Origin of the sequence: Micromonospora sp. CPCC 205546, from assembly GCF_036902715.1 — a bacterium.
Lineage (GTDB): Bacteria > Actinomycetota > Actinomycetes > Mycobacteriales > Micromonosporaceae > Micromonospora.
Window position 1 is genome coordinate 1 of sequence record NZ_JBAKHL010000055.1, and the last position, 44517, is coordinate 44517.

The window sequence follows — 44517 nt, forward strand, 5'->3', positions numbered from 1 at the left end:
TCGCGGCGACGAAGAAGGCCGGCATGGACGAGCGGGCCGCGGTGGTGTCGATCGCGACGGCGTTGCAGGAGTCGAAGCTGGAGAACCTGGGCCACCTGGGTGACCGCAACGACCACGACTCGCAGGGCCTGTTCCAGCAGCGTCCGTCCTCGGGTTGGGGCACCGTCGAGCAGATCACCGACCCGCAGTACTCGACCACCGCGTTCCTCAAGGGCCTCAAGCAGGTCGACGGGTGGCAGGACATGCCCCTGACCAAGGCCGCGCAGACCGTGCAGGTGTCGGCGTACCCCGACCACTACGCCCAGTGGGAGCAGCAGGCCGCCGACCTCGTCGCCGAGCACTGGAACAGCTGACCGACAACAGCTGACACAGACTTTCCACCACAAGGGGGATCGCTGGCCGGCACCCGAGCCCGGGTGCCGGCCAGCGGCACATCCGTTGACCGTTCCGCGAAGGGGCTTGACTTCAAGTTGGGATGAGGTTCGAGGATCTCAGTCGGGATCCACAGCCTCTGGCGAGTCCGACACGGGAGCACGCATGAGCCCTGACACCAGCTTCTACTCGATCATCGACTACACGGTGGACGGACCCGACACGCAGCGGGAACTGGTAGCCGCTTTCGCGGACGTTCAGGAGCGGTGGGTCCGCTTCCATCCCGGTTACCGGTCGGCCCGGTTCCACGTCAGCACCGACGGAACCCGCGTCTACAACATCGTGCGCTGGGCGAGCAGGGCGGACTACGACAACTTCGTGGCGACCTCCGACACCCAGGGCCGGATGGCAGCCATCGCCGAGGCGCTGGACGGTTTGTCCGGCAAGGCCGAAGCCCGGATGAGCGGCATCCCCACCTACACGGTCGTCCGCGAGATCGGGCCCGGCCCGCAGAAGACCGACGCCTGACCGCGCCGCCGCCGACGGCCCACCCGACCGGTCTCGGCGCCGCACCGGATCCGACCCGCCCGAGCCGGCAGCGACCGCAGGTCGTGCCACACGCGGAGGAACTCATGAAGATCGAGATGTACGCGGACGTGCTGTGCCCCTGGTGCTACATCGGCAAGAGGCGCCTCGCCACCGCCCTGACCGGCATCCCGGACCGTCACCGGATGGAGGTCGTCTGGCGCAGCTACGAGCTCGCCCCGCACGAGGGCCGGGCCCCGGGCCGGACGGCGACCGAGGCCATGGCGGACTGGTGGGCGGACGCGGCGCCCGCCAGGATCGCCCGCATCCGCACCCTCGGCGCGGCCGAGGGCCTGAAACTCAACCTGCACCTCGCGCGACCGGTGAACACGTTCGACGCTCATCGACTGGGTCACCTGGCCGCCGACCGCGGCCTCGCCGACGAGATGATGGAACGGCTGCTGCGCGCCTACCACACCGAGGGACTCGACATCGCCGCCCCGGACACCCTCGAACGGTTGGGGGTCGAGGCCGGCCTGGACGCCACCGACGTCCGCACCATGCTGGCCGGCGACGCCTACGCGGACCGCGTCCGGGCCGACGAGCGCCGCGCCGCCGAGCGCGGCGTCACCGGAGTGCCCTCGCTCGTGGTCGACGGTCGGCCCCCGATCTCCGCGGTCCAGGCCCCCGACCGGCTCCGCCGCCTGCTCCGCGACTGTCTCGCCGCATCGCCGACGTAGACCGGGGCGGAAAACGCCGGTCGGGCGCGGCGCGACTCGTCACGGCCCCGGACGCACCACCGCAGAGCCAAGCGACGCACCCACGGCGGAGCCGAGCGGCGCGTACCCACCGCAGAGCCGATCGGCGCACCCACCCGCAGGCGACGCATCAAGGCGGAGCCGCGCGTCGCGTCAGGACAGCAGCGGCGTGGAGCAGGCGGTGACGGCGGCGGGCAGCGTGGCCAGTCGGGTCGCCGGTGCGCCGAGTGGCTCGATCCAGCCCGGGCCGGCGCCGTACACCCGGATGGCCGGGCAGTCGCGGGCGAAGCGCACCAGGCGGTACGCGCGCCCGGTGACCGGCGTCTGTGCCCAGACCACGACGATGCGCGGCCGGACGCGCCACACGGCGCTGGCGAGTGCCGTCCACGGCAGTGCCGGGCCGAGCAGCAGACTCCCCCGGGACCGCTCGCGCAGCGCGGCGGCCAGCGCGTGCAGCCCGAGGCAGTGCGTCTCCTGTTCGGCCCCGGCCAGCAGCACGCCGCCGGTGGGCAGGGGGCGCCCCGGTACACGGCAGAACACGTCCAGGCCGACCCGGACGCCCTCGGCGAGGGCGTGCTCGACGGCGACCTCGATGGCGGTGTGCCCGGGCAGCGCGGCCAGCATCGGCACGCAGACCTGTTCCCACAGCGCCGCCGCGCCCCACTCCTCGGCCGCCTCGACGACCAGCGCGGCGACCCGGTTGGCGTCGAGGTCCTCGGCGGCAAGCGAGAGCTGCTTGTGCGCGGTCTCGACGGCCTCGACCGGCATGGGATCTGTCAGCACCAGACGTACCCCCGGGTAGACGTTCACTACCGGGGGTTCGTCGAAAGGGCCGCGGATGGATGCGCCCGGGGGCGACTACCGGCGGCGGGATGCCGCCCAGCGCGTCGCCAGGGCGACGGCGCTGCCCCAGATGCCGCGCCGGAACACCAGTACGACGAGGACGAAGATCCCGCCGGTGACCAGGCCGATCGCCTCGAACCCGGAGAACGACAGCCAGTCCTCCAGGCGGACCAGGATGCCCGCGCCGAGCACCCCGCCCCAGAGCGTGCCGATGCCCCCGAGCACCACCACGATGACCGCCTTGCCGGAGGTGGTCCAGTGCAGCACGTCGAGGGAGACGAAGCGGTGGCCGACGGCGAACAGCCCGCCGCCGAGCCCGGCGATGAACCCCGACAGCACGAACGCGGTCAGCTTGTAGCGGTGCACCGGATAGCCGAGCGCGCGGGCGCGGGCCGGGTTGTCGCGGATGCCGACCAGCACCCGGCCGAAGGGCGAGTGCACGATCCGCCAGGCGGCGGCCAGGCCGAGCAGCACGATCGGCAGGATCGCGTAGTAGAAGTAGTAGTCGTCGGTCAGGTCCAGCCCGAACAGCTCGCGAGGAACGCCCTGCAGGCCGTTCTCGCCGCGGGTGACCGAACGCCACTCGTTGGCCACGTAGTAGACCATCTGCGCGAACGCCAGGGTGACCATGGCGAAGTAGATGCCGGTCCGCTTCACCGCCAGGTAGCCGATCGGCACCGCGAGCGCGGCGGCGGCGAGCGCCCCGGCCAGCACGGCCGCCGGGAACGGCAGGCCGAGGTGGATGGCCGTCAACCCGGTGACGTACGCGGAGGCGCCCCAGAACGCGGCGTGCCCGAAGGACATCAGCCCGGTGAAGCCGAGCAGCAGGTCCACGGCGACGGCGAACAGCGCCCAGCAGAGGATGTCCACCGCCACCGCCGGGTAGAGCCCGTTGGGCAGCCAGAACGCCACCAGGAGCCCGACGGCCAGCAGCACGTACCGGACCCAGCCGGGGGCCCGGGTCACGGCGACCAGCCCGGATCTCGGCGCCGGGCGACCGGTGTCGGTCGCGGTGTCGACGGTGCTCGTCATGCCGGTGCCTCCTCACGGCCGAACAGCCCGGCCGGGCGCCAGAGCAGCACGACGGCCATCACGATGAAGACGATCGTCTGCGACACGATCGGGAAGTCGGACAGGTACGCCTCGCCCCACGCCTGCACGAGGCCGATGCCGAAGCCGGCGGCGACGGAGCCGAAGATCGAGCCCAGCCCGCCGATCACCACCACCGCGAAGACCACGATGATCAGGTCGGCGCCCATCAGCGGGTTCACGGCGCGCATCGGCGCGGCCAGCACTCCGGCGAGCCCGGCGAGGCCGATGCCGAAGCCGAAGACCGGGGTGACCCACCGTCCGACGTCGATGCCGAACGCCCGGGTCAGCTCGGGGCGCTCGGTCGACGCCCGGACCACCATGCCGATCCGGGTGCGGGTGAGCACCCACCAGACGCCGACGCAGACGGCGACCGCGAAGCCGAGGATGAAGACGCGGTAGGTGGGGAAGTCGAAGAGCCCGAAGTCGACCGACCCGCTGAGCGCGGACGGGGTCTCGTACGGGCTGGACTGCACGCCGTAGCGGAGCTTCACCAGGTCCTGCAGGATGAGCGTCAGGCCGAAGGTGAGCAGGAAGTTGTAGAGCGGGTCGAGCCGGGTGAGCCGGTGGATGAGGGCCCGCTCCAGTGCCATGCCCACCAGGGCCAGCCCCACCGGCATGATCACCAACGCCGCCCAGAACGGCACGCCCGCCTCGGTGAGCAGCACGTACGCGCCGAAGGCGCCCAGCATGTAGAACGCCCCGTGGGCGAAGTTGACCACCCGCAGCATGCCGAAGATGACCGCGAGCCCGAGGGCGAGCAGGGCGTAGAACGCCCCGCTCACCAGCCCGTTGAACGTGTTCTGCAGGAAGCCCGTCACAGCTTGCATTCCGAGGACGGGGCGGCGAACGCCTCGGCCGCCGGGATGGTCTTGAGCACCTTGACGTAGTCCCACGGCTCGGTGACCTCGGACTGCGGCTTCACCTGGGCCAGGTACGCGTCGTGCACGACCCGGTGGTCCTCTGCGCGGATCTTGCCGTTGCGCAGGAAGACGTCCTCGATCGTCTTGCCCTCCAGCGCGTCGACGATCGCGTCGGCGTCGTCGGTGCCGGCAGCCTGCACGGCCTCCAGGTACTGCGTCGCGGCGGAGTAGTTGGCCGCGTGCGCGAAGGTCGGCCGGGTGCTGGTCTCGGCCTGGAACCGGTCGGCGAACTCCCGGTTCTTCGCGTCGAAGTTCCAGTACCAGGCGTCGGTGTAGGTGGTGCCGGCCAGCGCGGCCGGGGTGAGCGAGTGGATGTCGGTAAGGAACATCAGGCCGACGGCCAGCCCGACGCCCTTCTCCCGCAGCTTGAACTCGTTGTACTGCTTGACCACGTTGACCAGCTCGGCGCCGGCCTGCATGGTGCCGAGCACGTCGGGCTTCGGGTCGAGCGTGGGCGCCTTCAGCAGGAAGGTGGAGTAGTCGCCCGTGGTGTTCGGGAAGGGCGCGGCGTCCTTGTTGACGACCCGTCCGCCGGCGGCGGTGATCGCGGTGGAGAAGCTCTTCTCCATGTCCTGGCCGAACTGGTAGTTCGGGTAGAGCACGTACCAGTTCTTCGCGCCCTGCTCGGTGGTGCTCCGGCCGGTGCCGTTCGCCAGCATGTAGGTGTCGTAGGCGTAGTGGAACGTGTACCTGTTGCACTTCGCGCCGGTCAGCGTGGTGGTCGCCGCGCCGATGTTGAAGTAGAGCTTCTTCTTCTCCTTGGCGACGTCGGCCACCTTCTCCGCCGCCGACGAGGTGGGCACGTCGAGCACGAGGTCGACGCCCTTGCGGTCGTACATCTCGGCGGCCTTGGTGTTGGCGATGTCGGGCTTGTTCTGGTGGTCGGCGGTCTGCACGGTGATGTCCTTCGTCACCGCCTTGTCGCCGTGCCTGGCCTTGAAGTCGGCGATGGCCATCTCCACGGCCTTGACCGAGTTCCTGCCGGACAGTTCGGAGTACGCGCCGGACTGGTCGTTCAGCACGCCCAGCACGATCCTGTCGCCGGTCAGCTTCTGGTCCCCGCCCGCCTGGGGACCACCGCCGCCGCAGCCCGCGACCAGCACCATCGCCGCCGCCGAAGCGGCGGCCACACCCACCGTCCTACGCATGCCCATCCCTCCACCCCGCGCGCCGCGCGGGTCGTCGAATCGGAAATTCAGATGCCGAGGTACGACAGCAGTTCGCGTTCCCGGGAGCGGACCTCGGAGTTGTCCATCGCCTCCACGACGCGCCCCTCGGCCAGCAGGTAGTGCCGGTCGGCGACGCCGGTGGCGAAGTGCAGGTTCTGTTCGACCAGCAGCACGGTCACCCCGTGCCGCTTGGCCTCGCGCAGGAGGTCGCCGACCTGCCGCACGAGCAGCGGCGAGAGTCCCTCGGTCGGTTCGTCGCAGAGCAGCAGCCGGGCGCCCATCCGCAGCACCCGGGCCAGCGCGAGCATCTGCTGCTCGCCGCCGGAGAGCATGGTGGCCGCCGAGTCGCGCCGCTGGTGCAGGGCGGGGAACGCCTCGTACACGCGCTCCAGCGACCACGGGTCGGGGCCGACGGTCGGCGGCAGGGTGAGGTTCTCCGTCACGCTCAGCGTGGCGTAGCTGCCCCGGTCGTCGGGGACCCAACCGAGCCCCAACCGCGCCCGCCGGTACGCGGGCAGCCTGCCGACGTCGCGCCCGTCCAGCTCGATCCTGCCGCGCTGGCCGGCGTGCAGGCCCATCACGCAGCGCAGCAGGGTGGACTTGCCGGCGCCGTTGCGCCCGACGAGGGTGACCACCTCACCTGCGGCGACGTCGAGGCTGACCTCCCGCAGCACCTGCGCCTCGCCGTACCAGGCGGACAGGTTCTCAATGCGCAGCATCGGCGGCTCCCAGGTAGGCGGTGATCACGCGCTCGTCGGCGCGCACCTGCTCGTACGGGCCCTCGACGAGGACCTTGCCGGCCTGCAGGACGGTGACGGTGTCGGCGAGCCGCCCGACGACGCTCATGTTGTGCTCGACCAGCACCACCGTCCGGCCCCGCCGGGCCCGCGCGACCAGCTCGACGGTGCGGTCGACGTCCTCCAGCCCCATCCCGGCGGTCGGCTCGTCGAGCAGCAGCACCTTCGGGTCCAGGGCGAGGGCGATGGCCAGTTCCAGCGCCCGCTTGCGCCCGTACGCCAGCGCCTCGGCGGGGGCCTCGGCCAGCTCGGCCAGCCCGACCATGTCGAGCAGCTCGCCGGCCCGGTCGGCGTAGCGGCGCATCAGCTTCGCCGAGCGCCAGAACCGCCAGCCCAGCCCGGTCGGGCTCTGCAACGCCAGCTCGACGTGCTCCCGCGCGCAGAGCTGCGGGAAGAGGCTGGTGATCTGGAACGACCGGGCGACCCCGAGCCGGGCGACCCGCTCCGGGGGCAGCCCGGTGATGTCGTCACCGGCCAGCTCGATCCGTCCGCCGCTGGGCCGCAGGAAGCCGGTGAGCAGGTTGAACAGGGTGGTCTTCCCGGCGCCGTTCGGGCCGACGAGCGCGTGGACGCTCTCCGCCGCGACGTCGAGGTCGACCCCGTCGACCGCCCGGAAACCCCGGAAGTCACGCGTCAGCCCGCGGGCCGACAGGAGCGCTTGCCCGGCCATCGCCTACTCCTCCGTAGGTCCGGCGACGGCCGGCTCGGTGACCGGGGTCACATGGCCGTCGCGTGCTGGAAACCTACGGCGACGCCGGGACGTCGAACTATGTCGATGTCAGCCACATTCCGGGCCGCCGGGCCGTGCCGGAACGCCACCCCGCCGCCGGGCCGGCACGCCCATCGACATCGATGATGACGATTTCCTGGCGGCTGCGTACCACGGTCATGTGGGTGCGCCACGGCCTACTCCACCTGCGCCCCGCCTTGACCGATGCCCCTAGGGTGATGGGCCCCTCCCGCGAAAGGTGCCGAGCGAATGCCCTTCGGCTTCACTGTTGCGATCATCTTCGCCGTCGGCCTGGTGGTCTCCGGCCTGCTGGCGCTCGCCGCCCCGAAGACGTCGACGAAGGGGACCGCCACCCTGGTGGCGTTCGCCTGCCTCGTCGGCGCGGTCGTGTTCATCGTCGGCTCCAGCGCCCACTCCGTGCCGATCCGCTCGGTCGGCATCGTCACCAGCTTCAACAAGCCGACGGGCAAGGTCACCGGCTCCGGCCTGAAGTGGGTCGCCCCCTGGCACAAGGTCGGCGAGTGGGACGCGGGCCGGCAGAAGTACGACCACATCGGCGGGGACCACTGCGTCCGGGTCCGCACCGGCACCCTCGCCGACGCCTGCGTCGAGGTGCTCGTCGAGTGGCAGGTCAAGCCCGAGAACGCGCCGAAGCAGTTCATGGACTACAAGGGCGACTTCGACAGCTTCCGGGGGCAGCGGGTGGGCGTGCAGCTCGACAGCGCCGTCAACGACGCCTTCGCCACGTACAACCCGCTGGAGAAGATCGACTCGAACACCGGCAGCCTGAACGTGGACCTGAAGCCCTTCGCCGAGAGCATCAAGACCAGCGCGGAGTCGCGGCTCGCCAGCGACGTCGACATCCTGTCGGTGACGATCACCCGGGTCAACCACGACGACAAGACCGAGGGCAACATCAAGGCGTTCCAGGACAAGCTCGCCCAGACCCGCAACCTGGAGCAGGACCGGAAGAACGCCGCCATCCAGAAGCAGATCACCGAGACCAACGCGAAGGTGGACAAGGTGTCGCGGTGCCTGGAGATCGCCGAGCGCAACGGCAGCAACCCCGGCCTCTGCATCAACCCCGGAATCGTCACCGGCGCCAAGTGACGGGCCGGGCGGCGTCGACCCCGCTCCGCGGGCGCGCCCGGTTCAGCCGGTGAGGGCGTCCAGGGCGAGGTCGACGTCGGCCTCGGTGGAGTAGACGTGGAAGGACGCCCGCACCCGGCCGGCGCGGACCGCCGCCCGGACGCCCGCCCGTTCCAGCCGCTCCGCCGCGCCCGGCACCTCCACCGCGACGATCGCGCTCTCCCCCGGCGGCCGGCCCAGCCCGGTGAGGAACCGGTTGGCCAGCGCGACGTCGTGCGCCTGCACGGCCGCCACGCCGATCTCGGCGACCAGTTCCAGGGCGGGAGCCGTGCCAACCCAGCTGAACCAGGCCGGCGAGATGTCGAAGCGACGGGCGTCGGCGGCCAGGCGCAGCGGCGGACCGTAGTAGGAGGCGTGCGGGTCCTCCCCCGCGTACCAGCCGGCGGCGTCGGGCCGCAGCCGCTCGCGTAGCGCGGGCGCCAGGTAGGCGAACGCGGAGCCGCGCGGGGACATCAACCACTTGTACGCCCCGACCGTGACCACGTCGGCCAGGCTCGCGTCGAACGGCAGCCAGCCGCACGCCTGGGTGGCGTCGACCGCGACGAGCGCGCCGTGCGCCCGGGCCGCCGCAACGATCTCGGCGTACGCGGCGACCGCGCCGTCGGCCGACTGCACCAGGCTGAACGCGACCAGGTCCGTGTCGGCGTCGATCGCGTCGACGAGACCGGCCAGCGGCACGGTGCGCACCCGCACGCCCCGCTCGGCCTGCACGAGCCACGGGAAGAGGTTGGAGGTGAACTCGACCTCCGGCACCACGACGGTCGCGCCGGCGGGCAGGGCGGCGGCGACCGGGGCCAGCAACTGGGAGACCGTGCTGCCGACCGCGACGTCGGCGACCGGGACCCCCACCAGGCCGGCGAACGCCGCCCGGGCGCGCTCGGTGGCCAGGCCCCAGCCCTCCCACGAGGTACGCCCGGCCCGCCAGTCGGCCAGCGCCTCCTGCACCGCTTCCCACGCCGGCTCGGGGGGAAGCCCGAAGCTGGCGGTGTTCAGCCAACCCGGCTGCGGCTGCCACAACTTCTGTGCCTGGGTGATGTCCACAACGCCGACGCTAGCCACCCGACCGGGTGCCTCCGATGGCCAATCCCGCGCTCGCGGCCTCGATGGCGCCTTCAGGTCGCCGCGCGCAGGGCGTGCAGACCTCGTCGCACCTCGTCGCGTCCCCGGTCGAGGTCCCAGGAGGCGATCTCGTGCAGCGGATGACGCTCGCGGAGGAGCCGGACCAGTTCCAGGCCGACCAGGTAGCCGCAGCGGCGCGGCAGGTCGCCCCGGTGGGCGCTGTCGCGCATGAGGAACCAGGCGGCGTACCGGTCGAGGTCGGTGGCGTCCACGTCGGCGGCGATCCGGTGCAGGATCTCCGGCCAGCGGCGCCGGCAGTCGGCGAGCCACTGCCGGTGCGTGGCGCCCATCCAGAGGTACTCGTCGTCCGGTCGTCGCGGGTCCAGCTCGGCCGTCACCCGGGTGGCCAGCCCTTCGACGAGCAGCGCGTGGGCGACGCCGTGCTCCGGCCAGTCCCGGATGCGGGCCAGCCGGTCGTGCACCACGTGCGCCACCTCGTGCCGGACCAGCAGCTCGTCGTGCTCCGGCTCGCCGAGCCGCTCGACAGCGAGGAACAGGGCGAGCCGGCCCCGGAACTCGTCGGCCCAGCCGTTGGCCTGTTCCAGCCCGACCAGCAGGACACAGTCGAGCGGATCCCCGTCGCCCGGCCAGCCCATCGCCCGGCCCACCCCGGCGACGGTGGCGGGCAGCAGCGCGGCCAGCCGCTCCGCGCGCGCGGCGAACACCGCCTCCCGCCCGTGCAGCCGCTCCAGGACACCTTCGACATCGACCGCCCGGGACCAGTCGCCCCGGCGGTCCAGCGCCGCGTACAGGTCGTGGTGGGGTGCCAGGTAGTGCGTCCGCCACAGCTGCGCCCACCGCTGCCGGGGGGCGTGCGCCGCGCGGCGCGCGTACGCCAGGAAGTCCGGCACCAGGTCGCGGACCCGCAGGGAACTCGCGGTGGCCTCCCCCGCGGGCACGGTCACGCCCCGATCAGCTGACGTTGGCGGGGCCGAGGACGCTCTTCAGGTCGCCCATCAGCGCGGTGGTGGCCGCCACCCGGAACGGGCCCAGCCGCAGGGTGGTGGTCCGGCCGCCGTTGAGCAGCTTGACGTGCACCTCGGTGTCGCCCGGGTGCAGCACGAGGGTCTCCTTGAGCCGCTCCACCAGCGGTGGGGTGCACCGGTGCACCGGGATGGTCAGGGTGATCGGCTTGCTCCCCGGGGTGCTGCTGACGTCCGGCATGGACATGTCCATCGCCATGATCCGTGGGGTGTCGTCGCGCCGGTCCACCCGGCCCTTGACCACCACGATGGCGTCCTCGGCGATGTACTGCCCGATCACCTCGTAGGTGTTGGGGAAGAAGAGGGCCTCCACGCCGCCGGCGAGATCCTCGAGGGTGGCCGACGCCCAGGCCCGGCCCTGCTTGGTGACCCGCCGCTGCACTCCGGAGAGGATGCCGGCGAGGGTGACCACGGCCCCGTCCGGGACGGTGCCCTCCTCCGACAGGGAGGCGATGGTGCAGTCCGCGGCCGCGCCGAGCACGTGCTCCAGGCCGAAGAGCGGGTGGTCGGAGACGTAGAGGCCGAGCATCTCGCGTTCGAAGGCGAGCTTGTCGCGCTTGTCCCACTCGCCGTCGCCGATCACCGGCATCACCGTGGTGCTGTTGGTGTCGGCGTCGCCGAAGCCGGCCCCGAAGAGGTCGTACTGGCCGACGGCCTCCTTGCGCTTGACGTCGGCGTACGCGTCGATCGCCTCCGCGTGCACCGTGAGCAGCGCCTTGCGGGAGTGCCCGAGCGAGTCGAACGCCCCGGCCTTGATCAGCGATTCGATGGTCTTCTTGTTGCAGACCACGGCGTCGACCTTGGACAGGAAGTCGTAGAAGTCGGCGTACTCGCCCTTGTCGTCGCGGCAGCGCATGATCGCGGCCACGACGTTGGCGCCGACGTTGCGCACCGCGCCGAGGCCGAAGCGGATCTCCTTGCCGACCGGGGTGAACGGCCCGGCGGAGGTGTTCACGTCCGGGGGCAGCACCTGGATGCGCATCCGCCGGCACTCCGACAGGTAGAGCGCCATCTTGTCCTTGTCGTCGCCGACGGAGGTGAGCAGCGCCGCCATGTACTCGGCCGGGTAGTGCGCCTTCAGGTACGCCGTCCAGTACGACACGAGCCCGTACGCCGCCGAGTGCGCCTTGTTGAAGGCGTAGCCGGCGAACGGGACCAGCACGTCCCAGACCTTCTGGATCGCCTCGTCGGAGTAGCCCCGCTCGCGGCAGCCGTCGCGGAACGGGATGAACTCCTTGTCGAGGATCTCCTTCTTCTTCTTGCCCATCGCGCGGCGCAGCAGGTCGGCCTGGCCGAGCGTGTAGCCGGCGAGGATCTGCGCGGCGCGCTGCACCTGCTCCTGGTAGACGATCAGGCCGTAGGTGGGCGCGAGGATCTCCCGCAGCGGCTCCTCCAGCTCCGGGTGGATCGGGGTGATCTCCTGGAGGCCGTTCTTGCGCAGCGCGTAGTTGGTGTGCGAGTCGACGCCCATCGGGCCGGGCCGGTAGAGCGCGAGGACGGCGGAGATGTCCTCGAAGTTGTCCGGCTTCATCATCCGCAGCAGGGAGCGCATCGGCCCGCCGTCGAGCTGGAACACGCCCAGGGTGTCGCCCCGGGCCAGCAGCTCGTACGCGGGCTTGTCGTCCAGCGGCAGGGCCAGCAGGTCCAGCTCCTTGCCGTGGTTGAGCTGGATGTTCTTCACCGCGTCGTCGATGATCGTCAGGTTGCGCAGGCCGAGGAAGTCCATCTTCAACAGCCCGAGCGACTCGCACGTCGGGTAGTCGAACTGGGTGATGATGACCCCGTCGGAGTCCCGGCGCATCAGCGGGATGTGGTCGACGATCGGCTCGGCGGACATGATGACGCCGGCGGCGTGCACGCCGGTCTGCCGGATCAGCCCCTCGATGCCCCGGGCCGTGTCGATGACCTTCTTGACGTCCGACTCGGCCTCGTACATGCCCCGCAGTTCGCCGGCCTCGGCGTAACGGGGGTGCTTGGGGTCGAAGATCCCCTCCAGCGGGATGTCCTTGCCCATCACCGCCGGGGGCATCGCCTTGGTGATCCGGTCGCCGACCGCGTACGGGTAGCCGAGCACCCGGGCCGAGTCCTTGATCGCGGCCTTCGCCTTGATCGTGCCGAAGGTGGCGATCTGGGCGACCTTGTCCTCGCCCCACTTGTCGGTGACGTACTTGATGACCTCGCCGCGCCGACGCTCGTCGAAGTCGATGTCGACATCCGGCATCGAGACGCGTTCGGGGTTGAGGAAACGCTCGAAGATCAGCCCGTGCTGGATCGGGTCGAGGTCGGTGATGCCCAGCGCGTACGCCACGAGCGAGCCGGCGGCCGAGCCACGGCCGGGGCCGACCGCGATGCCCTGGTTCTTGGCCCACTGGATGAAGTCGGCGACCACGAGGAAGTACGACGGGAAGCCCATCTGGGTGATGACGCCCAGCTCGTACTCGGCCTGCCTGACGTGCCCCTCGGGGATGCCGCCGGGGTAGCGCCGCTCCAGCCCGGCGAACGTCTCCTTGCGGAACCAGGACTCCTCGGTCTCCCCCTCGGGGACGGGGAAGCGGGGCATCAGGTTGTGGAACTCGAACATCCCGGCGGGGTCGACCTTCTCGGCCACCAGCAGGGTGTTGCGGCAGCCCTCCAGCCACAGGTCGGAGTTGTCGACGGCGCGCATCTCGTCGGCGGACTTGATGTAGTAGCCGCTGCCGTCGAACCGGAACCGGTTGGGGTCGGCGACGTTCGCCGCCGTCTGCACGCAGAGCAGCACGTCGTGCGCCTCGGCCTGGGACTCGTGCGTGTAGTGCGAGTCGTTGGTCACCACCGGCGGGATGTCCAGCTTGCGCGAGATGTCGTGCAGCTCCTGGCGGACCCGGCGCTCGATGCTGATGCCGTGGTCCATGACCTCCAGGAAGTAGTTCTCCTTGCCGAAGATCTCCTGGTATCGCGCGGCGGCCTTGAGCGCCTCGTCGTACTGGCCCAGGCGCAGCCGGGTCTGCACCTCTCCGGAGGGGCAGCCGGTGGTGGCCATCAACCCCGCGGAGTTCTCGGCCAGCAGCTCCGCGTCCATGCGCGGCCACTTGACGAAGAACCCCTCGGTGAAGGACCGGCTGGTGAGCTTGAAGAGGTTGTGCAGGCCGATCTTGTCCTTCGCCCAGATCGTCATGTGGGTGTAGCCGCCGCTGCCGGAGACGTCGTCGCTCTTCTGCTCCGGTCGGCCCCAGCGCACCCGCTGTTTGTGGAACCGCGACTCGGGCGCCACGTACGCCTCGATGCCGAGGATCGGGGTGACGCCGGCGGCCATCGCCTGCTTGTAGAAGTCGTTCGCGCCGTGCATGTTGCCGTGGTCGGTCATCGCCACCGCCGGCATGCCCTGCCGCTTGACCTCGGCGAAGAGGTCCTTCAGCCGGGCCGCCCCGTCGAGCATCGAGTACTCCGTGTGCACGTGCAGATGCGCGAACGAATCGCCCATGCGTGGCGCCCCCCGGGTCGGTTCATGGGTTGGTCGAGCTCGGACGGCCTACCCTATCGCCGCCGCCGAAGGCGGCTCCAGACGCCGCGCGGTCAGTCCCGGCGCCGGGGCCTCGTGATCTCCGGCACCGCCGCGGCGCCGGCCTCCGACAGTCGGTTGCCGGACTCGCGGGCCCCCGTGCGGCGCCGGCGGCCGTAGCCTTGACGGACGGTATCCGGCGAGCATTGGACGACCTGGTGCCCCTCCCGGACGGTGTCGAGGAGCTGGCCGAGGCGGCGTCGCACGGCGACGGCGCGGCGCTCGACGCACTGCTGGTCGCGGTCCGCCCGGAGGTGCTGCGGCTCTGTGCCCGTCTGCTGCCCCACCGGGAGGACGCCGAGGAGGCGTGCCAGGACACGCTGCTCGCGCTGGCCCGGGGCGTCGGCCGGTTCGAGGGCCGTTCGTCGTTCCACACCTGGCTCTACCGCCTGGCGGCCAACCGGGCCCGCTCCACCTACCGGGCGCTGCGCCGGCGCTGGCTGGTGGAGGCCGGCGGCGTGCCGCTGCCGGAGCCGGTGGACCCGCGCCGCACGAGCGTGGTCGCCGGCACCCGGCTCGACCTGCTCGACGCGCTCGACGCGCTGCGCCCCGAACTGGCCGAGGCGGTGAGCCTGCGCGACGTGCTCGGGCTGGGCTACCGGGAGATCGCCGCCCTGCTCGGCGTGCCCGAGGGCACCGTCAAGTCACGCATCCACGAGGCCCGCCGCCAGCTGCGGCACCGGCTCTCCGGCGAGCCCGCCGCCGAGCGGGGGCGGCGGTGAGCGCGCCGCGGCTCGTCGGGGTCGCGGTGCTCGCCGTGGCCGTGGCCCTGCCGCTGGCGGGGTGCGGCGGCGCGGGCACGCCCGTCTCGCCCCTGCCCGTGCAGGCGCCGGCCACGCCGGCCTCCCGCTCCCCCGGCCCGCCGTCGCCCGTCGCGCCGTCCGCCTCCCCGTCGTCCGCCCCGCCGCCCGCGCCCGGCACGTCGGCCGTCGTCCCCCCGCCCCGACGGCCCCCGCCGGTCGCGCGCCCGACCGCCACCGCCGGGCGTACGCCGGACGCGACGCGGTCGCCGAGCGGGCCGCCCGGCACCTGCTTCGGGGCGGTACGCCACGACGTGGTGCTGGCCGAGACCGAGCTGGCGCTGCTCACCTCGCTCTGCTTCGCCACCGGCGGGGTGCTGCGGATCATCGGCATCGGCCCGGGCGAGGTGACCGTGGACCGGGAGGACCTGGTCTCCCGCAGCTACGAGGCGGGGGTGGTCGACATCCGGTTCGTCCGCCCCGGCACCGTGGCCGTGCTGATCCCGCAGGGCGGCACGACGCACACGGTCACCGTGGTGGCGCGCTGACCGGCGGGCTCACCGCACCCGCACCCCGGCCAGGAGGGTGTCGACGAAGTCGGGCCGACTGTCGGCCGGGGGCGTGACCTGCGCGTAGATCAGGCCGGCGCGGCCGGGCGCGAGCCCGGCGGCCTCGACGATCTCGGGCCGGCCCTCCTCACAGGTGAACCGGGCCACCACCCACTCCACGCCCGCCTGGCGGGTACGGCGTACCGGCGCGGCGGCACAGGCCGCGTGCGGACGCTCGGCGACGAATCCCGCCGGGGTGGTCCGCGCGGCGATGCCGGCCGACAGGCCGACGAAGGCGCCCGGCACGCTCGGGTCGACCGCCCACCGGTGCGGCTCGGGCGACATCACCAGGGCCGGTTCGAGTCGGCCGTCGTCGCCGTACCGGCCGGCCCAGCCGGTGCCGACGGCCCGCCATCCGGGCGGCAGCGCGACGGTGACCGGGCCACTCGTCCAGCTCCGGGTGTCCCGCCCGCCCGTCGTGCCGTCCCCGGCCGTGGACCCGACCACGACGAGGACCAGCACGCCCAGCGCCAGCACGCCGAGCCGCCCCCGGCCCACCGGCCGTACCCGTGCGCGCGCAGGCCGGGGTGGGCTGCCGGCCGGTCCGGCGGTGGGCGCGGGGGCGATCCGCGCGTTCCCCGCGCGAAGTTCGGTTCCTGGGTCACCCTGGTCTCCGCCGCCCGAGGCGTCGACGACGGCCCGGTCAGGCGGCGGGTCCGGCGGTCCGGCCGCCGACGCCGGGGGAACGAACCCGGCGGGCGCGGTGACGGCGTCCCGCAGGGCGGCACGGAAGGCGGCGGCGTCCGGGTACCGGTCGGCGGGTCGGTGCGCGGTGGCCCGACGCAGGACCGCGGCCACCCCGGGCGCGACGGTCGCCACATCGCCGCCGGTGGCGGCCCCGGCACTCGCCCCGGCGTCGGTGGCGGTGGCGTCGGCGGCAGTCGTCCCGGCGTCGGCCCCGGCACTCGCCCCGGCGTCGGTCGCGACCGGGCCGAGGAGCCGCAGGCCGAGGCGGCCCAGGCCGTACACGTCGGCGCGGGTGTCGACGACGGCCAGCGGATCGTCCTGTTCCGGTGCCATGTAGCCGGGGGTGCCGGCCCGGGCGGTGAGGCCGGAGGCGGCGGCGAGGGCCTTGGCCAGCCCGAGATCGGCGATCAGCACCCGCTCGCCGTGCGGCCCGGATCGGAACAGGACGTTGCCCGGCGTCAGGTCGCGGTGCACCACGCCGTGGCGGTGCAGGACGGCGACCCCGGCGGCGATCTCGGCCAGCAGGTCCAGGGCGGCGGGCGGGGGCATCCGGCCGGCCGCGAGCCGGTCGTGCAGGCTGCCGCCGTCGGCCCAGGCCATGACCGAGTACGGCCGGCCGTCGGCCAGTTCGCCGGCGGCGTGTACGCGGATGAGCCGCTCGTCGTCGAGGCGGCGCAGCAGGCGGGCCTCGTCGAGGAAGCGTTCGCGCACCCGCAGGTCGTGGTGCCAGTTCTCGGCCAGCACCTTGATCGCGACGCGGGAGTCGAGCACCGGGTCGTGGCCCAGCCACACCGTCGCGAACGACCCCGTGCCCAGCAGACGCTCGATCCGGTAGGGCCCGATCCGCTCCGGACTGGTCACCGCACCACCCCCGACACCGGCACCGCCGGCCGCCGTTCCGACTCGACAGTAGACGGAGCGTCGGTCCGGCGGCAGTCCTCGGCGCCGTGGCGGGACGCGCCGCGGCGCGTCGGTCGGGAACCCGACGAACCGATCCGGTCGGCGGGGAGACCAAGAGGACAAGGACACCCGCACCATCCGAGGAGGAGATCCCCGTGCACCGTCTCTCGTACACCCTCGTCACCGCCCTGCTGGCCACGGCCGGGCTCGTGCCGATCGCCCTGGCGGCCCCGGCCGCCGCCGCACCCCGGCCGTCCGTCACCGCCGGGCACCCGGGCGACCGCCCCGGCGCCGCCGCCGAGCGGGACGAGGTCCGGACCATCAGCGTCCGCGGCGCCGGACCGTTCCGGATCGGGGCCGACCTGGCACGCCTCTCGGCGGCCGGCCTCATCGACTGGGTCGCTCCGGACTGCGACGGCACCGTCCACGCCGGCGTCACCGGGGCCTGGGCGGGAACGGTCCTGCTGGCCTTCCGCGCCGGGCGGCTGGTGGAGGTGGGCACCGCCACCGCGCCGCCGCGCACGCCCGCCGGCGCGGCGGTGGGCATGTCCTTCGCCGCCCTGGAGGAGATCTACGGCCCGCGCGGCTCGATGATCCGCAACGACGCGGACGACGCCTCGGCGTACCTGGTGCGCGTCGGCTCCCGGGTGGAGCTGTTCACCGGGCACCCGGTCCGGCCCGGGGTCGGCTACCTCCAGGTCGGGCCCGCCTCCGTCGTCGAGCGCGGCTTCCGGGAGGGTCGGGCCTGCTGACCGGCGGCCACGTGGCGGTGGACCCCGGCGGGGGTCCACCGCCGTCCGTTTCGCCCGAACACACTGATGGTGGCGGGCACTATGTTATGCCGCTGGACCATAGTGTGTGACACACAGTATCGTGTGACCCATGGTGAGCGATGAGATCCTGCGAACGCACCTCCAGGAGTTGCGTCGGGGCACCGTGGTGGTGGCGAGCCTCGTCGCGCTACGCCGGCCCGACTACGGTTACGCGTTGCTGCAACGCCTCTCCGACCACGGCTTCCCGGTCGACGCCAACACGCTCTACCCGCTGCTGCGACGGCTGGAGGAGCAGGGGCTGCTGACCAGCGAGTGGAACACCGAGGAGAGCCGGCCGCGCAAGTTCTACCGGACCAGCGAGGCGGGCGAGTCGGTGCTGGGCCGACTCCTGACCGACCTCGCCACAGTGCAGACCTCCCTGACCGGGCTGATCGAAGGAGCCGACCGATGAGCACCCTGACCGACCGATACCTCGCCGCGACCCTGCGCTCGGTGCCCGTCGCACGCCGCGAGGAGATCGCCACCGAGCTGCGCGCCTCGATCGAGGACATGGTCGAGGGCCGCACGGCGGGCGGGCAGGACGCCGCCGTCGCCGAGCGGGAGGTGCTCACGGAGCTGGGCGACCCGGACAAGCTGGCCGCCCGCTACGCCGACCGCCGGTTGCAGCTCATCGGCCCGGCCTACTACCTGGCCTGGTCGCGGCTGATGAAGCTGCTGCTCAGCTTCATCCCGGCGCTGGTCGGCGTGCTGGTCGGGCTGCTGCAGGCCGCCGACGGCGGCGACGTCGGTGACGCGATCGGCGAGGGCATCTCCGCCGCCTTCCAGGTGGCGGTCCAGATCGCCTTCTGGGTGACCGTGGTCTTCGCGGTGCTCGAGCGCACCAGGACCCCCCTGCACCTGCCCGGGTGGAGCGTCGACCAGCTTCCGGAGGACACGACCGGCCGGCAGATCACCCTGACCGACATCGCCGCCTCGGTCACCTTCCTGGCGCTGATCATCATCTACCTGCCGATGCAGCACTTCCGGTCGTTCGTGCCCAGCGACGGTGACGGGAACCTGCCGATCCTCGATCCGGCGCTGTGGAGCTTCTGGCTGCCGTTCCTGATCGCGGTGCTGGTGGCGACCATCGGCCTGGAGATCGCCAAGTACCGGACGGGGCGCTGGACCTGGCCGCTGGTCGCGGTCAACGCGCTGCTCGGCCTGGCGTTCGCGGTGCCGGTGATCTGGCTGATGTCGACCGACCGGCTGCTCAACCCCGACTTCGTGGCCCGCTTCGAGTGGCTCGGCGAGGGCGACAACCTCGACCTGGTGGCGACCACCGTGATCGCGGGCACCGTGCTGGTGACGCTCTGGGACATCCTCGACAGCGCCGTCAAGACGTGGCGTAACCGCACCTGATCGACACCGACCACCACGGCCCGGCAGGCCCCACGGCTGCCGGGCCGTGGCGCGTGCCGGTCCCGGGTGCCCGTGGCCGGCGGGCGTACGACCCACCCGCCGGGGCGCGGTGCGCCGGCGCAGGCCCCGCCGCCCGGTGGCCCGAGCCGTTCCGGTCGGGTGCCGGCCCGGCGACGGCCGGCGGGATGAGATCCTGACCTGGATGAACAGCGAAGCCGACGAGGACTGGCGGCGGCCGGGGCCCACCCCGGAGCAGCGCCGGCTGGACGTCTACACCGGGCTGGGCGCGACCGTCCTGGCGCTGTTCAGCCTGACCCTGGCCCGCAGCACCGGCGCGTTCCTGCTCGGGCCGCCGCCGTCCGGGCCGGAGCAGATCTTCTGGACCGTCGCGGTGACGCTGCCGCTGATCTGGCGACGCCGGTTCCCCGCCGCCGTCACGCTGGTGGTCTCGGTCGCGTTCATCGCCGCGCAGGCCCGCTCCGCCCCCGAGACGCAGCTCGCCTCGTGGGCGCTGTTCGCCGCCCTCTACACGCTGGGCGCGTGGGGCCGGGACCGGCGGCTGTCCCGGCGGCTGCGGATCGGCGTGATCGCCACCATGTTCCTGTGGCTCGGGGTCTACTACGCGACCACCTACACCAGCATCCCGGCCGAGGCGTTCGCCAAGGCGGTCGGGCCGGTGCCCCCGGTGCTCGCCGCGATGGTCAGCGGCGTGCTGGTCAACATGCTGTACTTCGGCTTCGCGTACTTCTTCGGCGAGACCGCGTGGCTCGCGATCCGGCGCCAGCACGAGCTGTCCACCCAGGCTGAGCGACTGCGCCACTCCCAGGCCGAGGTCCGCGAGCACGCCGTGGTCGGCGAGCGGGTCCGCATCGCCCGGGAACTGCACGACGTGGTCGCCCACCACGTGTCGGTGATGGGTGTGCAGGCGTCCGCCGCCCGCCGGGTGTTCGACAAGGACCCGGTCAAGGCCCGCGCCGCGTTGAGCGCCATCGAGGAGACCGCGCGCACCGCCGTCGACGAGCTGCGCCGGATGCTCGGCCTGCTGCGCGCCCGCGACGGCGGCCCGGACCGCGCCGACCAGCCGGGACCGGCCGGGATCGACCAGGTCACCAGCGTGGTCGAGCGCGCCCGCGAGGCCGGCCTGCGGGCCACGATGGGGGTGTACGGAGACCGGGCGCCGCTGCCGGATTCGGTCTCCCAGGCCGCGTACCGGGTGGTCCAGGAGGCCGTGACCAACGCGCTCAAGCACGCCGCCGGCGCGACCGCGCTCGACGTGCGGATCCGCTACCTGGCACACGAGGTGGAGGTCGACGTGACCGATGACGGACGCGCCACCCGCCCGGCGAACGCCGACGGGCTGGGCCTGGTCGGGATGCGCGAGCGGGTCGCCACCCACGGCGGCGCGCTGGAGGTGGGCCCGCGGGTGGGCGGCGGCTGGCGGGTACGGGCCCGGTTCCCGCTGCCGATGCCGGTGGGGCGGCCCGCGTGAGCGCCGAGGGTGCCTCGCCCGGGAGCGGGCGTCCGGTCCGGGTGCTGCTCGCCGACGACCAGCACCTGGTGCGTACCGGCTTCCGGGTCATCCTGGAGGTGGAGGACGACATCGAGGTGGTCGGGGAGGCCGCCGACGGGGAACGCGCCGCCAGCATGGCCCGGGCGCTGCGCCCGGACGTGGTGCTCATGGACGTCGAGATGCCCGGCGTCGACGGGCTGGAGGCCACCCGCCGGATCACCGCCGACGAGGACGGGCCGGGCGGGCCCGCCGTGCTGATCCTCACCACGTTCGACCGGGACGACTACCTGTTCGCCGCGCTACGCGCCGGGGCCAGCGGCTTCCTGCTCAAGAACGGCACCCCGGAGGACCTCGTCGAGGCGATCCGGGTGCTCGCCCGGGGCGACGGCCTGCTCGCCCCGGAACTCACCCGGCGGGTGATCGCCACCTTCGCCCGGCCCGGCGAGCCCGTCACGCCGGGCGGCCGGAGGACGGCTCCCGAAGCAGCGCTGCGCGACCTCACCCCCCGCGAGCGGGAGGTCCTGGTGCTCGTCGCCGGCGGCGCCAGCAACGCCGAGATCGCCACCGAGCTGCACCTGGGCGAGGCGACCGTGAAGACGCACGTCAGCAGGGTGCTCGCCAAGCTGGGCCTGCGCGACCGGGTGCAGGCGGTCGTCTTCGCGTACGAGCACGGGGTGGTGCGCCCCGGCGGCTGACCGGCCTCCGCCCCGAGGGGGACGCCCCGGTCGATCTCCGGGCGGACGGCGGGCCGCGCCCGCCGATCTAGCGTGGACGCCGTGACCAATGTGCTCCGCCTCGACGGCGTCGACCGCAGCTTCGGCGACCGGCGGGTGCTCCAGAACGTGTCCTTCGACGTGACCGCCGGCCGGATGACCGGCTTCGTGGGCGGCAACGGCGCCGGCAAGACCACCACCATGCGGATCATCCTCGGGGTGCTCGCCCCCGACGCGGGCGAGATCACCTGGCAGGGGGCCCCGCTGACCCGCGAGGCCCGGCGCCGCTTCGGCTACATGCCGGAGGAGCGCGGCCTCTACCCGAAGATGAGCGTCCGGGACCAGGTGACCTACCTGGGCCGGCTGCACGGCATGACCGCCGCCGCCGCGGGCCGCAGCACCGACGCGCTGCTGGAGCGCGTCGGTCTCGCCGAACGCGGCGACGACCTGCTGGAGACGCTGTCGCTGGGCAACCAGCAGCGCGCGCAGATCGCCGCCGCCCTGGTGCACGACCCCGAGGTGCTGGTGCTCGACGAGCCGTTCTCCGGCCTCGACCCGCTGGCCGTGGACACGGTCGTCGCGGTGCTGCGGGAGCGGGCCGCCACGGGCGCGCCGGTGCTCTTCTCCAGCCACCAGCTCGACGTCGTCGAGCGGCTCTGCGACGACCTGGTGATCATCGCCGGGGGCGCGATCCGGGCCGCCGGCAGCCGGGAGGAACTGCGCGCGACGTACACCTCGCCCCGGTACGAGCTGGTGGTGCAGACCGACGCGGGCTGGCTGCGCGACGAGCCCGGGGTGACCCTCGTCGACCTGGACGGCGCGCGCGCCGTGTTCGACCTCGCGCCCGGCGCGGACGAGCAGCCGGTGCTGCACGCGGCACTGGCCCGTGGCCCGGTACGCGCGTTCCGCCCGGTCAGCCCGTCCCTCACCGAGATCTTCCGAGAGGTCGCCCAGTGAACACGATGCAGGCCACCCGACTGGTCGCCGGCCGGGAGATCCGGGTCAAGCTGCGCGACCGCACCTTCCTGTTCAGCACCCTGTTCTTCCTGCTGATCGCCGCCGCCGCGACCCTCCTGCCGCCGCTGCTCTCCGGCGGCCCGTCGAGCGTCGCGGCGACCGCGGCGACGGCCGGCCCGCTGCGCGAGGCGGGGCTCGAGGTGCGGACGGTTCCCGACGACCGCGCCGCCGAGCAGGCCGTACGCGACGGCGACGCCGACGCCGCGGTGGTCTCCGGTCCGGCGGTGCTGGCGATGGACGAGGCCCCCGACGACGTGGTGGCGGCGCTGAGCGCGCGGCCCGAGGTCCGGCTGCTCAACCCCGACGCGGTGGATCCGGTGGTGGCCTTCCTGGTGCCGTTCGCCTTCGCGTTCATCTTCTTCGTCACCTCGCAGACCTTCGGCGTGCAGATCGCGCAGAGCATCGTCGAGGAGAAGCAGACCCGCATCGTGGAGATCCTGGTGGCCGCGGTGCCGGTGCGGGCGCTGCTGGCCGGCAAGATGATCGCCGGCACGCTGCTGGCCCTCGGGCAGATCGCCCTGGTCGCCGCGGTGGCCGTGATCGGGGTGCAGTTCGGCGACAGCGGCGGGCTGCTTTCGCTGCTGGGCCCGGCGATCGGCTGGTTCCTGCCGTTCTTCCTGCTCGGCTTCGTACTGGTCGCGGCCATGTGGGCGGCCGCCGGGGCGCTGGTTAACCGCCAGGAGGACATCGCCGGCGTGTCGATGCCGGTGCAGCTGGCGGTCATGCTGCCGTTCTTCGCGGTGATCTTCCTGAACGACAACGCGACGGCCATGCGGGTGCTGTCCTACCTGCCGTTCTCCGCGCCGACGGCCATGCCGCTGCGGCTGTTCACCGGGGACGCGGCCGGCTGGGAGCCGCTGGTGTCCCTGGCCCTGCTGCTGGTCGCGGCCGCCGCGTTCGTGGCCGCCGGGGCCCGGGTGTACGAGGGCTCGCTGCTGCGCACCAACGGCCGCACCTCGGTCCGGGCGGCCTGGCGGTCACGCGAGACGCTGAGCTGAGCGGCGGGGCTCCCCCGCGTGCCCGGGTGCGTTCCGTCGCCGGACGGCACGCACCCGGCGCCGCGAGAGCCCGCACGCCACCCGCACGCACCCGGCGCCGCGAGAGCCCGCACGCCAGCGCCGCCCGACGGTCAGCGGGCCGGCGGGACGGCGTCCCAGCCGGGCGGCAGGACCGGCACCGGCCAGGCCGGGTCGGGACGCCAGGCGGACCAGGCCTCGTCCCACCAGCGCTCCCCCGCGTCGAGCAGGGCGGCGATCCGGTCGCCCTCGGCCCGGATCGCGTCGGCCATCCCCGGGTAGCGCCCCTCCTCCAGGCGCTGGGCGAACATCTCCACGTCCTTCCAGACGTAGCGGTCGTCGCCGGCGGCCCACCAGAGGTCCAACTCGTGGTCGAGGGTGTCCACCCCGACCGGGGTACGCCGGAACGGCTCCTGGAGGTTGAAGTACCACCCGGCGAAGGCGCGCTGCGGGCCGTTCCAGAACACGTCCACGGAGTGCGCCTCACCGGGTCGGTGCAGCATCAGCTTGCCGTGCCCGGTCCACGCCCGGTGCCCGGCGGCCTGCCACGGGTGCCGGCCGCACGGGAAGCTGCCGGTCTCGGGAAAGCCGAACTGCGCGCCCGGCGGCAGATAGAGCACGAGCAGGTCGGGCGAGTCCTCGACGCAGATCGTCGGGCAGCCGAACCACACCTCCGAGCGCAGGATCTCGCGTCGGACGACGACGTCGCCCGGCGCGAACCGGTCCCCGTCCGCCCGGACACCGCTTCGCTTCGCGCGGCCCGCGGATTCCATTCCCGCAGCCTAACCAGGGCGGGGCGGCACGCTCCCGAGCGCGCGGTCGGCGCGTCGGTCGTATGTCGGACAACCGCACCGGCCCGGGGACGGCACCCGGTACGCAGCCGCGCGCCGCCGGTCTCCGGTGGGGCCGGGAGGTCGACGGCGGCGCGGCGGGCCGGCTCGCGTACGGGAGGCGCCGGGATCAGCCGACGGCCTCCATCACCTCGTCGCTGACGTCCGAGGATGCAGGGTCACAACGAGTTTGACCAGCCTCCCGGCCGATCTCTTGAGAGAGATCAACAACCGAGGAGAGGCACCACCGATGGACACCCCAAAGATCGACAAGTCACATGATCAGGAAGGCAGCGGCCTGATCGAAAACCTGCTCACTGCCGCTGTAGGCTTCGCCGCCGCCGCACTGAGCTTCACCCACATCCACACGTTCGTCATGCACAACAGCCCTGCCCTTACCCCCTGGTGGTTCGGCTGGACTACCGCCATCATCAGCGAGATCGTCCCCATCGCGGCCATGATGAGGGACAAGAGGAACAAGCGCATCGGTGCGGAATCCAAGCTTCCGATGAGCCTGTTCTTTGCGGCTGTGCTCTTCTCCCTGATTGCTAACGTCGCTGTTGCTGTGCAGACCCCTGCCGGCTGGCTCGTGTCGGTATTCCCGGCAGCGATGTTCCTCCTACTCGGCAAGATGGTTTTCTTCCCTGCCAAGAAGAAGGCCTTGCCGATTGCTGATGCGCACGAGCTTCCGATCCACAAGGCAGAGTCGGAAGTCATTCCGGTTCCGGTCGAGCCTGCGCCTCCTGCGATGCAGTGGCCTACCGTTCCGATCGGAACGCGCACTCTTCCGATTGTTCCGATTACGGCTCCTGTTGCCGCTGTTCCGACTGAGGCTGTTCCGGTGATCTCCGCATGGGATCTTGCCAAGCCTCCTGCCGGATCGGAACTACTCCCTATCATTCCTGCTCAGGCACCTGTTCCGGTTCCGACTGCTGTTCCGAATCGGAAGTCAGAGGTTCCGGTTGTTCCGACCGACATCAAGGCACTTCCGATTGTTCCGATCAGCACTGTTCCGATTCGGAAGTCACGCAAGCGCAAGCCTGTTGTTCCGGCACACGTGGAGAAGAGCACTTCCGATCGGAACACGAACACTTCCGACCCATCGGAACTGGCTCGCAAGGCATCGGAACTGAAGTCGGAACTTGGTACGTGGGAAAAGGTAGCAAAGGAAATGGGCATCTCTGCCCGACACCTGCTCGACATCCGAAAGGCAGCAACCGCATGAACAAGCCAGCCTGCAACACGCATGGGCCGATCGACAGCTTTGAGGCACGCCGCACCTACACCTTCACCCAGGATGACGCGGTGAAGGGACTACAGGGCATCGTGCTCTCGTGCGGCTGTGAGCACTACGGGATCACCCAGCGAAACGAGGAGATCAACGACAACAGCCACCGAGTGACCCTGCTCGACTTCACGGGAGCACCCATCCTCAGCTACATCAGGCAGGAAGAGATCGTGAGCTAGCAGCACGAGGGAGAAGGGCCATCCGAAAGGGTGGCCTTTTTTCTTGCCCGCAAACCGAGTTTGGTTCAGCCTGGCACCGATCTATTAGATAGGACATCGAACAGAGGAGAGCAACGATGAGCCAGCAGAAGCGTATTGAGACAGCCCTAGACATTGTGGTCCGCAGGCAGAAGGAACTTGACCGCCTGACAGCAGAGCTACGCAAGGTCCAAGGAGGGTGGAAGTATGACTACTTGTTTCCTCTGTCCTACTGAGGCAAGCGTTGTGGTGACGAACGCAGACGCGCAAGCGGAATTCTGTCAGGATCTCTTCAAGACGTGGGAGTTATGGTTAGTCATCTTCGGATGGTTACCGCAGGAGTGAAAAAGGGAGCCCTCAGATTGAGGGCTCCCTTTCTCGTCCGGAGTGATTGCAGAAGCACCCCGCCAGGGTGGATTCTCTCCGGAGTCTTCTTATGCTTCCTCGTCTGATTCCAGCAAGTGAGGACGCTTCTCAGCTATCCACGCTTCAACGTCAGTCTTTCGCCACACGTTACCCATGCGCAGTGTGGCGACAGGAGCCGGGAAGTCTCGACGGTTGATCAGGATGTACGCCCGTTGGCGGCTGATGCCAAGCCGCTCCTGAATCTCAGCCGCTCCCATCAGATCCACACAGACAGGCTAGGTCCGGTTGAGGTTGACATGTCCTAACTATCAGATGCCCTCCCTCACCTGCCTACGTCACGTAGGGTTGTCAGGACGCAACCCGCTGAGGACAGGAGGCAGCCAGTGAGGCAGGGACGGCTAGCGAGGCTCCTAGACAGGCTCAGAAGGCACAGGAGGCGTCAGGAGGCCTCATCTACCCACATAGGCGCAGCAACCCTCTACGGGGGCCGTACGGGTGCCTGGCTCAACGCAGGCCACAACCAGCGGGAGGGCTACTACAAGTGAGCCTGCCGGAGGTGGAGCCTGAGCCGCCCTTCCCCGTTCTGATGGCTGGCAACGTGGTCGACTTCCACAACCGCAACGTCTGCCGCCAGTGCCAGCCTGACGGCTCCTGCAAGCGCCTGGTGGAGGCGACAGCCACCCTCAACGCCTGGCGAGACAGGAAGAGCCGGTGAGGGCCGGAGACCTGCTATCGCTCACCAGGGCAGCAAGCCCACAGTTCGTCAGGCCTATCAGGGTTCGCCTCATCAGGGTCCTGACTGACCGGCACACGTACGAAGGGTGGACGTGGCTTGAGGCATACCAGCTAGACGCAAAAGGCAACGCCGTAGACCGCAGAGAGTTGTACGTCTTCAAGGAAGGCATTGAGTTCCTTCCACCAGCTAGACCACCTGCGGTACGTAAGCCGCTTGCGAGGCAGAGAGTCAAAGTGGGTTGACCTAGAAACACAGAAAGCCCCTAACCTTCATGCGAGGGTTAGGGGCTTCTGTTATGCACTGTGACTATTGATGTGGTCATCGAGTCTCTTACCCAGGAAATCAACCCTGTCGTGAAGAGATGATCCACCATTAGGATTTAGCTCCTTCTCGATCCTGGATAGCCGCTCAGGCACGCCAGGGATAGCAGAGCGACCAGGCCTAGCCGGCACGCCATACCAGTCTTCACGGAACTCATCGTTCTGTCTCGACAGCTTCCGTATTGGTCTGCCGATAAGCGTCACAAGCGTGATAACTGAGATCAGGACACCGAGCACAATGCTTGCAGCGATCCAAAATTCCATGCCCATAGGCCTTTCCCCCTCACAGGCTCCTAGGCCTTTAGTTCAAATAATCTCAAGCAGAAATCCATCTCACCGACATAGACGGCGCAGCGTAAGGCACATCAGGATATGTGGAAATACTTCCACCTGATGTTTGGTACGCCTGAAGCTCCACATAGTCACCAACGACCAGGCGAACAACAATCGTGCGGGCAGTCAGCAGAGTTTGACCACCAGGAGCCGGAGCCATGTTGGCACCTGAACTAGCAAGCTCAGATCCGTTCTTCATCCACTTGCACCAGCGGGCACCTGTGGCATTGGGACCAAACGACACAGCCCCGGACAACTGATAGTGCCCTGTTCTCTGTGCGGTATAGCGGCCTGTGTTGCTCGACGTGGAGTGTCCGCCGGCCGTGTCGAGATCTTCAGCGTCAAAGGTGATCGTTGTCCATGTTGCGTTAGCTAGCGATTGGGACACAGACTGACGAAGTTGCGCCAAAGGCACATTCACCAGAGGCGACACCACATCATTAACGTCGCTCGCAAGGAACTGAAAATCTTCAGGTGGATTCACGTTGTCTGTCGATGACGGGTAACGCAAACCTAAGGAAGTTGTCGGCATAGCTTTTATCCTCTCTGCCAAGAAATCGTCAAAGTAAAAGCAGGCGACCATTCGCCCCTGCCAGCGAAACGCACATACGGCGAACCGTCAGCCTCATAGAAGGCCAAACCGCCGGCTGTGCCATCCACCATCGCTTGCGCCCACGAATCGGGAATGGCGAAAGTGGTTGTGCTGCCAACAGCAAGGCTCGGTCCCGGGGTGGAACTACCTAACGTTGGAGCACCTGACGGCCTGGTTGTGTGAGTCATCAGACGCATCGTTGTCGCTTGCGGCGCATAGGTTCCCGCGCTAAGGCGCTTCACCTTGATAGTCGCGCTAGTGACCGTTGCCCCTTTAAGTGACTGAGCTTTGGTTCCGTAGAAAGCACAACCTGTGTGATTGCCCCATCCTCCGTACTGGCCCTGATAGACATCTGTGCTGTCGGTACGCCACCCGTAGGAGGGACGATAGGAGCGAGTCTCTACCGGGGAAATCACCAGACTACCTGACGTGACTACAGGCTTAGGGTTGGGAACGGTCGCATTGTCCAGGGTGTTAGCTGCTGCCGGATAGTGCCGTGAGGTGGCGAACCAGGAAGCCCCCACCTTGTGCACGAGCAGCACGTCACCAACAGCTCAGGCAGACATCTTCGCGTTGATACGGGCCGCCAGGTCCCCATGCCAGACGAGCCAGACGTGACACCCTCCCGTATCGGAAGGCTCAAAGTGCACCATATAACGGTCACTCTCAGTCATCGTCAGCTTTTCCCAGAGCTGATTTACCGCCTGCGGATTTCCCTCAAGCTGCTTCGCAGCAAAGATCTTCATCCCAGATTCGCGAAGCAGCTTACGACGATCGTTGGTGCCGGACTCATCCCAAAGCTGCCGGTAGGTCTTCCCGGTCGGAACGTACTTCCAACCCTCCGCACGGGAAGGCTGAGCGGCTAGCTCCTCTCGCTGTTGCTCAAGACTGGCATACATCTGCCGGAATTCAGCCGTACCCTTCTCGCCCCGGAACAGCCCTGCCGCTCGATCTTCCCTCAGTTCGCTCAAGCGCTCTTCAACCGCTGCGAGTTGCGTTGCAGTATCGTCGCCAGGCAGCCATATCCTTCGCATCACGTCCAGGTGACCTATCGTGGCGTAAATGCCATCGGCTACAGCTTGCTCAACCTGTTCAGCTCTAGGAGCGCCCGCAGCGCAGCCGTTCTTTAGCTTCGTACGCCCTGAGCAGCGGTAATAGCGGTATTCACGGCCTGGCTTCACCATCCAATGAAAGTGCATGGGTTCACCGCACTGAGGACAGGACGCCTCGCCGGACAGCAACGCATCAGGGGCGCTCCTGTGCTTGGGCCGCCTCGCACCGTTGATCGATTCCTGTAGCGTTGACCAGTCATCTTCAGAAATCAACGGCTTACCGCGTAGGACAGGGTTTCCGTCGTCATCCCTGACGATCTGCCGATTATCCGTCAGATAGCCCAGCAGTACGGGATTGGTGAGCATTCGCCGTAGCGTCATGTCGGTCCATGCTTGAGGAGGAAGGGGCTGCCCTGTGTCCTTGTCTTTGCGAGCCTCGCCCGTGTCGCGCATAGCGGAGTGATCTCTAGGAGACAGGATCTTTCTCGCGTTGAGATCTCTCGACACGCCGTTGATGCTCTCACCCGCAATGATCCGTTGCACTATCTCCCGCAGGATAGGAGCACTGACCGGATCGTGTTCTAGCTCCAACTGACCGCGTAGGGCACGCCGGTAGCCGTACGGCGTCAGGCCACCCGTGGAGCGCTTTTCTTTGCGGAGTCGCTTCACTCTCGACTGTGCACGGGATCTCATCCGGGAAAGCTCAGCGCGTGCCATCTCCGCTTTGATAACGAAGTTCAGGCGGAATCCATCTCCGTCCGCAGAGTCAAGCCGATCGTCATAGCCTAGGAGCCGGACTTCAGGCCGTACCTTCTTGCCTGTGTCAGGGTCCTTGCCCTCAATGATGTCCAAAATCGCCGCTGCGACGTTCAGCCCTTCACGGGATAGCCGGTCTACGTGCCATGTCACGAGCACGTCTGCGCGGCCCTCAACGGCGTCAGCGAGCCACGCACGGAACGCAGGACGGTCACGGACGCCACCAGACTGTCCGTCGTCCACGTGAAGCGCTACCTCTGTGAAGCCCCGGGCAGCACAGAGCGCCCGAAGATCATCAATCATGCCCTGCTTGGACAGGTTGCGATCGTCGGACGCTCTAGACAGCCGTACGTACAGGCTTGCGCGCGGGGGGTTACTCCTGCTCATGGCAGGAGACTAGACACCCTCAGGCGAGTTGTGCAACTATCTCGTCGGAGACGTCGAAGTTCGCATAGACGTTCTGCACGTCGTCGCAGTCCTCGAGGACGTCGATCAGCTTGAAGATCTTGCGGGCGCCCTCCTCGTCGAGGGGGACGTTGACGCTGGGGATCAGCGAGGACTCGGCCGACTCGTACTCGATGCCGGCGTCCTGCAGCGCGGTGCGCACCGCGATCAGGTCGGTCGGCTCGGAGACCACCTCGAACGCCTCGCCCAGGTCGTTGACCTCCTCGGCTCCGGCGTCGAGGACCGCCATCATCACGTCGTCCTCGGTGGTGCCCGCCTTGGGGACGAGCACCACTCCCTTGCGGGAGAACATGTAGGACACCGAGCCCGCGTCGGCCAGCGAGCCGCCGTTGCGGGTCAGGGCGGTGCGCACCTCGGTCGCCGCCCGGTTGCGGTTGTCGGTGAGGCACTCGATCAGCATCGCCACGCCGTTGGGGCCGTAGCCCTCGTACATGATGGTCTGCCAGTCGGCGCCGCCGGCCTCCAGGCCCGAGCCGCGCTTGACGGCGCGGTCGATGTTGTCGTTGGGGACCGAGTTCTTCTTCGCCTTCTGGATGGCGTCGTAGAGCGTCGGGTTGCCGGCCGGGTCACCGCCGCCGGTCCGCGCGGCGACCTCGACGTTCTTGATCAGCTTGGCGAACATCTTGCCGCGCTTGGCGTCGATGACCGCCTTCTTGTGCTTGGTCGTCGCCCACTTTGAGTGGCCGGACATCTGCTACCTCCGTTGCTACCCGCCGTCTGCATCGACCGACCGCGCACGCCCCGCCCCCGCCGGCGCACGCGGTGGTGCCGGTCAGCCCTGCGGGAAAGCCGTGACGGGCAGCTGGCCCCGCCGAATCTCGGCAATCCTACCGACGTGCGGCGGGTGGCTGTCACGCGCGGCACGGCGGCGGCCCGTCCCGAGCCGCCCGGACACCGACGACGGGGGCGGCCGGGCGCCCGTGCCCGGACCCGGGTGGACGGCGCGGGCGGGGCCCCTCCCGAGGGAGGAGACCCCGCCCGACGTGCCACGGGAGCGCTCAGCGCGCGGCGCGCACCAGCTCGACGAAGTACGCGTGCACCCGGACGTCGCCGGTCAGCTCCGGGTGGAACGAGGTGGCCAGCAGGTTGCCCTGCCGCACCGCCACCACGCGGCCGGCGCTGGGGCCCTCGGTCACCGTGCCCAGCACCTCGACGCCGTCGCCCACCCGCTCGACCCACGGCGCCCGGATGAACACGGCGTGGAACGGCCCGCCCTCGACGCCGGTGATCCCCACGGGCGCCTCGAACGAGTCGACCTGCCGGCCGAACGCGTTGCGCCGCACGGTCATCTCGATGCCGGCGAAGCCGCGCTGGTCGGGGCGGCCGTCGAGGACGTCCGTGGCCAGCATGATCATGCCGGCGCAGGAGCCGTAGACCGGCATGCCGTCGGCGATGCGCTTGTCGATCGGCTCGCGCAGCTCGAAGATGTCGGCGAGCTTGCTGATCGTGGTGGACTCGCCGCCGGGCACGACCAGCCCGTCCACCTCGTCCAGCTCCCGCGCACGGCGTACCGGGCGGGCGTCCGCGCCGGCCGCCGCCAGCGCGGCGACGTGCTCGCGGACGTCCCCCTGCAGGGCGAGCACACCGATCACGGGCGCGTCGCTCATGTCACCGTTCCTCTCGTCGACCTGCCGCGGTGGCCCCTGCGCCAGCCGGGGCGGGCGGAGGGGCGCTTCCTCACCAGCCGCGCTCGGCCAGGCGGTGCGGCTGCGGGATGTCGTCGACGTTGATGCCGACCATCGCCTCGCCGAGGCCACGGGAGACCTTCGCCAGCACGTCCGGGTCGTCGTGGAAGGTGGTGGCCTTCACGATCGCGGCGGCCCGCTGCGCCGGGTTGCCGGACTTGAAGATGCCGGAGCCGACGAAGACGCCCTCGGCGCCGAGCTGCATCATCATCGCGGCGTCGGCCGGGGTGGCGATCCCACCGGCGGTGAACAGCACCACCGGCAGCTTGCCGCTCTCGGCGACCTCCTTGACCAGCTCGTACGGCGCCTGGAGCTCCTTGGCGGCCACGTACAGCTCGTCGGCCGGCAGCGAGCTGAGCCGGCGGAGCTCCTGGCGGATCTTGCGCATGTGGGTGGTGGCGTTGGAGACGTCACCGGTGCCGGCCTCGCCCTTGGAGCGGATCATGGCCGCGCCCTCGGTGATCCGGCGCAGGGCCTCGCCGAGGTTGGTCGCCCCGCAGACGAAGGGCACGGTGAAGGCCCACTTGTCGATGTGGTTGGCGTAGTCGGCGGGGGTCAGCACCTCGGACTCGTCGACGTAGTCCACGCCGAGCGACTGGAGGATCTGGGCCTCCACGAAGTGGCCGATCCGGGCCTTGGCCATGACCGGGATGGAGACGGCGTTGATGATGCCGTCGATCATGTCGGGGTCGCTCATCCGGGACACCCCGCCCTGGGCGCGGATGTCGGCGGGCACCCGCTCGAGCGCCATCACCGCGACGGCGCCGGCGTCCTCGGCGATCTTGGCCTGCTCGGCGTTGACCACGTCCATGATCACGCCGCCCTTGAGCATCTCGGCCATGCCGCGCTTGACGCGGGCGGTGCCGGTGACGGGGCTGGCGCTAGCGTTCTGGGCAGTGGTGTCGGGCACGGGTCATCGCTCCTCGAACATGCTCGGGGGGTGGCTGCGGACGATGCTACGACGGTCCCAACGCCGATCCGACAGCCAATCAGGCCCACGGTGGACTGCACTGTGGCAGCCGTCACGGTCACCTGAGGCTTCCCGCCCGGCCCGCCCGGGGACGGGCGTGCGGTGCGTCCCCCGCCGGGCCCCGCGTCCGGTTGCCCTGCTCAGCCCGGCGGGCGCGCGTCCGGTTGCCCTGCTCAGCCGGCCGGGACGTCGGCCGGGACGGTTAGCGTGGGGTCGTCGATGTCGAAGTAGCGCGGCCACGGCTGCCGGCGTCCCATCCGCAACAGCCGCACCAGGGGACGCCCGCGCGCCGCCCGGGCGTCGCGGACCAGGTCGGTGTGCACCTGGCGGGCCAGGGCGAGGCGGCGGCTGGCGGCGATCACCGCCTCGCAGTCCGGATCCGCCGGGTCCAGTTCCACGGCCCGCAGCTGCCGGGTGAGGTCGTTCTCGGCGGCCTCCCGCTCGTCCGGCTCGGCGTCCAGCGCGATGCGCGCCGCCGCGTACAGCTCGACGCCGTAGCGGCGCTCGGCGAGGACCGCGGCGGCCGCCGCCCGGCGCAGCAGGTGGGCCTCCAGGGCGCGGGCCGCCAGCTCCGCCCGCGCGTGCAGGCGGCCGACCCGGCCGGCGGTCCAGACGAGGTACGCCACCACCAGCCCGACGACCAGGGCCGCGAGCACCCACCAGAAGCGCGACATCGTCAGTCCAGCCCCACCCATTCGGTGTCCATGACCCGCCCGTCGGTGGCCTCGATCGCCGCCGCGTACACCTCCAGCACCCGCCGGGCGACCACGGGCCAGTCGAAGGTGGCCACCACCTGGTCGCCGCAGGCGGTCAGCGTGGCCCGGGCGTCGGGGTCGTCGAGCAGGTCGGCCAGGGCGGTACGCAGCGCCGCCGCGTCCCCGGTCGGGAAGAGCCGGCCGGCCCGTCCCCCGTCCAGGACGCGGCGGAACGCGTCGAGGTCGCTGGCGACGACGGTCGTGCCCGCCGCGAGCGCCTCGGTCAGGATCATGCCGAACGACTCGCCACCGGTGTTCGGCGCCACGTAGAGGTGCACACTGCGCAGCATCCGCGCCTTGTCCTCCTCGGAGACCAGCCCGAGGAAGGTGACCCGGTCACGCAGGTCCGCCGGGAACCGCCCGAACAGGTCGTCGGCGTCGCCGGGACCGGCCACCAGCAGCCGCAGGCCGGGCCGCTGCCGGGCCAGCTCCACGAAGGCGTCCCGCAGGATCGGGAAGCCCTTGCGCGCCTCCGTGAACCGGCCGAGGAACCCGATCGCGCCGTCGCGGCCCGGCGGGCACTCCCCCGGCCAGCCCGACAGAGGCAGCGCGTGACTGAACTTCGCGACGGCCACCCCGTTGGGGATCTCCACCGCCCCGCCGTCCATGTGCTCGACCTGCACCTTGCGCGCCAGGGCGCTCACCGCGATCCGGGCGGTGATCCGCTCCAGCACGATCTGCAGCACGCCCTGCGCGGCGGCCAGCGCCCGCGACCGGGTCATCGCGGTGTGGAAGGTGGCCACCACGGGCCCCCGGGCGGAGAGCACGGCCAGCAGCGACAGGCTCAGCGTCAGCGGCTCGTGCACGTGCAGCACGTCGAACTCGCCCCGGATGATCCAGCGTCGCACCCGCGCGGTGGAGACCGGGCCGAAGGCGATGCGGGCCACCGAGCCGTTGTACGGCAGCGGCACGGCCCGCCCCGCCGGCACCACGTACGGCGGCAGCGGGGAGTCCTCGTCGGCCGGGGCGAGCACGCTCACCTCGTGCCCGAGCCCGATCAGCGCCTCGGCGAGGTCCATGACGTGGTTCTGCACCCCACCGGGCACGTCGAAGGAGTACGGGCACACGATGCCGATACGCACGTGTAAACGCCTCCCTCACGCCTGTCCGGCGGCCGGGGAGGGCAGGGCCGCGTCGCCGCCCGTGCCGTGCTGGTCCAGCCACATCCGCTGCAACATGTGCCAGTCTTCCGGATGCCGGGCGATGCCCGCCGCCAGACCGTCGGCGATCCGCTGGGTCAGCGACCGGACCCGCTGGTCGAGCGGCCCCTCCTCCGGGCCGGGCAGCGGCAGCGGTCCCTCGATCGACGCGCACGCGGCGTCCGCCTCGTACCACATGGAGGCGACGTAGAGGGGCGCTCCCGTGCGCAGCGCGAGCAGGGCCGGGCCGGGGGGCATCCGGGTGCGGTGGCCGAAGAACATGACCTCCACGCCCCGCGCGGAGAGGTCACGGTCGGCCAGCAGGGGCACCACCGTGCCGGCCCGGATCCGGTCGACCAACACGTCGAACGCGTTGCGCTCGCCGCCGTGGGTGGGCAGGATCTCCATGCCCAGGCTCCGGCGGAAGGCGAGGAACCGCTGGTAGACGCCCTCGGGCTTGAGCCGCTCCGCCACCGTGGTCATCGGCCAGCCGGTCGCCGCGACCCAGGCGCCGGCTGCGTCCCAGTTGCCGGCGTGCGGCAGCGCCACCACGGCGCCCCGCCCGGCCGCCACGTCGGCGGCGAGCTTCTCCTGGCCGTCGAGCCGGAAGCCGGCCAGGATCTGCGCCCGGCTGAGCGCGGGCAGCCGGAACGCCTCCAGCCAGTACCGGGCGTACGAGCGCAGGCCACGGCGGACCAACTCGTCGAGCTCGGCCTCCGGCAGGTCGGGTCCCACCACCCGGCGCAGGTTCGCGCGCAGTCGGGCCGTACCCGCGCCGCCGCGACGGTGGGCGCGGTCGGCGCCCGCCCGGAACGCCGCGGCCGTGACGGGCCGGGGCAGCGCGCGGATCACGCGCCACCCGGCGACGTAGCCGAGCTCGGTGAGGTTCACCGGCGCCGGCCCTCCGGCCCCGGCCGACCGGCGGGTGTCGCGCTCACCCCTGTCCGCCCGGGGTGTGCACCCGCTGGGCCTGGCGGTAGACGTGCGCCATCCGCTGCCCGACGGTGAAGATCGACACGGCGGCGAGCAGCCACAGCGCGATCTCCAGGGCGGGGTCGACGCCGACGCCGGTGAGCAGCCCGCCGACGCCGACGATGAGCAGCCGCTCGGTGCGCTCGGCGATGCCCACGTTGCAGGTCATGCCGAGCCCCTCGGCGCGGGCCTTGACGTAGGAGACCAGCCCGCCCGCGGCCAGGCAGAGCAGCGCGGCGGCGACGCCGGAATACTGGTGCTGGGTCGCCAGCCAGTAGGCCACCGCGCCGAAGACCGCGCTGTCGGCGACGCGGTCCATGCTCGAGTCGAGGAACGCCCCGAACTTCGTGGAGCCCCCGCTCATCCGGGCCATCGTCCCGTCGAGCAGGTCGGTGAGCGCGAAGAAGGTGACTATCAGGGCCCCGGCGACCAGATGACCACGGGCACCGAAGCCGAGCGCGCCGACGAGCACCCCGAGGGTGCCCGCCACGGTGACCGCGTTGGGAGTTACGCCCGCTCGTAGCAGGCGGCGTGCGACCGGCTCGACGACACGGGTCATCCCCGCGCGGGCCGACACTTGGAAGATCTTCGCCATGGCGGTCCCACGATAACGGTCCGCGTAGCGGCGGCGGTACGGCCGGTCAGACGACCCGCGGGGCGGAGTCTTGTGTCGGTCCGGGATCGGGTGTGAGATCGAGCAGGGACGTGAGCCAGCTCACCCACCCGCCCGTTGATTACCCGCGATCCGGCACGGCACCGGAGGATGTCGCCGCGGAACCCGACCGGGCCGCTTCCCCGTCGCGCGCGGCGGTCGCCACCAACCACGGCTGAGGGAGGTGCGCCCCATGGCGCAGAGGAGTCAGGACAGGGGGGCCGCCGGCGGCGCGCCGGTGGTGACCGAGCCCGGCATGATCCGCAACGTGGTGCTCGTCGGGCACTCGGGAGCGGGCAAGACGACGCTGGTCGAGGCCCTGCTCGCCGCGAGCGGCACCATCGCCCGGGCCGGTGACGTCGCCGCCGGCACCACCGTCTGCGACCACGACCCGGCAGCCGTACGTCAGCAGCGCTCGGTCAGCCTGGCCTGCGCCCCGCTGCTGCACGACGGGATCAAGGTCAACCTGCTCGACACCCCCGGCTACGCCGACTTCGTGGGCGAGCTGCGGGCCGGGCTGCGGGCCGCCGACGCGGCGCTGTTCGTGGTCTCCGCCGTCGACGGGATGGACGCGGCCACCGCCGCCCTCTGGGAGGAGTGCGCGGCGGTCGACATGCCCCGGGCCGTGGCCGTCGCCCGGCTGGACCACCCGCGCGCCGACTTCGACGAGGCCGTGGCGTTGTGCCAGCGGGTCTTCGGCGACAACGTGCTCCCGCTCTATCTGCCGATGCTCGGCGACGACGGGGTCTCCACCGTCGGCCTGCTCAGCCTGATCACCCGCCGGGTGTTCGACTACACCGCCGGCCTGCCGGCGGAGGTGCGCGAACCGGACCCCCAGCACCTGCCCGCCATCGTCGAGTCCCGCGACGAGCTGATCGAGGGGATCATCGCCGAGAGCGAGGACGAGTCCCTGATGGACCGCTACCTCTCCGGCGAGGAGATCGGCACCGACGTCCTCGTCGACGACCTGGAGAAGGCGGTCGCCCGCGGCCACTTCTACCCGGTGGTGCCGGTCTGCGCCGCGACCGGTGTGGGCCTGGACGCGCTACTGGAGGTGCTCACCGCCGGTTTCCCCTCGCCGCTGGAGCACGAGCTGCCCGCCGTCGCCGGGGTGGACGGCTCACCACGACCGCCGCTGACCTGCGACCCGGCCGGCCCGCTGGTCGCCGAGGTGGTCAAGACGACCGTCGACCGGCACGTCGGCCGGGTCTCCCTGGTGCGGGTCTTCTCCGGCACGCTGCGACCCGAGCAGACCGTGCACATCTGCGGGCACGGAATGGCCGAGCGGGGCCACCCCGACCACGACGCCGACGAGCGGGTCGGCCACATCTACACGCCGCTGGGCGCGAGCCTGCGCGAGGTGGACGCCTGCGTGGCCGGCGACATCTGCGCGCTCACCAAGTCGGCCAGCGCCGAGACCGGCGACACCATCTCCGCCAAGGACGACCCGCTGCTGATCGCCCCCTGGGAGATGCCCGAGCCGCTGCTGCCGGTGGCCGTCGTGGCCCACAGCCGCGCCGACGAGGACGCCCTCGCGCGCAACCTGACCCGCCTGGTCGCCGCCGACCCGACCCTGCGGCTGGAGCGCAACCCGGAGACCCACCAGCTGGTGCTCTGGTGCCTGGGCGAGGCGCACGCCGACGTGGTGCTGGAGCGCCTGCGCGCCGGCGGGGCGCAGCTGGACACCGAGCCGGTCAGGATCGCGCTGCGCGAGACGCTGACCGTGCCGGCCAGGGGGCACGGCCGGCACGTCAAGCAGTCCGGCGGCCACGGCCAGTACGCCGTCTGCGACATCGAGGTCGAGCCGCTGCCGCCCGGCGCCGGCTTCGAGTTCGTCGACCGGGTGGTCGGCGGGGCGGTGCCGCACCACTACGTGCCCTCGGTCGAGAAGGGCGTACGCGCCCAGATGGAGCGCGGCCTGGTCGCCGGCCACCCGGTGGTGGACCTGCGGGTGACCCTCGTCGACGGCAAGGCGCACAGCGTCGACTCCTCCGACGCGGCCTTCCAGACCGCCGGGGCGCTGGCGCTGCGCGACGCCGCCGGGAAGGGCCAGCCGGCGCTGCTGGAGCCGGTCGACGAGGTGCTTATCCGGGTGCCCGACTCCTCGGTGGGCGCGGTGCTGGGCGATCTGTCCGGCCGGCGGGGCCGGGTGCTCGGCACCGAGGCGGACCCCGAGGTCGAGGGACGTAGCGTCGTCCGCGCCGAGGTGCCCGCCACGGAACTGCTCCGCTACGCCGTCGAGCTGCGCTCGATGACGTCGGGCACGGGCACGTTCCGCCGCCACTTCCTCCGCTACGACCCGATGCCCACCCACCTGGCCGACCAACTCCGCCAGCACACCACCCCCCACCCCTGACACTCCCCTCCTCGCCCCCTGGGGTGGGGTGGGGTGGGTCAGGGGCGGGCGGTGGGGGGCGTCGGGCTCGGCCAGTAGGGGCGGTCGGCTTCGCGCAGGGCGGCCGACCGCAGCGCCGCCAGTTGGCGTTCCACCTCGGCGAACTGGTCGGCCGGCAACGGACCCCGGTCCAGGGCGCCGGCGTTCTCGGCCACCTGCGCCACGGTGCGGCAGCCGGGAATCGGGACCGTACGGTCGCTGCGCGCCCAGAGCCACCCGAGCGCGCCCTGCGCGAGGGTGCGCCCGTCGGCGGTCAACGCCGCCCGTGCGGCCGTGACGCGGCGCAGCCACTCCGGCGCCGGCCGCCCGCCCCGGAACCACTCCAACCAGCCTGGGGCGAGCCCGCGTACGTCGTCGCGGGGCAGCGTGGAGCCGGCCGTGTACTTGCCGGAGAGCAGCCCCATCCCCAGCGGCCCCCGGTTGACGCTGGCCAGGTCGTACTTGTCGCAGACAGCGAGCAGTTCGGGGGCGTCGCGCAGCACCGACAGCGTGTGCTGCACGGCGGTGGCGTGCGGGGCGCCCCGGCCGAACGCGGCGGCCCGCTCGGGGCGGTCGGTGCTCCAGCCGTACGCCCGGATCAGCCCTTCGGCGACCAGGTCCTCCAGGGTGCCCACGAGCGCCTCGGCCCGAGGCACCGACAGGTCCGCCAGGTGCAGTTGGTAGAGGTCGATCCGGTCGGTGCCGAGCCGGCGCAGCGACCGCGTGACGGCCTGCCGCAGGTACGCCGGGGAGGCGTCCTCGCCGGTCGCCTGGCGGGTGGCCTCGTCGAAGGTGTAGCCCCACTTGGTGGCGATCACCGCCTCGTCGCGCCGGTCGGCGAGGGCCCGGCCGAGCACCCGCTCCCCGTGCCCGGCCCCGTAGGTGTCGGCGGTGTCGAAGAGCGTCACCCCGAGGTCGAGCGCGTGCCGGATCGCGCGGACCGACTCGTCGTCGTCGACGGCGCCCCAGCCCAGCGGCTGGGTGCCCTCGGCCCAGGGCCCGCCGATCGCCCAGCACCCCATGCCGAGGGCGCTGACCTCGATGCCGCTGCGGCCCAACGTGCGCGTCGTCAATGCCATCGCCAGATCGTGTCACCTCGCGCCCCGCCCCGGGGCGGGAAGTTCACCGACGACACGGCCGTCCGCGTCGTCGACCGTCGCGGACGTGGCGGGCAGGCCCCCGACACGGTGGAGCCGCCCACCGCCCCGGCGCCGGGGAGAGGCCCCCGCGCGGGCGGGCCGGACGACGCCCCGGCCGCCGGGCCGGACGTGGCGGGACGGTCAGCTCGGCCAGACCCGGGTGAACAGGTCGCGGGTGTCGGCGAGCAGTTGCGGCAGGACCTTCGTCTGCCCGATCACGGGCATGAAGTTGGCGTCCCCGCCCCAGCGGGGCACCACGTGCTGGTGCAGGTGCGCGGCGATCCCCGCGCCGGCCACCCCGCCCTGGTTCATGCCCAGGTTGAACCCGTGCGCGTTGCTCACCTTGCGCACCACCCGCATGGCGGTCTGGGTGAACGCCGCCAGCTCGGTGGTCTCGGGCAGGTCCAGCTCCGTGTAGTCGGCCACGTGCCGGTAGGGGCAGACCAGCAGGTGGCCGGGGTTGTAGGGATAGAGGTTGAGCACCGCGAACACGTGCTCGCCCCGGGCCACCACCAGGCTCTCCTGCGGCGGCAGCCCCGGGGCCCGGCAGAACGGGCAGCCGGCGGGCCGCTCGTAGCCGCCCTCGGGACGGTCCTCCCCCGAGATGTAGGTCATCCGGTGCGGAGTCCAGAGCCGCTCCAGGCCGTCGGCCATGCCGCTGTCCATGTGCCGTTCCACCCCAGTCACGCCACCGATCCTACGTTCCCGGCGGCGGGCGCCCCGGACGCCGTACGCCGGCGGGCGCCCGACCCCGACGCCCCCTGCGGCCCGGGCCGCGTTCAGGGGGACGGATAGGGGGTGAAGGTTCTTGACGAACTGATGAACATGAATGAAGAATCCCATCCACATACATCACCCCCTGTCGATGGGAGCCCATCGTGAGAACCGCATTCCGCCGGATCGGCCGGGCCTTCGCCGCCTGTACCCTCGCCGCGGTCACCACCCTCGTCGGGGTGGTGGCGACGAGCAGCGCGGCACAGGCCGACGGCTGCTACACCTGGGGACGCGTCCTGACGCAGGGGGCGACCGGCGAGGACGTCCGGCAGCTGCAGATCCGGCTCGCCGGCTACCCCGGCTACAACGCGGTGCTCTCTCTCGACGGGTCGTTCGGCCCGGCCACCCGCTCCGCCCTGATCCGCTTCCAGCAGGCGTACGGCCTGAGCGCCGACGGCGCGGCCGGACCGCAGACCTTCAGCACGCTCTACGCGCTGCAGGACGACGACTGCACCCCGGTCAACTTCACCTACGCCGAGCTGAACCGGTGCAACAGCACCTGGTCCGGCGGCGCGGTCTCCGCGAGCACCGCCCGCTTCAACGCGCTGGTGTCGATGTGGAAGCTCCAGGCCATGCGGAAGGCCCTCGGCAGCGTGTCGATCAACATCAGCAGCGGCTTCCGCAGCTACTCGTGCAACAGCGCGGTCGGCGGCGCCTCCAACAGCCGGCACCTCTACGGCGACGGCGTCGACCTGGTCGGGTCGCCCTCGTTCTGCCGGCTCGCCCAGCAGGCCCGCTACCACGGCTTCGGCAACATCCTCGGCCCCGGCTACCCGGGTCACAACGACCACACCCACGTCGGGGCGGTCGGTGGCTGGTCCGCGCCGAGCTGCGGGATCTGACACCTGACGACCTGACGACGAAGGCCCCCCGCACCGCGGGGGGCCTTCGGTGCGTGGCGCGTCAGGCGGCGGACGGGCCGACGTTGGTCCGGGACCCGACCACGTCGAGCACGTGGGCCACGGCGTCGGCGACGGGCACCCCGTTGCGCTGCGAGCCGTCCCGGTAGCGGAACGACACGGTGCCGGCGGCCACGTCGTCGTCGCCGGCGATCACCATGAACGGGATCTTCTGCTGCTGGGCGGTGCGGATCTTCTTCTGCATCCGGTCGTCGCCCGCGTCGACCTGGGCGCGGACGCCCTCGGCGCGCAGCGCGGCGACGAAGCCGTGCAGGTAGTCCGTGTGGTCCTCGCGGATCGGGATGCCGACCACCTGCACCGGCGCCAGCCAGGCCGGGAAGGCGCCCGCGTAGTGCTCGGTCAGCACCCCGAAGAAGCGCTCGATCGAGCCGAAGAGCGCCCGGTGGATCATCACCGGCCGCTGCCGGGTGCCGTCGGCCGCCTGGAACTCCAGCCCGAAGCGCTCCGGCAGGTTGAAGTCGACCTGGATGGTGGACATCTGCCAGGTCCGGCCGATGGCGTCCTTGGCCTGCACGGAGATCTTCGGGCCGTAGAAGGCCGCCCCACCGGGGTCGGGCACCAGGTCCAGCCCGGACTCCTCGGCGGCGGAGCGCAGTGCCTCGGTGGCCCGCTCCCAGTTCTCGTCGGTGCCGACCGACTTCTCCGGGTTGCGGGTGGACAGCTCCAGGTAGAAGTCGTCCAGGCCGTAGTCGCGCAGCAGGTCCAGCACGAACGACAGCAGCGACTTGAGCTCGCCCGCCATCTGCTCCTGCGTGCAGTAGATGTGCGCGTCGTCCTGGGTCATGCCGCGTACCCGGGTCAGGCCGTGCACCACGCCGGACTTCTCGAACCGGTAGACCGAGCCGAACTCGAACAGCCGCAGCGGCAGTTCCCGGTAGGACCGTCCCCGGGACCGGAAGATCAGGTTGTGGAAGGGGCAGTTCATCGGCTTCAGGTAGTAGTTCGCCCCCTCCATCTCCATGGGCGGGTACATGCCGTCGGCGTACCACTGGAGGTGCCCGGAGGTCTCGAAGAGCTGCGCCTTGGTGATGTGCGGGGTGTTGACGAACTCGTAGCCCGCCTCCTCGTGCCGGCGGCGCGAGTAGTTCTCCAGCTCCCGGCGGATGATGCCGCCCTTGGGGTGGAAGACCGCCAGGCCGGAGCCGATCTCGTCGGGGAAGCTGAACAGGTCCAGGTCCGCGCCGAGCTTGCGGTGGTCGCGCCGGGCGGCCTCCTCCAGCAGCTTCAGGTACGCCTTCAGCTCGTCGCGGGTCGGCCAGGCGGTCCCGTAGACCCGCTGGAGCTGCGGGTTCTTCTCCGACCCGCGCCAGTACGCGGCGGCCGAGCGCATCAGCCTGAACGCGCCGATGAGCCGGGTGTTCGGCAGGTGCGGGCCCCGGCACAGGTCCGACCAGCAGACCTTGTCCTCGTTGGCGGCGAGGTTGTCGTAGATGGTCAGTTCGCCGCCGCCCACCTCCATCACCTCGGAGGTGTCCAGCCCCTCACCCTTGACGTCGATCAGCTCCAGCTTGAACGGCTCGGCGGCCAGCTCGGCCTTCGCCTCGTCCAGGCTGCCGAAGCGCCGGCGGCGGAACCGCTGGCCGGACTTGACGATCTCCTGCATCCGCTTCTCGAGCTTGGCGAGATCGTCCGGCTGGAACGGCTTGTCGACCGCGAAGTCGTAGTAGAAGCCGTTCTCGATGGGCGGGCCGATGCCGAGCTTGGCCTCCGGGAAGACGTCCTGCACGGCCTGGGCGAGCACGTGCGCGCAGGAGTGCCGCAGCACGTCGAGCCCGTCCGGCGAGTCGAGGCTGACCGGCTCGACCTCGGTGTCGGCCTGCGGGGCCCAGTCCAGGTCGCGCAGCTGGCCCTGCGGGTCGCGGACCACCACGATCGCCTTCGGGCCGGACGCGGGCAGACCGGCCGCGGCCACCGCGTCGGCCGCCGTGGTCCCGGCGGCGACGACGACGGGGTCGGCCACGGCGGGGGTACGGGGTGCGGACACGGTGACTCCTCCAGCAGACGGCACGGATGACGCCGAACGTTCGGCTCCTGCGATGCTATCGGTCGCCCCCGCCGACGCGGTCGCCGACGCCACCGCCCCCGGGGTCCGTGGGACGGGCGCCGTCCCGCCGGCATCCGGGAGTGGCCGACCGCGTCGGGCCCGGCCGGCGTCCTGAGCCGTGCGTTGAACCTTTCCGACCCCGCATCCGAACTACCCGGTGTGGCCGGAACCGGTGCCGGCCCCCGTGGAGACGGATGGGACCGACGATGGCGACGATGCACGGTGTGCGGCCCCGGCGCCGGGCCGCGATGGTGGCCGTCCTGATGGCGGCCGGGGTGCTGGCCTGGCCCGCCCCGGCGTACGCGGCCGACGTGACGACCAACCCGACGCGGGCGCGGCAGGGCGGTTCGGTGAAGCTGGAGTTCGTGGTTCCCGACGAGTTGCCGGGCGCCCGCGCCGAACGGATCGAGATCCGGCTGCCGGCCGACGCCCCGATCGCCGAGGTCTACCCGATGTCGGTGCCCGGCTGGGCGCCGCGGATCACCTCCCGCACGCTCGACCAGCCGCTGGCCGGCATCCACTCGTCCCGGGTCGATCAGGTCACCAGCGCGGTGACCTGGGTCCGGATGCCCGGCACGACCCCCGGCCCGGCCCGGCTCACCCTGTCCATGGGGCCGCTGCCGCAGGCCGACCGGCTCACCTTCGAGGTGGTGCGCACGTACGCCGACGGCACGGTGGTGCGCTGGGCGGGGCCGACCGGGGCCCGGCGGGCGCCGGTGCTCGCCCTGCTGCCTCCGGCCCCCGGCGGCGCGGCGGCCGGGCACGGCGGGCACGGCGCCGCCCCGGCAGCCGGGGCGGCCG

General features: G+C 71.2%; 42 protein-coding genes and 1 pseudogene. 19 read left to right on the forward strand and 24 right to left on the reverse strand.

The annotated features are described in order from the left end of the window. From V6U77_RS22715 to V6U77_RS22725, 3 genes and pseudogenes are all read left to right on the forward strand, one after another. Positions 1-353 (forward strand): annotated as a pseudogene (locus V6U77_RS22715) (hypothetical protein); the annotation flags it as partial. A gap of 184 nt (positions 354-537) precedes the next feature. Next, a complete protein-coding gene (locus V6U77_RS22720; RefSeq protein WP_334608631.1) occupies positions 538-900 on the forward strand; it encodes a putative quinol monooxygenase in 363 nt (120 codons plus the stop codon). Positions 901-1004: 104 nt separating this feature from the next. Further along, positions 1005-1637: a DsbA family oxidoreductase gene (locus V6U77_RS22725; RefSeq protein ID WP_334608632.1), complete on the forward strand. Its 633-nt coding sequence runs from the start codon at positions 1005-1007 to the stop codon at positions 1635-1637. Between the two features lie 171 nt (positions 1638-1808). Here the strand turns inward: V6U77_RS22725 and V6U77_RS22730 are convergent, their stop codons facing one another. The 6 genes from V6U77_RS22730 to V6U77_RS22755 all read right to left on the reverse strand — a co-directional run bounded on the left by V6U77_RS22730 (position 1809) and on the right by V6U77_RS22755 (position 7146). Continuing rightward, on the reverse strand, positions 1809-2438 hold the full coding sequence (locus V6U77_RS22730) for a transcriptional regulator (RefSeq protein ID WP_334608634.1): 630 nt from the start codon (positions 2436-2438) through the stop codon (positions 1809-1811). A gap of 75 nt (positions 2439-2513) precedes the next feature. Next, positions 2514-3530, reverse strand: a complete 1017-nt coding sequence (locus V6U77_RS22735) for a branched-chain amino acid ABC transporter permease (protein WP_334608635.1) — start codon at positions 3528-3530, stop codon at positions 2514-2516. Then, positions 3527-4408, reverse strand: coding sequence for a branched-chain amino acid ABC transporter permease (locus V6U77_RS22740; RefSeq protein WP_334608636.1), 882 nt, complete (start codon positions 4406-4408; stop codon positions 3527-3529). Before V6U77_RS22740 ends, V6U77_RS22735 begins: the two co-directional genes overlap by 4 nt. Continuing rightward, the gene (locus tag V6U77_RS22745) at positions 4405-5664 is read right to left on the reverse strand and encodes an ABC transporter substrate-binding protein (RefSeq protein WP_334608638.1); all 1260 of its coding nucleotides are present in this window, start codon (positions 5662-5664) and stop codon (positions 4405-4407) included. Before V6U77_RS22745 ends, V6U77_RS22740 begins: the two co-directional genes overlap by 4 nt. 41 nt (positions 5665-5705) lie before the next feature. After that, on the reverse strand, positions 5706-6398 hold the full coding sequence (locus V6U77_RS22750; RefSeq protein ID WP_334608639.1) for an ABC transporter ATP-binding protein: 693 nt from the start codon (positions 6396-6398) through the stop codon (positions 5706-5708). Continuing rightward, entirely contained in the window at positions 6385-7146 is a 762-nt protein-coding gene (locus V6U77_RS22755) for an ABC transporter ATP-binding protein (protein WP_334608640.1), read from the reverse strand. Before V6U77_RS22755 ends, V6U77_RS22750 begins: the two co-directional genes overlap by 14 nt. 309 nt (positions 7147-7455) lie before the next feature. Here V6U77_RS22755 and V6U77_RS22760 point away from each other — a divergent pair, with 309 nt between their 5' ends. Further along, complete coding sequence (locus V6U77_RS22760; RefSeq protein ID WP_334608641.1) at positions 7456-8316, forward strand: SPFH domain-containing protein; 861 nt, start codon at positions 7456-7458, stop codon at positions 8314-8316. A 42-nt stretch (positions 8317-8358) separates the two neighbouring features. On the opposite strand, the gene V6U77_RS22765 is transcribed toward V6U77_RS22760, so the two are convergent. The 3 genes from V6U77_RS22765 to dnaE form a co-directional block, all read right to left on the reverse strand. Next, the gene (locus tag V6U77_RS22765) at positions 8359-9396 is read right to left on the reverse strand and encodes an aminotransferase class V-fold PLP-dependent enzyme (RefSeq protein WP_334608642.1); all 1038 of its coding nucleotides are present in this window, start codon (positions 9394-9396) and stop codon (positions 8359-8361) included. Between the two features lie 71 nt (positions 9397-9467). After that, positions 9468-10379, reverse strand: a complete 912-nt coding sequence (locus V6U77_RS22770; protein ID WP_334608644.1) for a hypothetical protein — start codon at positions 10377-10379, stop codon at positions 9468-9470. A gap of 7 nt (positions 10380-10386) precedes the next feature. Beyond that, on the reverse strand, positions 10387-13917 hold the full coding sequence (gene dnaE, locus V6U77_RS22775; protein ID WP_334608646.1) for a DNA polymerase III subunit alpha: 3531 nt from the start codon (positions 13915-13917) through the stop codon (positions 10387-10389). A 224-nt stretch (positions 13918-14141) separates the two neighbouring features. Here dnaE and V6U77_RS22780 point away from each other — a divergent pair, with 224 nt between their 5' ends. Further along, entirely contained in the window at positions 14142-14717 is a 576-nt protein-coding gene (locus V6U77_RS22780) for an RNA polymerase sigma factor (RefSeq protein WP_334608648.1), read from the forward strand. Beyond that, on the forward strand, positions 14714-15283 hold the full coding sequence (locus V6U77_RS22785) for a hypothetical protein (protein ID WP_334608649.1): 570 nt from the start codon (positions 14714-14716) through the stop codon (positions 15281-15283). The genes V6U77_RS22780 and V6U77_RS22785 overlap by 4 nt, the downstream gene beginning before the upstream one ends. 9 nt (positions 15284-15292) lie before the next feature. Here the strand turns inward: V6U77_RS22785 and V6U77_RS22790 are convergent, their stop codons facing one another. After that, positions 15293-16891 carry a serine/threonine-protein kinase gene (locus V6U77_RS22790; RefSeq protein WP_334608650.1) on the reverse strand — a complete coding sequence of 533 codons (1599 nt, stop codon included), beginning with the start codon at positions 16889-16891 and terminating at the stop codon, positions 15293-15295. 194 nt (positions 16892-17085) lie between these two features. Here V6U77_RS22790 and V6U77_RS22795 point away from each other — a divergent pair, with 194 nt between their 5' ends. From V6U77_RS22795 to V6U77_RS22825, 7 genes are all read left to right on the forward strand, one after another. Beyond that, a complete protein-coding gene (locus V6U77_RS22795; RefSeq protein WP_334608651.1) occupies positions 17086-17682 on the forward strand; it encodes a hypothetical protein in 597 nt (198 codons plus the stop codon). Between the two features lie 130 nt (positions 17683-17812). After that, positions 17813-18154, forward strand: coding sequence for a PadR family transcriptional regulator (locus V6U77_RS22800; protein ID WP_334608652.1), 342 nt, complete (start codon positions 17813-17815; stop codon positions 18152-18154). Further along, on the forward strand, positions 18151-19101 hold the full coding sequence (locus V6U77_RS22805) for an HAAS signaling domain-containing protein (protein ID WP_334608653.1): 951 nt from the start codon (positions 18151-18153) through the stop codon (positions 19099-19101). Before V6U77_RS22800 ends, V6U77_RS22805 begins: the two co-directional genes overlap by 4 nt. Positions 19102-19303: 202 nt before the next feature. Beyond that, positions 19304-20590 carry a sensor histidine kinase gene (locus V6U77_RS22810; protein WP_334608654.1) on the forward strand — a complete coding sequence of 429 codons (1287 nt, stop codon included), beginning with the start codon at positions 19304-19306 and terminating at the stop codon, positions 20588-20590. Continuing rightward, on the forward strand, positions 20587-21306 hold the full coding sequence (locus V6U77_RS22815) for a response regulator transcription factor (protein ID WP_334608656.1): 720 nt from the start codon (positions 20587-20589) through the stop codon (positions 21304-21306). The genes V6U77_RS22810 and V6U77_RS22815 overlap by 4 nt, the downstream gene beginning before the upstream one ends. 81 nt (positions 21307-21387) lie before the next feature. Beyond that, complete coding sequence (locus V6U77_RS22820) at positions 21388-22281, forward strand: ABC transporter ATP-binding protein (protein ID WP_334608657.1); 894 nt, start codon at positions 21388-21390, stop codon at positions 22279-22281. Beyond that, complete coding sequence (locus tag V6U77_RS22825) at positions 22278-23339, forward strand: ABC transporter permease (RefSeq protein WP_334608658.1); 1062 nt, start codon at positions 22278-22280, stop codon at positions 23337-23339. Before V6U77_RS22820 ends, V6U77_RS22825 begins: the two co-directional genes overlap by 4 nt. Positions 23340-23470: 131 nt before the next feature. Here the strand turns inward: V6U77_RS22825 and V6U77_RS22830 are convergent, their stop codons facing one another. Next, positions 23471-24130 carry a DUF402 domain-containing protein gene (locus V6U77_RS22830; protein WP_334608659.1) on the reverse strand — a complete coding sequence of 220 codons (660 nt, stop codon included), beginning with the start codon at positions 24128-24130 and terminating at the stop codon, positions 23471-23473. A 307-nt stretch (positions 24131-24437) separates the two neighbouring features. Here V6U77_RS22830 and V6U77_RS22835 point away from each other — a divergent pair, with 307 nt between their 5' ends. Continuing rightward, entirely contained in the window at positions 24438-25412 is a 975-nt protein-coding gene (locus tag V6U77_RS22835; protein ID WP_334608660.1) for a hypothetical protein, read from the forward strand. Then, a complete protein-coding gene (locus tag V6U77_RS22840; protein ID WP_334608661.1) occupies positions 25409-25654 on the forward strand; it encodes a hypothetical protein in 246 nt (81 codons plus the stop codon). Before V6U77_RS22835 ends, V6U77_RS22840 begins: the two co-directional genes overlap by 4 nt. Before the next feature lie 452 nt (positions 25655-26106). On the opposite strand, the gene V6U77_RS22845 is transcribed toward V6U77_RS22840, so the two are convergent. Next, positions 26107-26295 carry a helix-turn-helix transcriptional regulator gene (locus tag V6U77_RS22845; RefSeq protein ID WP_334608679.1) on the reverse strand — a complete coding sequence of 63 codons (189 nt, stop codon included), beginning with the start codon at positions 26293-26295 and terminating at the stop codon, positions 26107-26109. A 329-nt stretch (positions 26296-26624) separates the two neighbouring features. Here V6U77_RS22845 and V6U77_RS22850 point away from each other — a divergent pair, with 329 nt between their 5' ends. Next, positions 26625-26753 carry a hypothetical protein gene (locus tag V6U77_RS22850; RefSeq protein WP_334608663.1) on the forward strand — a complete coding sequence of 43 codons (129 nt, stop codon included), beginning with the start codon at positions 26625-26627 and terminating at the stop codon, positions 26751-26753. A gap of 657 nt (positions 26754-27410) precedes the next feature. Here the strand turns inward: V6U77_RS22850 and V6U77_RS22855 are convergent. From V6U77_RS22855 to pgsA, 9 genes are all read right to left on the reverse strand, one after another. Further along, complete coding sequence (locus V6U77_RS22855; protein ID WP_334608664.1) at positions 27411-28010, reverse strand: hypothetical protein; 600 nt, start codon at positions 28008-28010, stop codon at positions 27411-27413. 563 nt (positions 28011-28573) lie between these two features. Further along, the gene (locus V6U77_RS22860; protein WP_334608665.1) at positions 28574-30214 is read right to left on the reverse strand and encodes a recombinase family protein; all 1641 of its coding nucleotides are present in this window, start codon (positions 30212-30214) and stop codon (positions 28574-28576) included. A gap of 19 nt (positions 30215-30233) precedes the next feature. Beyond that, positions 30234-30983 carry a YebC/PmpR family DNA-binding transcriptional regulator gene (locus tag V6U77_RS22865; RefSeq protein ID WP_334608666.1) on the reverse strand — a complete coding sequence of 250 codons (750 nt, stop codon included), beginning with the start codon at positions 30981-30983 and terminating at the stop codon, positions 30234-30236. Between the two features lie 307 nt (positions 30984-31290). Beyond that, the gene (gene pdxT, locus V6U77_RS22870) at positions 31291-31899 is read right to left on the reverse strand and encodes a pyridoxal 5'-phosphate synthase glutaminase subunit PdxT (RefSeq protein ID WP_334608667.1); all 609 of its coding nucleotides are present in this window, start codon (positions 31897-31899) and stop codon (positions 31291-31293) included. Positions 31900-31969: 70 nt separating this feature from the next. Then, the gene (pdxS, locus tag V6U77_RS22875) at positions 31970-32887 is read right to left on the reverse strand and encodes a pyridoxal 5'-phosphate synthase lyase subunit PdxS (protein WP_334608668.1); all 918 of its coding nucleotides are present in this window, start codon (positions 32885-32887) and stop codon (positions 31970-31972) included. Positions 32888-33120: 233 nt separating this feature from the next. Next, positions 33121-33621, reverse strand: a complete 501-nt coding sequence (locus V6U77_RS22880; protein WP_334608669.1) for a hypothetical protein — start codon at positions 33619-33621, stop codon at positions 33121-33123. 2 nt (positions 33622-33623) lie between these two features. Continuing rightward, complete coding sequence (locus V6U77_RS22885) at positions 33624-34784, reverse strand: glycosyltransferase family 4 protein (protein WP_334608670.1); 1161 nt, start codon at positions 34782-34784, stop codon at positions 33624-33626. Positions 34785-34799: 15 nt separating this feature from the next. Beyond that, positions 34800-35732, reverse strand: a complete 933-nt coding sequence (locus V6U77_RS22890) for a phosphatidylinositol mannoside acyltransferase (RefSeq protein ID WP_334608671.1) — start codon at positions 35730-35732, stop codon at positions 34800-34802. Between the two features lie 43 nt (positions 35733-35775). Continuing rightward, positions 35776-36408: a phosphatidylinositol phosphate synthase gene (pgsA, locus tag V6U77_RS22895; protein ID WP_334608672.1), complete on the reverse strand. Its 633-nt coding sequence runs from the start codon at positions 36406-36408 to the stop codon at positions 35776-35778. A 250-nt stretch (positions 36409-36658) separates the two neighbouring features. Here pgsA and V6U77_RS22900 point away from each other — a divergent pair, with 250 nt between their 5' ends. Continuing rightward, entirely contained in the window at positions 36659-38821 is a 2163-nt protein-coding gene (locus V6U77_RS22900; RefSeq protein ID WP_334608674.1) for an elongation factor G-like protein EF-G2, read from the forward strand. 38 nt (positions 38822-38859) lie between these two features. Here V6U77_RS22900 and V6U77_RS22905 read toward each other — a convergent pair whose 3' ends face one another. Together V6U77_RS22905 and V6U77_RS22910 are read right to left on the reverse strand one after the other, a co-directional pair. Further along, the gene (locus tag V6U77_RS22905) at positions 38860-39918 is read right to left on the reverse strand and encodes an aldo/keto reductase (RefSeq protein ID WP_334608675.1); all 1059 of its coding nucleotides are present in this window, start codon (positions 39916-39918) and stop codon (positions 38860-38862) included. Between the two features lie 201 nt (positions 39919-40119). Continuing rightward, positions 40120-40632, reverse strand: coding sequence for an HIT family protein (locus tag V6U77_RS22910; protein WP_334608680.1), 513 nt, complete (start codon positions 40630-40632; stop codon positions 40120-40122). Between the two features lie 224 nt (positions 40633-40856). On the opposite strand from V6U77_RS22910, the gene V6U77_RS22915 reads away from it, so the two are divergent. Then, the gene (locus tag V6U77_RS22915; protein WP_334608676.1) at positions 40857-41594 is read left to right on the forward strand and encodes a D-Ala-D-Ala carboxypeptidase family metallohydrolase; all 738 of its coding nucleotides are present in this window, start codon (positions 40857-40859) and stop codon (positions 41592-41594) included. 61 nt (positions 41595-41655) lie between these two features. On the opposite strand, the gene thrS is transcribed toward V6U77_RS22915, so the two are convergent. Then, positions 41656-43656 (reverse strand): threonine--tRNA ligase, encoded by a 2001-nt coding sequence (thrS, locus tag V6U77_RS22920; protein ID WP_334608677.1) that lies wholly within the window; start codon positions 43654-43656, stop codon positions 41656-41658. Positions 43657-43922: 266 nt separating this feature from the next. On the opposite strand from thrS, the gene V6U77_RS22925 reads away from it, so the two are divergent. Further along, a partial coding sequence (locus V6U77_RS22925) for a DUF1775 domain-containing protein (RefSeq protein ID WP_334608678.1) occupies positions 43923-44517 on the forward strand: 595 nt, incomplete at its 3' end.

Coding starts and splice junctions, on each gene's coding strand:
- V6U77_RS22850 (WP_334608663.1), top strand. CDS start 26,625: ATGGCTGGCAACGTGGTCGACTTCCACAACCGCAACGTCTGCCGCCAG.
- V6U77_RS22865 (WP_334608666.1), bottom strand. CDS start 30,983: ATGTCCGGCCACTCAAAGTGGGCGACGACCAAGCACAAGAAGGCGGTC.
- V6U77_RS22810 (WP_334608654.1), top strand. CDS start 19,304: ATGAACAGCGAAGCCGACGAGGACTGGCGGCGGCCGGGGCCCACCCCG.
- dnaE (WP_334608646.1), bottom strand. CDS start 13,917: ATGGGCGATTCGTTCGCGCATCTGCACGTGCACACGGAGTACTCGATG.
- V6U77_RS22835 (WP_334608660.1), top strand. CDS start 24,438: ATGGACACCCCAAAGATCGACAAGTCACATGATCAGGAAGGCAGCGGC.
- V6U77_RS22855 (WP_334608664.1), bottom strand. CDS start 28,010: ATGGTCGCCTGCTTTTACTTTGACGATTTCTTGGCAGAGAGGATAAAA.
- pgsA (WP_334608672.1), bottom strand. CDS start 36,408: ATGGCGAAGATCTTCCAAGTGTCGGCCCGCGCGGGGATGACCCGTGTC.
- V6U77_RS22760 (WP_334608641.1), top strand. CDS start 7,456: ATGCCCTTCGGCTTCACTGTTGCGATCATCTTCGCCGTCGGCCTGGTG.
- V6U77_RS22800 (WP_334608652.1), top strand. CDS start 17,813: ATGGTGAGCGATGAGATCCTGCGAACGCACCTCCAGGAGTTGCGTCGG.
- V6U77_RS22830 (WP_334608659.1), bottom strand. CDS start 24,130: ATGGAATCCGCGGGCCGCGCGAAGCGAAGCGGTGTCCGGGCGGACGGG.
- V6U77_RS22905 (WP_334608675.1), bottom strand. CDS start 39,918: ATGGCATTGACGACGCGCACGTTGGGCCGCAGCGGCATCGAGGTCAGC.
- V6U77_RS22755 (WP_334608640.1), bottom strand. CDS start 7,146: ATGGCCGGGCAAGCGCTCCTGTCGGCCCGCGGGCTGACGCGTGACTTC.
- V6U77_RS22910 (WP_334608680.1), bottom strand. CDS start 40,632: ATGGCCGACGGCCTGGAGCGGCTCTGGACTCCGCACCGGATGACCTAC.
- V6U77_RS22720 (WP_334608631.1), top strand. CDS start 538: ATGAGCCCTGACACCAGCTTCTACTCGATCATCGACTACACGGTGGAC.
- V6U77_RS22880 (WP_334608669.1), bottom strand. CDS start 33,621: ATGTCGCGCTTCTGGTGGGTGCTCGCGGCCCTGGTCGTCGGGCTGGTG.
- V6U77_RS22745 (WP_334608638.1), bottom strand. CDS start 5,664: ATGGGCATGCGTAGGACGGTGGGTGTGGCCGCCGCTTCGGCGGCGGCG.
- pdxT (WP_334608667.1), bottom strand. CDS start 31,899: ATGAGCGACGCGCCCGTGATCGGTGTGCTCGCCCTGCAGGGGGACGTC.
- V6U77_RS22725 (WP_334608632.1), top strand. CDS start 1,005: ATGAAGATCGAGATGTACGCGGACGTGCTGTGCCCCTGGTGCTACATC.
- V6U77_RS22860 (WP_334608665.1), bottom strand. CDS start 30,214: ATGAGCAGGAGTAACCCCCCGCGCGCAAGCCTGTACGTACGGCTGTCT.
- V6U77_RS22900 (WP_334608674.1), top strand. CDS start 36,659: ATGGCGCAGAGGAGTCAGGACAGGGGGGCCGCCGGCGGCGCGCCGGTG.
- V6U77_RS22735 (WP_334608635.1), bottom strand. CDS start 3,530: ATGACGAGCACCGTCGACACCGCGACCGACACCGGTCGCCCGGCGCCG.
- V6U77_RS22805 (WP_334608653.1), top strand. CDS start 18,151: ATGAGCACCCTGACCGACCGATACCTCGCCGCGACCCTGCGCTCGGTG.
- V6U77_RS22845 (WP_334608679.1), bottom strand. CDS start 26,295: ATGGGAGCGGCTGAGATTCAGGAGCGGCTTGGCATCAGCCGCCAACGG.
- V6U77_RS22840 (WP_334608661.1), top strand. CDS start 25,409: ATGAACAAGCCAGCCTGCAACACGCATGGGCCGATCGACAGCTTTGAG.
- V6U77_RS22750 (WP_334608639.1), bottom strand. CDS start 6,398: ATGCTGCGCATTGAGAACCTGTCCGCCTGGTACGGCGAGGCGCAGGTG.